This window comes from Microcoleus sp. N9_A2 (assembly GCF_036701775.1).
Lineage (GTDB): Bacteria > Cyanobacteriota > Cyanobacteriia > Cyanobacteriales > Microcoleaceae > Microcoleus.
In genome coordinates, this window is sequence record NZ_JAUBRH010000028.1 from 1 (window position 1) to 56,479 (window position 56,479).

The window sequence follows — 56,479 nt, forward strand, 5'->3', positions numbered from 1 at the left end:
TTGGGAAGCTGCTTTTTCTATTGGTGAAGACCAACTACTAATTCGTTCATGTAGTAGGGGTAATGCCCAACTTCCTTCTGCTTCGGGTATCCACGCAATTGTACTGTACCCCTGTCCAATAATTACGCCTTCGTGATATTCATGGGTTCTTTCTTGTAATGTTTTGGCATCTGCTCTCCCCCATGCAGTATGGTCGATTGCCACTAATATGTGTTCCGTTGGGGGTGCTTCCTCCTGTAATTGCTGGAAATACAGCAGCATCAGTTTTTTCCGGTCTGGTCTACAATCTTGTAATGCCTCGTAGATGCTTGACCATTGACGATGGAATAGCGGACTGAGCGAAAATTCCGCCAAACAGGCTGCATTCCTGGTGGTCATCACTGCATCCATCAGCTCGAATGTTGCATCCTTGCCTCGTACCAATAACTCGTATGCTTCTTGACGAAAGTCCTTTAATCGTTCACTGTTCATTTAAGGAGTGGATAGGTTTTTATTTTTCACCCTCATTCTCTCCTTAACGGTGGCTCTAGTTCTTCTTTGGCCACCGTTCTCATCTTTAGTTAGTCTAAACTACAGGTTGTCAAGTACAATCTATAGGCTGACAATCTAAAATTGAGTTAAGCAAATGCAAAAATACGTTTGTACAGTTTGCGCTTACGTCTACGATCCAGCAGAAGGCGACCCCGACGGAGGCATAGATCCCGGTACTGCCTTTGAAGATATCCCCGACGATTGGGTTTGTCCCACTTGCGGGGCGGCAAAATCCGATTTTGAACCAGAAGAATAAGCGAGAAAAAATTTGTCCGATCGAATCCTCAAAATTACAGTCATAGGTGGCGGTGCAGCGGGTTTTTTTAGTGCGATTACCTGCGCGAAAACCTACCCGCAGGCCCGCGTCACTTTACTAGAAGCTGGCCGCCAACTCCTGGCAAAAGTTCGCATCTCTGGCGGCGGGCGCTGCAATGTCACTCACGCTTGTTTTGACCCAGGTATTTTAGTGCAGAATTACCCCAGAGGAGGGAAAGCTCTGCGCGGTGCTTTTACTCGATTTCAACCACGCGATACTGTTGATTGGTTTGCCAGTCACGGTGTGAAGTTGAAAACAGAAGAAGACGGGCGAATGTTTCCAATCACAGATGATTCGGAGACAATTGTTAACTGTTTGATCCGCGCCGCTGAGGATGCCGGTGTAAAAATTCGCACGGGTGATGCAGTCGTTTCAGTAAAGAAGTTAATGGGGAACGGTGCAGAAGACGGCCGCGGGGACACTGCCTCTATGTTTGAAGTTGAGTTGAAATCGGGGGAGATATTTAAGTCCGATCGCATTTTGCTCGCTACAGGCAGCAATCCGTCGGGTTTTAAGTGGGCAAAAGAGTTAGGTAATACTGTAGAACTGCCCGTTCCTTCTCTATTTACTTTTAATATTGCTGATAGCAGAATCAAAGATTTAGCCGGAGTTTCGGTTCCGAATGCTAAGGTGAAATTGGCGGGAGCAAAATTAGAACAAAGCGGGCCTTTGTTAATTACTCACTGGGGTGTCAGCGGGCCTGCTGTACTCAAACTTTCGGCTTGGGGTGCGAGATTTTTGCACGATCGCCATTATCGAACATCTGTGCTGATTAATTGGCTTCCCCAGTACAATGGGGAGGTTTTGCGGCAGCAACTGGTAGCGGTCAAATCGCAGTTGTCGCACCGCTTGATCGTCTCTAGCTGTCCGTTTCCGATGCCGCGCCGCCTCTGGGAGCGTTTGACAAGTTCGATCGGCATTGACGAGCAAAAACGCTGGGCTGATTTATCCAACAAAGCCCTCGATCGTCTCTTGCTAGAGCTCGTTCAAGGCGAATATCAGATTTCAGGAAAAGGCGCATTTAAGGAAGAATTCGTCACCTGCGGCGGTGTCAACCTCAAGGAAGTTGATTTTAAGACAATGGAAAGCCGCCGCTGTCCGGGACTTTTCTTTGCTGGCGAAATCTTGGATATCGACGGCGTAACTGGCGGTTTCAACTTCCAAAGTGCTTGGACTACGGCGTGGTTGGCTGGAATCGCGATCGGCAAATCAGCCGATTTTTGATCGATCGAGGTTTGGGAGTGGCGATCGGGCGTTAGCGGAGCCCGCCCCTACGGGAGGCTCATCAACGCAGAGGAGCGGGCGATCGTTAAATTTTGTGTTATTTTTGAATTAAAGCGCACCAAATGTGCATCAAGTTCTGTTTGCAGACAAAATTCGCAGTTTTGCAAACTTCACATCGGGTGAGATACATGAAAAACTTGCATCTACAAACCCTAAAATTAGACAACAACCTTGACAGCCATCTTGACTCACCATTCATCGAAAAAAATGGCTTGCTGGAGTTCAACCCCAAATTTATCACTCCCGAATTTTTAACAGCCTGGACGTTTGAAACACACCTGTACGACGAACAAGTTGCGATCGACCACTTTGTCATCACATTTCCCAGCCGCACCGAACTCGAAAAATACGCCGCATCTTTTCGCCCCTTCGGTGCCAAAACAGTTGAAGGCCCCGACTTGTTCCCGATCAACTTTTGTTCGGAAAACATTAATGTTCCCTCCGACTTGTGGCTGCATTTAATGACCTTATTAATGCCAGCCGGCGGCTTAGTAGTATTGGATGCGCCCCACGCAGCCGGCGACCAAAAAAACCGCTTCCAGCAAGAAAGGGGATTGACAGCAGTTCACCACGTCGCGATTCGAGTCGAAAACGTGCAGAATGCTGCTACAATATGGCAAAATAAAAACTTTAAACCCCTGTCAGATCAACCTTTAGACTACGGATCATTAACCCAGTGGTTTCTGCAAAATCCCGCCGGACAAATCATCGAATTAATCGAACGTCGCCCCGGCAATAACGCCACTTTCGACTGCAAAAACATAACAGGTTTGCGCTTGAGTGAATACGAAACAATGACTACTGACTAATGACTAATGACTACTGACTAATTACCAATTACCAATTACCAAACAGCTTATGATAGCAGTAAAAGTTCCCAAAGTCACTTTTCAACCCCCAACATTCAACTCATTTGAAGAAGAACGCCGCCACCGCAAACAGCGTTTAGCCGCCGCACTTCGGTTATTTGGTCGCTTCGGATTTAGCGAAGGAATCGCCGGACACATCACAGTCCGCGATCCCGAACACCTCGACCATTTCTGGGTGAATTCTTTTGGAATGCACTTTAGTTTAATTCGAGTCAGCGACCTAATTTTAGTCAACCACAAAGGCGAAGTTGTTGAAGGAAATAAACCCGTAAACGAAGCAGCCTTTGCCATTCATTCCCAAGTGCACAGCGCCCGCCCCGACGTAATCGCAGCAGCCCACGCCCATTCTCCCTACGGCAAAAGTTGGTCGAGTTTGGGCCGCCTGCTTGACCCGCTGACGCAAGATGCTTGTTCTTTTTATGAAGACCAAGCTTTATTTGACGATTACACCGGAGTTGTTTTGGAAATCGAAGAAGCTAAACGCATCGCCAAAACTTTAGGTGAGAAAAAAGCCATTATTTTACAAAATCACGGGCTGTTAACAGTAGGTGAGACAGTAGATGAAGCGGCTTGGTGGTTTATTTCGATGGAACGTTCTTGTCAAGCGCAGTTAATGGCCCAAGCAGCGGGAAAACCGATTCTCATTAAGCCAGAATGTGCGCGTTTGACACAGCAACAAGTAGGCTCGCACCGCATGGGATGGTTTAGCTTTCAACCGCTTTATGACATGATTGTACACCGGGAACCTGATTTGTTAGATTAACACATAATATCCGTAGGAAAACGGCACTACCGTGTCTTTTTTGCCTGAGATAATTAGAAATTTACGCTGACACCGATTCAAGCCAAGCAATCAAATCCTCTTGACTGCTAAAATCCAACAAATTTTCACCTAAATCATCCAATTGTTCGGGAGATAGCTGCTGGATGCGAGTTTGAATTTCCGGCGAAATCTCACCAGTGCGCCGCCCTATTTGACGCAGAATTAATTCTATTTGGCCCTCAATTCTACCTTCTCGACGACCTTTAATCACAGCACCACGTTGGTCTTCAAAAAACATTTCCCGTTTTTCTAATGCTTGTAATTCCTCAAGATTTAAATTAGACCTATTAGCAATGTTAAAAGCTGTTTTAATTTCTGGTACAGACGCAAATTTCTCCGGTATTTCCTCCATATTAGGAGCATTTTTGATAAAATAAGCCCAACTTTGAATCAAACCTTCAACTTGTTCTAATTTTTTGTTGAATTTGGGCAGTTCCAGAAAAAATAACTCTATTTCTCTGTAATACTCGATATTTTCTTCGACTTCTTTAAAGACAAAATGAGTGAGAAATTTCTCTGTGTTGTCAAACAAAACAAAATCTGTAATTGTTAAAGCAATCAAAGGATTTAATTTTGAGTAGCCTTCTCTCGGTTTTAGCTGAGTCGCGTAGGTTTTGGCTGCATTGTATATGACGCGCTTAGTAAAAGCTTCTACATTAATGACCTGCATTTCGATAATTACAGTTTTGTTGCCTGTAATTTTGGCTTTGACATCCAGGTAAGTGTCTTTTAAACCGGTAATGGCTGGTGCGGCGTAGGGATCGATGATTTCTAAGTCTTGAATTGTCGGCTCTGCGTTGTAAAGCATGGCATTCAGGAAGCTAATCAAAACTTCTTTGTGCTGGGGCGAGGCAAAGATTTTTTTGAAGCCAAAATCTGTTTTGGGATTGATGAATATCATAATTGGTAACGGGTAAGGGGTAATTGATAAACGGTGTTTAATTGTGAAAAGTTCATCATAACATTCCTTCCATTTCTAAATCTTCAATTGTCTGTAAACCGCGCGGATCGCCGACTCGCAAGAGGGAAGATTTCGCATCTTCCCGCACGCCCATATCTGCATCTTCTTCTAAAGATTCAATTAAAGCGTCGATCGCCCCAGCGTACACTATATTATTCGGCAACTCCCGCGCCAGTTGCCCGATCGCCCAAGCACAGTTGCTCCGCACAGCAGATACAGAATCTCCCCGCAGCGTTTGAATCAACGGCGGAATCGCAGCAATCACCACATAATAACCAACTTTTGCCATTTGACCCAGAGAACTCGCCGCCCACAAACGCACCGCCGAAATATCAGTTCTCAGAGCATCAATTAAGGGCGCTAAGGCGCGGTGATCTGTGCAATTTCCCAGGGCCCAAACTACCCCTTTGCGAACGTAACCGTTCCAATCGCGGTTAAGTTGCTCGATCAGCGGTTCCACAGCATCGGGACTCGGATTTCGCCCCAAAGCATAGGCCGCACTCACCCGCACCAAGGGGCAACCGTCTCTCAACAAATTAATTAAATGCGAAATCGCGCGATCGTCCTGCAATTCGCAAAAAGCCCGCGCCGCCATCATCCGGCGCTGAGGTTCCGGGGATTCCAGCAAAGGCAGCATTTCCTCTGGATCTGGTAGCGGGGGTTCGGACTCATCAAAATGATCCAAAGGGCTTTCCAGTTCCGTTTCAAGATCGAGGGCGTTGGGGTAGTCGTTATTGTTCATAAAAAAACTTTACCGCACAGAGGATGCTACGGGTGCAACTCAGTCAACGGTCAATATAAATTAGCATTCCGGGCAATAAAAGCATTCCGATTCAAGACTCAAGTCCTCCTATTGTTCGCCCTGCAGGAGGAAGAGTCCTCATAATTTAGATAAATCCGAACTCTAGTTCTGACTGCCAACAAATACCTCTGGTTTTTCAAAGAGATTTGATCATCCAGACAGAATGACTCTCATAGCCTAATTTTTGATAGAGATTCATTGCAGGCTGATTGTTCAAGAAAACTTGCAAACCAATTTGCCTGTCGCCCCTTGAACGGGCCCAATTTTCTGCCTGAATAATTAAAGCTGCACCGAGTCCCTGACGGCGGTGTTCCGGTGCTATGTAGAGCAGAAAAATGTGAGCGTGGCGGGCTCCAGTGGTTTGCTCGATCGCATTTCCCAACCACAAACATCCGACAACCGATTTGAGATTGGCAGACTGCGAGGGGAGTGCGGAAAAACTTTCTCCCTCTTCCTGGCTGTTTTTCAGGCACTCAACCCACCAAAGCGGCGTCTGGTTAGAAAAATACTGCTCGACAGTTTGAGCCAAATGTCCCAATTCCCGATCGGGGTAAAGCTCTCGGTAAGTATGGTGCAGGAACTTTAGCAGTTTTGCGCGATCGAGTCCAGAACCCGATCGCAGCCCGTAGCCCGGTAATATCTCGGCTGACATCGGTTTAGCGGACACGGAGAGGGGAATAATTTAGCCCCAAGAAAATTGGATTCACTGCTGCCGCTTGCTTTTGCGGGATCGCTTCCTCAATTGGTGCCGGGGCAGCCATGTCAGCCGGCAAAAAGATGCGAGCGCTGACTGCTACCAGAGCCACGAAAAATACTAATATCGCTATAAGTGGAGCAATGTATTGACGAATGATAGCCATAACCGTAAAAACTTGATTCTTGAGTTGATATTATCAAGTCTACCATACAAATCTTGTCAGCTATAATAGCTGCCATTGGACACTTAGCTCAAGCCTGAGCGATCGCAAATACCAACTAACAGAAAATCTAATATTATGAGTGCCTCGCCTGCTGTTTATGAAGCTCTAGCTAAATCAATTGTTTTTTTGAATCAAAAGCCGAGCGCAGCCAATGAAGTTTCGAGTTTCCTAAATACTAATGGCTACTATATCGATCGCATATTCGACGACCCAGAAACAAACTTTTATGCGATCGGATTCGGTTCGACCGACTCCCGAAACCCGCCCGCCCTCGTATTTAAAGGTACAGATTTCATCGACGGCGACGCTATCTTTTCCGACTCCCGAGACATTGGTTTACCTGAATTTGAAAAAAACAAAGATAATATCAAAAACTGGCTCACAGAAATCGGTCAAAATACTGGTAAAAACCCCAGCCAATTATTGCCCGATGTCATCGGACACAGTTGGGGCGGAGCAGTCGCTCAAATTGTAGCAACCGAATACACATCTCTGACCGGCGATATCTTTACTTTCAACTCTCCGGGAGTGTCAGCGAGTACATTCACCACTTTTCGGAAAAATCTCAGCAGGGCAGGCAACAAAAATGTCAATCACTACATTGTCAGCGGAGATTTCGTCAGCTTGTTTGGCGAAGCATTCATTCCGGGAAAAGTATTTATCCAAAGTTTTACCGATCCGAGTATTAATCCCTTAACTGTTTTGGCAAAACATCGAACTGAAAATTTGTTAACTACTCCGCCCGTGGGTTTTTTGCAGAGGCAAATTTCTGTAGAACAATTAAACAGTCCCGAGTTTGCTTATAACAACGACTCAGATTTTAACGAATTTATCGCTGCGATGAATTTCGCCCTGCCCAATGTGTCAGTCGCCATCAGAACCAGAGCCGGTGCAGAGAGTTTGAGAACAGCACCAGAATTTTCTTTTGTGCAGTTAATCAGACAAATGCAATACGGTTTAGCTCCCTTACAACCGAATTATTTATCAGGGGACGATCGCAACAATACTGCTACCGGCGGCCCTGGAGAGGATACAGTTATCGGCAATCGCGGTAACGATACTCTCAGAGGCAATCGAGGTAATGACAGCATCATCGGTGGTGATGGCGACGACTTCTTGTACGGCGGCCGAGATAACGATTATTTGGAGGGTGGCGACGGAAACGATTTGGTTTCCGGCGAGTTTGGCAACGATTTTTTAATTGGTGGTGCGGGGCGCGATCGCTTTGTATTAGAATCCGGTGGCGGAGCAGATGTGATTGTCGATTTTCAAAATGGTGAAGATTTAATTACACTGTCACGGGGTCTAACTTTTCCTCAAGTTATAGTAACCCAAGGTGTTGACGGAGCTTTAATTACTATCCCGATTACTGGTGAAATTCTGGCTACCCTCAGAGGCGTAGTTGCCAGCGATATTACTCGGGTAGATTTTGTATAGCTTTAGTGCTAGAAATTTGGGTAGTTGAGGTGGCGGGAAAGCTGGGCGACTTTAGTGCAAAAATTGTTTTTTATCAAAGGGATTTTTGGCTAAACCGCCCCTACAAAGCTGGGCGGGTTTTGTAGCTAAATTGTTTTTTATTAAAAAGATTGTTGGCTAAGCCAAACCTAAAAAGCAGGGCGATATGAGAAACTAATTTTTTTAATAAGCGTCACTTAATCTACAATGAGTTAACTAACTTAAAAATCAATTCCCGATCAAACGACAGGAAATAAAAAAATATGCCATCCTCCCCCGCTGCTTACGAAACTATAGCCAAGCAACTTGCTTACCTAGATGACAAGCCCGAGTTTCAAACTTTAGTTCAAACAGGCTTGAGTGCTGCTGGGTACCAAATCGATCGCACCTTTGACGATCCCGGAACTGGATTTCACGCGATCGGCTTAATTTCCACCACCCCAGACAAACCGCCCGTTTTGGTAGTTCGCGGCACCGACTCGCCTGTAGACGATATTGCCAACGCAGACCCGCGCGGCACCGGTTTCAACCAATTTGAAGCCAACAAACAAGCATTAGGAAATTGGTTGACCCAAATCAGTCAAGATACAGCAAAAAACCCCAGCCGCTTGCCACCAGACATTCTCGGACACAGCTTAGGCGGCGCCATAACGCAACTAGCCGCCACTGAATTCACATCTGCGATCGGAGATGTTGTCACCTTCAATTCTCCTGGAGTTGCTGAGAGTACAGTCAATACATTCAAGCAGAAAGCCGGCGCCGGAAAAAATGTAACTCACTACATAGTTAGCGGCGATTTTGTGAGTTTGGGAGGAGAAGCTTTTCTACCGGGAAAAGTAGTTCTTCAAACATTTACTAACCCGATTATCAACCCGCTACTTGTCTTGGACAAGCACAGCCAAAGCGGTTTGTTAACTGCTCCTCCTCCCGGCTTAACTCAGGCCGAAATCTCTGTAGACCAGTTGAACCGCCCGGATTTCACTTTCACAGATTCAGATTATTTAGAGCTGTTAGCTGGCTTAGACTTTGCACTGCCTGCCTTGGGAACATCGCTGGAATCGCGCAGCAGTTTAGAACAATTAAGAACCGCTCCGGGAAACTCGTCTTTAGCAAATGTTGTGGCAATGCAAACTGCTCTCAATCTCTCCCAAATTAATAATTTAGTAGGCGACGATGCTAACAATACAGCATCAGGTTTTGGAGGGGACGATATTATCACTGGCAATGGGGGAAACGACACTCTCAGCGGCAACAAAGGCAACGATATTATCAGCGCTGGCACCGGCAACGACCTGGTATTAGGTGGCAAAGGGGATGACAATTTGAACGGGGCAGAAGGAGACGATACGCTCATTGGCGGAGTGGGTGCGGATCTCTTAATTGGTGGCGCTGGACGCGACGTATTGGTGTTAGGATTAGGTGCCGGTACAGATACACTTGTAGACTTTCAAAAAGGTCAAGATTTAATCGGTTTGAGCGGAGGTTTGACATTCAACCAAGTGAGAGTTACTGCAGGCGATTTTATAACAACGATCGAAATTGCCAGTAACGGCGAAGTTCTTGCCAGTATTCCAGGCATTCCAAGTAGTCCGCTAACAGCTAGTGATTTTATTGCGATTTAGTTGGCTGCTGGCAATACAGATATTCGGTAGGGATACAACAATGTTGTGTCCTTATTTTATTTTAGGAACCCCACACAGAATTTATACTCATTCCATGATTAAAAACATCAATATTCCTGCTGGGGCGGGTTCACCGCAATCTCGAAAAAGTAGTGCAGACATTGGTAAACCCGCCCCGCCCGGCTCTTATAATTATAGCGACCGGACTTGATATTAATCGAAATCGTCAAGTCCAGGCCTGGGCATGGCTGCTAATTTTTTCTCATCTTCTAGTGGCAGAAAGAAAATGGTTAGCATACCGGGAATCACAGCCAGCGCGCTCATCAAAAAATAATTTTGATAGCCGAGATTCGCCTGCAAGTAGCCGCTAAAAACGCCCGGAATCAGCACTCCTGCGGCCATAAAAGCCGTTGTAATTGCATAGTGAGATGCTTCGTATTCAGGGCGGACAGTCCGCATCAAGAACACTGTATAGGCAGCTACGCCAAGTCCGTAAGTAAATTGCTCGATCGAATTTACGGCATAAGCCCATTCAATCCCCGGTTGATGTATTGCCAACAGCCAATACAGCACGTTAGTTGAATTTTGCAAAATTGCCGTCGGCCACATCCATTTTTTCAATCCTTGTTTAGCAATCAAATAGCCGCCCAACAACCCTCCAATTAACAGAAACATTACCCCTAAAGTACCGGATAATAAACCCATTTCCGAGGTAGAAACTGCTAATCCTCCTTTCTCCACTTTATCCATTAAAAATGGCGGAGCCATTTTAAACGTCAAGGCATCGCCTAACCTAAAAATCACGACATAAGTAACAATCCAACCAATTTTATCTTGCTGAAAATAACTTTTAAATGCTTCGATAAAGCTTGTTGTTTGTTGGGGTGCGTCGGCTTCCATAGCATAATTTCTAGGATAGGGAAGATACCACCGCTGAAAGAGATATATCAGCACAAACATAATGGCACAAATGCCAAAGGCTGTCGCCCATCCGTAGTTAAGCGCAGACACGCTAAAATCCGAACCGAAAAGTGACAGCGGAATGTCTTGATATATTTTGGTATCGCCTGTATTTCCGGTGACTAAATGCTGTTCGGCCAGTTTCCCGGCGAAGAAAACCAATATACCGCTACCAGCAATGACAGCACCTCTATAAGCCGTGTTGCGAACCCCGACAAACAAGGCTTGCTGGTCTTTATTGAGAGTGTTTAAATAAAATCCGTCAATGGCGATGTCGTGAGTAGCTGACACAAAGGCGATCGCCGTAAAGATAACAAGCGATATAATAATCGGTGCCGGCGTTAATACGCCAAAAGCTAGGAAAGCAAACAGAAAAGCACAAATGATTTCGGTTGTTAAAATCCATTTGCGTTTGGTGGAATACAAATCAACCACTGGCCCCCACAAACCTTTTAAAACCCAAGGAAAAGACAAAAGACTTGTCAAGCCGATGAGTTCGTTGCTGGTTCCCATACCTTTCAAAAAAATCACCGACATTAAATTAACGACGGTGTAAGGGAGACCTTGAGCGAAGTATAATACTGATACCCACAATCCAGCGTTATGCTTTTTTTCCATTGCAGAGATATTTTACCTAGTTACTTATTTGATTTACGGAGTGCGATCGACAATTCCGGTCTATTCAACCCCTGGCATCACAGTATATGTCATTCCGATGCCAGCGGCAGCCATATAAATGGTGTATTTTAGCATCATTCTGAGTCACAAATATTTTCATTTTTGGAATAAGCCTGCAAAATTTTTTCTCCCTTAAAATGAACGAGGTAAGCGCGAACATTCTTGTCCCAGTCAGAAGTGTCATAAGTTCGCAGTAGTTCCAAAGCACTTTCTTCTATCTGATATGCAGTTTTTGGACTATTCGCCGGACGTTCGGGACTGTCAGGATTAACAACAATTAAACCTGCATCTAGAAACTGATGCACAGTCTGGCGGCGCACAGTTTCCCGCGTATTTGGTGCATATTTTTTACTGTACTCCCGATCCATAAATTCCATAATTGGTGTGATTCCCCGAAGTGGAGATTTTGCCGATTCCCAAGCATCCTTTGGCTTGAGGTCAAGCAAAGCCAGAAGAGTTAAGGCGGAACGTTCGTTAAGCTGACTTTTTGGAAAACCCAGCGCTGCAAGTATTTCTAGAGATTCATCAATACGGTTCTTGATTGTTATCGGACTATTTTCTAACGGACTTGTCGCCTTCAGCAGTTGTGTCTCGACAAGTCGATCGATCTCCCGCTGTGTAGGAAATATTTCTGTTATTTGAGCGCCAAGTAAAAGTAATTGCTCTAGATTAGGATACTTCAAATTGCGTAAATCCGTAGCATTAACTTGAGTGTGTCCGTTGAACAGTCGGAAAAACGCATCTACCAAGCTCGAATTTAGATAAACTGCCAATCCCCGCGCCAGGGTGAGGTCTAATCCGCGTCCCTGTTGGTGAAAGTAATTCAAATGGTTCTCAAAACCAACGCTAGAACTATTAATTTTATTGGCATCCCAGACAACTGCAACAATTCGCTTTTTCTCTTCCTTTGAGGAGAAGCGCTTGCTCAAAACATAATGTTCGTTAGGTACGAGGAGTGCAGCAGTTTTTTCCGTGACAGCTAAAGCTTGAGGCTTTCTCGTGGCTGTGGGATATTCAACACCGCCAGCCCAGAAGTGGGCGGGATAAATCAGCGGAACTGTACCGTTTTCCGGTTTTAGCCGCAAGTCAGAGCGAACACGAAAATCTACAACTTTTCCGGTGGAAACTGTTAAGCCTAATTCCTCTAGTGTGCAAGTAAATTGAGCCATTTGATCGACTACTTTCTGGCTGATAGAATCCGGTAAAATCCGAATAAATTGCTCGGAATCTTGGGGATTAATTAGGGCGGTATAGGGCAGTTGGTGAGACAAAACCAGGTCGTCGCCCACGCTGCTGCTTGAGGTTATTAGTACAGTATCTGGCTGTTCTATTTGTTTGGTGGCGCGCACAATAATAGTTTCTTGCAGCACGGCATCATCGCGAAATGGCAACTGTCGGGATTCAAAGATGTGTACTTGGCGTAAAGCCATCATTTGAAGGAATACTTTGCGGAAATCTCGAAAGTATAAACCGTTGCAAAAGCTGCGGGGAGTAATCGATACTAATTCACCGTTTAGTTTGAGCAGGTGAGCAGCAGCAACTGTGAAGCCAGCGTAGAGATTGCTGGTTTCTAGTCCTATAGAACGCAGCAAGGTTCGGGCTTGGGATTTAGCGTCTATCTTGGCATAGGGAGGATTGATAATTGCATGGGTAAATTCCCGTTTTACTGGTTGTGTAAATAGATTGGGCCGCAACATATCGGCGCTGTCTTGAATAAAATCAATTTCGCGCACCTCACAGGTAAAAGATATCCCAAAATGCTGACATTCTATACTGCACAATTCTAAAGTTTCCTTGAGATATTCAATCAAAATAAGGTCAATTTCATAAGCTGTAACGTGCAGGCTACGCGGTCTATTTGGGCGCTGACAAAGTTCGCAAACAAATGCTGCTAACAGGGAACCAATACCAGCCCCGGCATCTAAAAGCGATATATCGGGACAGTTAAATTCAAACATTCCCGCCATCAAAGTTGCGACGGAGGAAGGTGTTAAAAATTGTCCCTTTTCTCCTCTCTGGCTTTGCTGCAACTTTCGGGTTGCTTCTTGGCGCCAGCCATCTACTCGATCGAGTAAATTGCTGTCATGCGGCAGGGCTAGGGTTTGAAAGTGAAGTGCTATCATTTTTTGAGAAAAGTGCGTTAGCGAAGCCCTCGAAGAGGATCGCCAGTTCAGTGTATTTTCGCCAAAATAGGAATCTCTACGCTATCATAGTAGCAGTTTACTCTCTTCCCATAACAGCAAAGGGCAGCCATGAGTCAAGAAAATTTTACATTTCTACTAGACAGCGATAAAAAAGAAGCGCTGAGGGCGATCGCTACTGTCACCGATCGCGATTTAACTTATGTTTTGAACCAAGCGATCGCTTCTTACCTAGAAAATTATCAATGGCTGGTTGATGAGATTAACAAAGGCGTTGCCGAGGCCGAAGCTGGAGACTTTGCCAGCGATGATGAAGTCCAAGCAGTTTTTGCCAAATTGACTAATGAAAATTAAGTGGCTGCGACAAGCTTTGCGAAATCTAGAACAGGCTCACGCATATATTGTCAAAGACGATCCAGAGGCAGCAAGGCAATTAATTTTAAGGATTCAGAGTGCTGTAGGTCAACTCGCCGAATTTCCTTTTATGGGTAGAGTTGGTCGCGTAGAAGCTACTAGAGAATTGGTCATTTCCAATACCTCTTATCTCATCATCTATCGAGTAAAAGAAGAAAACGTAGAAATTATCCGTATCCTTCACAGTTCAAGAAAGTATCCAGAAAATTAGGTGATGTTGCCGATCGCCAGTTCAGTGTATTTTCGCCTAAATTTTCACCGATGTGCAAAAAAGTCAAGCGCCTTCGACAATATATAACTTATCCAAAAGTATGTTGACTGTTCATATAGCTAGAGCGGGAGGTAGCTAACGATGACACAAACTCAAACCAAGCGTTATGATTTTACTTAAGTATCTAGGTCTAAATGATGACAACTATCAACTGGGGTCAAGTTTTAGATAGCATTCCCGAGAATGCCATTGAAGCGATCGTCAACTCTCAATTTGTGTCGGTTCTAATAGAAGCACTTGGATTCACTAAAAATGACCAGTTTCCACAGTTTCCAACAGGTCAGGGTGCTCAGAAAGTAGATTTCGCAGCGCGTAAAAATACTGATAGTGAGAAGTTTTTGTTCTCTCCTGTCGCTCCCTACTTACTTGTTGAAGGCAAGGGACGGGCAATAGCGACAGGATCTAAAATTAACTTAGCGGAAGGTACTCCCAAATATAACGAGTCTAGGGAACAGATTAAAAGATATCTGCTATCTCCTAACTGCCAAACGGCTCAATGGGGCATTATTACTAATGGCATTCATATCCAGTTATTTCGGAGGCATGGGGAAGTTGTAATTCCTGCAACTGCTTGCACTCTGATTAATAAAGGTAATATTAGTGCTATTGTCCAACATATCAAATCTTTGATTGACAACCCGCCCCGAGCATTGACGGTTTGTATCTATAACAATAAAGGAGGAGTGGGCAAAACGACAACAACGCTCAATTTAGCAGCAATTTTGCGAAAACAGAAAAAGAATGTTCTCGTCGTTGATTTTGATTCACAAAGAGATTTAACTAGAACTCTTGGTCTAGACGTAGGAGCTATTACTTTATCTGACTGTCTGACTGATACAAAAGCAGATGTTAACAAAACAGTTGTTAATTTTAATCACAAGGACAAGCGAGGAAAAATTATACATTTTTTTGACGTGATTCCCTCAAGTGATGACATGGAAGAGTTTACAGATCAGCGTCTAGCTGAATCAAAAATTCAAAAAGGTGCAAAAAGATTGCGAGATATCCTTAAACCTTTTGTTTCTCAATATGATTACATATTGATTGATTGCCCTACCCAATGGTTATTTTTCAGCCAAAGCAGTGTTTATGCGTCGGATGTTGTTCTCATCCCTACGAAGCATAATGGATTAGCATCACTACACAATGCAGCTAGGGTGATTACGCAGTTTATTCCTGAAATTAAACAAGTAAGAGGAGATGGTGGGCCAATTGCCTTACCAATCTTTTTCAATGGAGAGAAGATTACAGATTCTGCCCTTCAGACAGCAAATCAGGAAATTGGAAAAATAATCGATAAAGCTAAAAAAGATGGCTTCGATCTGCTACCATATTATTGGCCTAAATCTACACCTGGAAAAGAAATTAAAACTATCTTCAGTATTTCCAGTTATGCTACTGTCGCCAACGCTGCCTTCTCTCACATTCCCGCTGTCTTTCTCAACAATATCGCTTTAGAACACTATTCTGGTCTAATTAAGGAGTATTTCTTGAAATGAGTAAGTATGATGACATCGGTAAGCTGATGCACCTGCCATTAGCTGATATTGAACCAGGGGAACCATGCTCTGAATCTGAGTTTATCATCACCGCCGCAGCCGAGGCAGTTCTGCAAGGTGGCGGACACAATTGGATTCCTGTGATTGTTAAAGAAACAGGTGATTATCAATATCAAGTAGTCAGCAATTCCTTTATTTATGCAGTCGCTCAACAAGCTGAACTAGAGCGAGTCTGGTGCATAATCATTGAACCAGAATCTAAAAACATTGAGCAAGCTAAAATTTTGGCAAGGGAAGTAATACCCAAAGTTAACCTTAGCACAGCATCAAGAGATACTATTCTTGCTGCACTTAGATATTTGGTTGCAGAACCAGGAAGTGCATTGAAGGGATTGGATGTCATTGTAGCGACTAATCGCATTTCAGCAGCCAATCGAGAAACCTGGTCAAACTTTAACCCTGTTACCAGCTTAAAATGTGCCATTACTAAGGGTAAAAAGTTAGATGCTTTAGCAAAAGTATTCTATCTCTCGCCGCCTGCTCCACTCGCGCCACCACCGCCACCGCCTGAAGCAGTTAGTGTGAAACGTGCATCAAGAGATGAGATTTTCGATCGCCTCAATTACTTATCCACTAATAAAATAGGAGGCTTTGAAAATATTGATGCCGAAAAAACAGCAGATGCTATTTTCAACGCGAATAAAGGCAAGTGGAAAAGCCTAACTCCAATTGCCAAACTTGAACCCGGCCTTGATACAGCCAAAATGAAAATCATTAAAACCCTATTTAGCCTGTAAAACTATGTTAAGTGGTGTAGCGGATTCAATTTACTGGCTCAACCGCTATATTGAAATATCGGAAAATATCGCCCATTTTGCCGAGGTCAATTTTAATCTCATCCTCGACTATCCCAGCGGTATTACTCAACTATTTACTGATCTGCCCACTTAATGTACCATTGTGCGAAAATGTCAAGCGGACGCTCAAACAAAAAGTCCGTAAAAGACTGTTAAACGCTCTCTCACACACTTCTCATGCGAAAGACCAAAACATTCTTTTTGTCAAGCTTGTTCCTGATTGGCTTAACAATTAGTTTTCTGCTGACTCCTGGTTGGTTCTCCAACTTCCCATCCCGCGCTAGCGCAACTATGCCTCCGCAAACCCAAACCGCCGAATTTCGCGCATTCTGGGTGGACGCCTTCAACCCCGGCTTCAAAACTCCTCAAGAAGTCACAAAATTGATCGCAGACGCACAGCGGGCAAATGCCAACGCGATCGTCGCCCAAGTCCGCCGCCGAGGTGATGCTTTTTATACCAGTGCGATCGAACCCCGCACTCTCGATCCCAACGTTCCCCCCGGTTTCGATCCCCTCCAAGATTTGATTGACAAAGCCCACGCCGCAGGCATTGAAGTACACGCTTGGATGGTGACGCTGCCGGTGGTTTCGGGCACCAAACTTCCCGCCGGTCACGTTTGGCAACAACACGGGCCTTCTGCCCCCGGCAGCGACAATTGGGCAATGCTGACTTACGGTGGGGAAGCCCAAGGCTATCTCGATCCCGGTCATCCAGACGCCGTAGATTATACTGTTTCCGTCTATTTGGATTTGCTGAAGCGCTACGATGTGGACGGCGTACAGTTGGATTACGTGCGCTACGGCGGGCCGACTTGGGGCTACAATCCGACTGCGATCGCCCGTTTCAATCAGCAAACAGGTCGATCGGGCAAACCCGCACCCACCGATCCCGCGTGGATGCAGTGGCGGCGCGATCAGGTGACAAATTTAGTGCGGAAGCTTTATGTAGAAAGCCTTGCGATTAAACCGCGCGTTAAAATTACCGCCGCCACGATCGCCTGGGGAGACGGCCCACAAAACGATGCAGGGTGGTATCAAACGCAGCCTTACAAAGAAGTATTGCAGGATTGGCGCGCTTGGCTGGAAGAAGGGATCGTAGACATGGCGATGCCGATGACTTACCAGCGCGAGTACAAACGATCGCAAAAACTCGCTTACGATAACTGGATCGAGTACGCCAAAGACCACCAGTACAACCGCCAAATTGCGATCGGCCCCGGCAATTACCTCAACTACATCGAAGACACCCTAGGTCAGATTCGTCGCGCCGAACAGCCGTCTGCAAAAGGAAATCACGTAGCCGGTACGGTGCTGTATTCCTACGCTAGCAGCAACGTCTACACGAATGTGGAACTGCGATCGGGCGGTAGCGGTGATTTGCCCCGCCAGCCTTGGAAATACGTTCCCCAAAGCAACGATTTGTTTTATTCCGCGCTTTCGCAGCCGAGTCAATACGTTGATGCTGCGACGGGCAAAACCTATGAAACTCAGCCTGTGTGGGCGACAGCAGCAGCCGTTCCCGATATGCCTTGGAAGTCCCGGCCGACTACAGGTGCGATCGCCGGAAATTTGCAGCGGTGCGCTCAAACTTGCGACGGTGCCAGCTTGACATTGCAGTTGATCGATGCTGCTGCCAAGGTGCGTCAACTGCGCGCTGATGGTAAAGGATGGTTTGGGGCGATCGAGCTTTCTCCGGGAACTTATCAGTTGAAAGTTGACGGAAGTCAAATTCAACAAACAGTTAATGTTGTCGCCGGTGAAGTCACCAAAATCAATTTCGGAGCATCTTAATCAACTTGTAGTGCGATCGACCGATTTAACTGGTCTACTCGTTACCAGGCTCTGCCTGGTAACGCAGATCCGGAGGCTCTGCCTCCAATTTCCATAAAAGCTTGCGAGGCAGAGCCTCTAGATATCTGTTCCCAGGCTCTGCCTGGGAACCAGTTAGTATCATAAGCTAAAATAAATTCATCCCACATCAAATTATAAATTTATCAATCGAGATATGCTAATAACAGAAGCTGCTTTCACGCTCCGTAAATGGACAGTTAAAGAGTATCACAAGCTGGGAGAAATGGGATTTTTTCACCCAGAGGAACGAGTCGAATTAATTGAAGGAAATATCATCAAAATGAGTGCAAAAGGAACTGCTCACACCTCCGCTTTAGGCCGTACAGATAGATTGCTGCAAAGCCTTTTTGCAAATCTGGCGTGGGTACGAATGCAAGATCCGATCGCCCTTGATGACAATTCCGAACCCGAACCAGATATCGCCGTAGTCAGAATCGATCCTTTTGACTATGCGACTCACCATCCGACTCCCTCAGAAGTCTATCTCATTATCGAAGTGGCAGATAGCAGCTTGGCTTACGATCGCGAAGTTAAAGCTAAAATTTACGCGCGATCCGGCATTGCCGATTATTGGGTGCTAAATGTGGGCGATCGACAACTCCATGTTTTTCGAGAACCCGCTGAAAATGGGTATCAAAGCGAAGTAATTATTGGGGAACATGGGAGCATTTCACCGCTGGAATTTCCCGCTTTCAATATCGCAATTCAGGCAATGTTGCCCCCTCTGGTATCAAATTGAAAACGGCTGTATCAATTCTCTTTATTTGTGAATTATGTTTTTTTTATTAACCGCAGAGGGCGCAGAGGGCGCAGAGAAAGAGAATAGAAGAGATAGAGAGAATGGCTTTTCTCTTATTCTTCTGTCTGGCGATTCTTCTCTTCCCTTCTCTATTCCTAATCGCTTTCTAGAATGCTTGCGAGCAAAGCTTGCTGAGCGTGCATCCGATTTTCTGCCTGATCCCAAACGCGCGATTGACTGCCTTCAATCACTGCATCGGTAATCTCTTCATCTCGGTGTGCAGGCAAACAGTGCAATACAATTGCATTCTTATCTGCTAACTTCAGCAATTGTTCATTTACCTGATAGGGTTCAAACAAAGGAATCCTGATTTTTGCTTCCTCTTCCTGTCCCATACTCGCCCAAACATCAGTATAAATCACTTGAGCATTTTTAGCAGCAGCTTCCGCATCAGCAGTTACAGTAACTTCTGTTTTTCCCTGAGCAATTGCCTTAGCTTTTGCCACAATCTCAATATTCGGCCCGAAATCTTCAGGACAAGCAATTCTGACATTTATCCCGGTCATTGCACAGCCTAACATCAGCGAATTTGCCATGTTGTTACCGTCGCCAAAATAAGTCAGTGTCAATCCTTCTAGCTTGCCAAAACACTCTTTTACTGTCAGTAAATCCGCTAGCACTTGACATGGGTGTTCGTCATCTGTCAGCGCATTAATTACAGGAATTTTGGCATAGTTGGCAAAAGTTGCTAAATCCTTTTGCTCGAAAGTCCGAATCGCCAAAATGTCTAAATACCTGTCTAAAACCCTGGCTGTATCTACCAACGGTTCGCCGCGGCTGACTTGTGTAACGTTGGGATTGAGGTCAATCACTTGCCCTCCCAATTTATACATTGCTACCGTAAAACTTACCCGCGTTCGCGTTGAAGCTTTGGAAAATAATAAGCCGAGAACTTTATTGCGTTTCAGCTTGACCATTCCCGATTTTAAACTGGCTGCTAGATCCAGCAAATAATTTAATTCGTCAATGCTTAAATCTGCCAGACTTAATAAATCTCGCCCTTTTAATGAGTCCATGCTTTCCCCCACCCACAAATTTTTAACTGTGTCTTAAATCTTAGCCCGCAGAGGTGGGTTTTGTTTCTGTAATCCCTAGTTGAGATCTGCGGGTAAGGTTTATGCGGGCAATTGCTCGATCGCGCGATCGATCGAATCGCAACCTTGTTCAACCGTTTCTACCACAGCCAACACGCCCCGCAATTCCCCAGCGCCGGGGAAACCCTTAGCATACCAGGTTAAGTGCTTGCGTGCTTGGCAAACACCGCTTTCACCTTTATATTCCCACAAAGCTCGCAAATGTTCCTTAGCACATTCGAGCCGTTCAATTGGTGTCGGAGCTATCTTTTCCACACCAGTTTTCAAGAAATAATCAACTTCTCCAACCAAAAAAGGATAGCCCAAAGTTCCCCGCGAACACATCACTCCATCGGCGCCGGTTTCTTCCAGACATCGCATCGCTGCTTCCACTGAAAAAATATCCCCGTTAGCAATAACTGGAATCGATAAAACTTCTTTCACTCGGCGAATCCACTCCCATTTTGCCGGGCCGGTGTAACCTTGCGATCGAGTGCGGCCGTGTACGGTAATCATTTTTGCTCCCGCATCTTCCATCCGCTTCGCAAATTCCAAAATATTAATTTCTTTGTCAGTCCAACCAATCCTAGTTTTAACTGTGACAGGAACATCTACCGCTTCCACAACTGCCCGCACAATTGCCTCGGCCGTTTCCGGGTCTCGCAGCAGGGAAGAACCGCCACCGTTTTTAGTAATTTTGTTAACCGGACAGCCCATATTAATATCAACAGTATCCGCTCCTTCTGCCACTGCTTTCTGGGCCGCTTCTGCCAAGAAATCCGGGCGGCAGTCAAACAATTGAATGCTAATCGGGCGCTCGTTCGGGTCAACTTCCATAATTCTCGGCAGTTGCTTCACGTAGTGCAAACCCGTAGCGTTCACCATTTCCGTGTACATCATCGAATCCGGCGCATAGCGGCGCACTAGGCGGCGAAATACCAAATCGGTAACGCCGGATAAGGGTGATTGCAGGACGCGACTTTTAACTTCAAAATCGCCGATTTTGAGCGGAGTTGCTAATCTTTCTTTTAATTCTGGAGATAAAGTAAGCATAGTCGATCGCACTTTAATTTTAATATCTGTATATTATACTACACTTCCGATACTTGACAGTTATTAATTATATTTTTTGCCGATTATTGAGTGGCAGCTAAAAGTATATTTAACCTCACATCTTGCACCATTCTCAATTACTTGTTTAGGAACAGGCAAGATGCCTGTTCCACAAGAAAACTCATTCTTTGTGGAACGGGCATCTTGCCCGTTCTTGACAATCGTGCAAGATGTCAGTTTAACCTGACTGCAATGCCTATTTTACAGATCCCGATCGCCCGAATTTGAATATTGTTAAATTATGGCCCAAAGCCCAACCCCGACTACACTTAAATCTCTGTGTCGCTTCGATCTATCTATGGGGTGTTGCCATTAATGGGCGATCTACCTACAAAGAGTGTTGTGCAACTCATATTTTTCTTGTTTAATTCTGCCGAATGCTCTGACTGCCTTCTGTTCCGGCTGCCTTCAGACGACTAATGCTTAAATTTATTGGGATTCTGCAAAAGCCGTACATCAGATCGTTTTAAACTACAATTGGTGGATTCCTGACGACGCCGATCGAACATTAAAAAAATTGTAGAGAATTCCTATGGATGCCACAGCACTCTGGCAACGCTATCAAGACTGGCTTTACTATCACTCTGGATTGGGACTTTACCTCGATATCAGTCGCATGGGATTCGACGACGCTTTCGTCGCCACAATAAAACCCAAATTTGACAAAGCTTTCAAAGATATGGCAGCTTTGGAATCAGGTGCGATCGCCAATCCCGACGAAAACCGCATGGTGGGCCACTACTGGCTGCGAAACCCCGATTTAGCTCCCACTCCAGAATTAAAACAAGAAATAGTCGAAGCAGTAGCACAAGTCGAAACATTTGTCAAAAAAATTCAAAACCGCGATATTAAACCGCCCTTTGCTCCGCAATTTACCGACATAATTTCGATCGGCATCGGTGGTTCGGCCCTAGGCCCCCAATTTGTCGCCGAAGCTTTATCCCCAGACATTCCGCCCCTAGCAATTCATTTTATCGACAACACTGACCCGGCGGGGATCGATCGCATCCTTAACAAAATCAAAGACAAACTCGCCAGCACCCTAGTAATTACTATCTCCAAATCCGGGGGTACCCCCGAGCCCCGCAACGGCATGATCGAAGTTCAAAAAGCCTTCGCCGCCCAAAAACTCGACTTCGCCAAACAGGCAGTTGCCATCACCGGCACAGACAGCCAACTCGACAAAATAGCCGTAGGAGAAGGCTGGATTGGCAGCTTCCCGATGTCGGACTGGGTGGGAGGACGCACTTCGGAACTCTCAGCAGTAGGACTTTTGCCAGCAGCTTTGCAAGGCATCGACATTCGGGCGATGCTCGACGGCGCTAAAGTCATGGACGAAGCTACCAGAATTCCCGACATTAAAAACAATCCCGCCGCCCTTTTAGCCATGAGTTGGTATTTTGCCTGCAACGGACGCGGCGAAAAAGACATGGTAGTTTTGCCGTATAAAGATTCACTGCTATTGTTCAGCCGCTACTTGCAGCAATTAGTCATGGAATCGATCGGCAAACAGGAAGATTTAGACGGCAACACAGTTCATCAAGGAATCGCAGTTTACGGCAACAAAGGCAGCACCGACCAACACGCCTACGTCCAGCAACTGCGAGACGGCGTGCCGAATTTCTTCCTAACATTTATCGAAGTTTTGGAAGACAGGCAAGGCATTTCCCCAGAAGTAGAAACCGGCGTCACTTCGGGAGATTATTTGTCTGGTTTGTTGCAGGGAACTCGACAAGCTTTGTACGAAAATCACCGAGATTCCATTACTGTCACAATTCCCCAAGTCAACCCTCGGACAGTAGGAGCATTAATCGCCCTCTACGAAAGAGCCGTAGGTTTTTACGGTTCCTTGGTGAATGTCAATGCGTATCACCAGCCAGGGGTCGAAGCAGGCAAAAAAGCAGCCGCGGCTGTATTGGACTTGCAGCAACGGGTACTGCAAGTGCTCAAAGACGCCCAAAAACCTCTGTCTGTCGCAGAAATAGCCAAAAAAGCAGGAAAGCCAGAGCAAATCGAGACAATTTACAAAACTCTGCGGCATTTGGCAGCCAACGGGCGCGGCGTAGCTTTGGAGGGAAAATTAGCGCAACCGGCTACTTTAACTGCAAGTTATCAAGAGAATTAAACAGTAGAATTAAACATTAAAAGTGAAATTAGTCACTTTTAATGTTTAATTTTTAATTCCCCCATGCCATTAACGATTCTGGTTGCTGACGACGATTTCGCGACTCGCTTGTCAATTACCGATTATCTAGAAATTACCGGATACTCTGTAATCGCTGCTGAGAACGGCAAAGAAGCTTTAGGTTTGGTAGATGAATTTCAGCCCCACTTGATTGTTACCGACATTACAATGCCCGAGATGGATGGCTACGAATTTGTGCGGCGAGTTCGGACTCGTCCCGCTTTCCGCTTGCTGCCGGTGATTTTTTTGACGGAACGCACGAGCACGCAGGAACGGATTCGCGGCTATCAGATGGGGTGCGACAATTATCTGGCTAAACCTTTTGAACTCCAGGAATTGGGGGCGGTAATTCGCTCTTTGCTCGATCGCTACGCTCTAATCGCTCAGGCACCGTCTCATTCCCCAAAACCAGAACCGACGCCAACAGAGGCACGCAGCAGAGCCAATGGCCAGCCAGAAGCAGATTTTTCAACTCAAAAGTCACAAACGGGCGATTCCCTACGGGATAGCTCCGCCGCGCGTGCATCTGGCAGCCAAAATGCCCCGACTTTGACTCAGCGAGAGCGACAAGTGCTAGATTTGCTGACAGAAGGTCTTTCTAATATTCAAATAGGCTCCACACTCCACCTCAGTCATCGAACTGTCGAAAAGCACGTCAGCAGCTTGTTCAGAAAAACTGACAGCAACAACCGAGCAGAACTCGTTCGCTTTGCGATGGAACACCATTTAGTCAGATAACCGCAAAGGCTCAAGCAAAAAAAAATAGCGGAAATTGTTGCACAAACACGAATCACCTCATGCTCAAAAATTACTCAAAAAATCAGAAACTTCTCTATACAGTAGCCCTAGCAGCTTCCATAATTTTCTGTATTGCCATGACATCGATGGGAATCACCAAATATTACAGCGTTTTACAGGGTGGAGACAACTATAACGATTTCCCTACCAGCGGTTTCAGCGTCATCAGACTTCTAATTAACGGTTCCTACTTGATAGCAACAGTTGCATATATTATTTGGTTATTCAAAAAAAAACCACAAATTCGAGCTTTACAGACATTTGCAAGTATGCAATCCCCTTTCTGGCCCTTGCCCTCATAGCTTATCCCCAAAGCAACGACATTTATTTGTACTTGCATTACGGATCGATGAGCTTACATAAAATTAATCCTTATCTTAATAATCCTGATACCTTAGTTTCTAACGTATCTCCCTTCCTCAACTGGTTGCAAACTTCTACCTACGGCCCCGTTTCTCTGTTCTTTTTTTCGGTATCAGCACTTGCTTTACCAATTAGCCCTTTACTGGGAGTTTATATTTTTAAAATAATCTGCGTATTAGTACACGCGCTCAATGCCTACTTAATTTGGCGGTTGCTAACAAATGCTGAAAACCGTAACCTCATAACAATGGCTTATTTAGTCAATCCCATGCTATTGAACGAGCAAATAGCTAATGCTCACCTTGACGTTTTAGTTGCTAATACATTGATTGTTTTAATAGGATGTATTTATTACCAACGTTATGTTTTTGCAATTTTAGCAATTTGGGTGGGTTTTTTAATAAAAACCTTACCTATCATTTGGCTACCCTTAGTTTTTGCTTTCCTCTGCAAGCAGCGTCGGTGGAGAGATTTAGCAGCATCAGTCTTGCTTTCTTTATTAATTATCGCGGTGATAACTTATACATTTATGCCAACAGTTTCAGCTTGGAGAAGTCTTTTAAATCCAGGAACCACCGGGGCGACTGCTCGATCTTTTCACCATGGGATCAATTTATTTCTAAATTTTTTGCCAAATATAAGTGTTGAAACTAGGGAAAGTATTCTATCATTCCTCAAATATTTTGCGTATTTAAGCTGGATTGTTTACTATGCAGTGACGTTAATTAAAACATTCTTTCGCAAAAATGACTCGGAAATTAATTTGGTATCAGATATTGGATGGACGACTCTGACTTTGTTTTTGTTTGCTACACCTTGGCTAATGCCTTGGTATCCATCTATTTTGCTGCCAATTGCTGCTTTGAGTATCAATTCTCCCCATTTTGTATTGACCAGCTTAACTTTTTGTTTGTCACCAAGTATCATCTTGGGAGGGGGAGCTGGAAAAACTATGCTCTCCCTAGTGACGAGTTTTGTCACCGTTGTCCCACCTACAGCATTGCTAATATTCGGGCGGAAGAGGGCACGGTTTTAAATTGATTTTTGCCCTCCAACTCTTAATTGTTCCTGACTCATAACATACTCCAACAAACCCTGCGAAGCGTCCATCAGCAAATCAATTACCCGATCGAATCCATCCGGGCCGCCGTAGTAAGGATCTGGCACTTCTTTAAGGTCGTATTTCTGGCAAAAATCGCACATCAACCGCACTTTATCTTGATATTTTCCCGCCTTGTCGAGAGCAAGAATATTCCGATAATTTTCCCGATCCATCGCCAGAATAAAATCAAAATTTTCAAAATCTTTCCTTTGAAATTGGCGGGCTGCGCCTAACAATTCAATTCCTTGCTTCCTCGCAGCCAATGCCATGCGGCTGTCAGGGGCGCTACCAATGTGATAGCCGCCTGTTCCGGCGGAATCGCAGGTGATACGATCGCCCAAACCTGCTTTTTCGATTAAGTGATTCATGATATTTTCTGCTGAGGGCGATCGGCAGATGTTTCCGAGGCAGACAAACAATAATTTAGTCATTAGTTATTAGTTATTAGTTATTAGTTATTTGTTGTTTGTTGTTTGTTATTTGTTGTTTGTTGTTTCCGGTTGCATCCGAATTATTAGTAACCGGAATTAGGATACGGCAGTGCCGTGTCCCTACCCCAAATAACATTGTAGGGACACGGCAGTGCCGTGTCCTCTATTATTCCGGTGCAACCGGAATTCACATCAGTTGTCAGTTGCAGTGCCCGGAGCGAAGTCGAAGGATGATTGGTCAACTGTCAACTGTCAACTGTCAACTGCCCACTGACTAATGATTAACCGAAACCGGGGAGATTTAGTCCACCGGTGAGTTCTTCCATTTTCTCCCGCATCGTAGCCGTAGACTTAGTGTAAGCATCCAGCATCGCCACCGTGACGAGTTCAGAAACCACATCAGCACCTTCACCGATCGCATCCGGCGAAATTTCCACCCGGCGAGGTTCTTGGTTGCCGCTGAGAAAAACTTTGACCAAGCCGCCGCCGGCAGTTCCCTCAATTTCCATTACATCCAACTCTTCTTGGAGCTTTTTAGCTCCTTCTTGAACCTGCTGAGCTTTTTTGAAAGCTTCAGTCAGTTCCTTCATTTTGCCGAGGCCGAAGCCAAATCCTTGTCCTGATTTTGTCATAGCTAGTTTCTGATTGTGTGTAGGCTGGCAGTTTGCCGTTTCCGTTTACTTCAATGATGCCTTAGAAAGGGAACTCTCCCAGTATTCTAACTTCTGGCTCCAACAACAGCGACCACCGCTGCTCGACTTGCTGTTGAACGTGGCGGATCACTTGAAAAATATCATTGGCCGTTGCCGACCCGCAGTTAAGAATAAAATTAGCATGGCGCTGAGCTACTTGTGCGCCCCCGATCTGATATCCCTTCAGTCCCGCTTGTTCGATGAACCAACCTGCCGTCTTGGGGCCGGGGTTACGGAAGACTGAGCCACAGCTCGGTAAGTGGTAAGGTTGAGTTGTCCGCCGCTGGCTGAAATGGTCATTAGTTTCTGCCATTACTTGCGATCGGTCGAATCCCGGCTGTAACTGGAAAGTCGCTTCTGTTACCAGCCGATCGCCCCCTTGCAACACCGAAGTCCGGTAGCGGTACTCCAACTCTTGGGGAGTCAAAATTTCCACCTTACCGGAGGGGGATAGCAGGCGAGCATTGACCAGAATATCAGCAGTACAGCCCCTGTGAGCGCCTGCATTCATCACCACAGCCCCTCCCACGGTGCCCGGTATACCGACTGCCCATTCTAGACCTTTCCAGCCCCGTTTAGCCGCCAACCAAGCGAGGCGGGGAATTGACTCCCCCGCCCCGGCCGTAACTTGACCTGCTTCTGCATTGAAATGCACTTGCTTGAGGTAGCGAGTGGCGACGACCAAACCGGACAAACCCCGATCGCTCACCAACAAATTAGAACCCGCACCCAACAGAGTCACCGGCACCCCTTCATCCTGTGCCCAGGCAAAACTTGCTTGCAAAGCCTCCATGCTACGGGGAGCGACGTACCACTGGGCCGGGCCGCCGACTCGGAAAGAAGTCTGGCCAGCAAGCGAAACTTGGGAGTTAATCTGACAGTCAGTTCCCCGCAAAGAAATAGGAGAATACACTCGCCGATTGTCCTTAACAGAGGAGTCATTCGAGATTGTCACCATCTTGAAAATCCTTAAAAATACCTTCGCTCGAAGACGTGGTTGAAAATTCATTTAGCTAACTTATGGTGCCCCTTTGAGCGAGCCGCCCGACAGAAGTTTCGGCACAACGTGCCACGCCATAATGTCGATCAACTCTACTCAGTTCGCGAGCTAATCTGGGCGATCGGCGGCTTGATAAAAAGCCATAACCTCTGGAATAATCTGATTCAGATTACCAGCACCCAAAAACAGAGCCAAATCCCCCGGTTGCAGATTTTGGGTTAAAAACTTAGTGACTGACTCCAGGGAAGGCGCAAACTCAACCTCTCGGCCTTCTTTAGCAATCAAATCAGCAACTTGCTGCCCACTAATCTCTCCTAAATTTGGTTCCCCAGCACTATAAATATCGCAAGCCACAACCAAATCAGCATCCCCAAAAGATTGAGCAAATTCTGGCAAAAATGTCAGAGTCCGGCTGTAACGGTGGGGTTGAAAAATTGCAACCACTCTTCGGGATTTGGGATTTTTTTCGCTACCTTCGATCCGCAAGCGAGCCGCCGCCAAGGTGACGAGAATTTCGCTCGGGTGGTGGGCGTAGTCGTCCACAAACAAGATGTCATTGTGAAAACCCCGCACCTCAAAACGGCGACGAGCTCCTTCAAAGCCAGCAATCGCTTTGGCAATCGCCGAAAACTCCAACCCCAACAATCGACCCACTGCTACCGCCGCTAGTGCATTGCTGAGATTGTGTGTCCCCAGCAACTTCAACTGCATTTCTCCCAGGAAAGCTCCTCGCTCCCAAATACCAGCCTTGGTGCTTTCGGCACCGTACTCCACGCCCGAAACCGTGTAGTCAGCACCGCTGTCCGGATTCAAGCTGTAGCTGACATTGGGGGCGAGGCAGTCTTTGACGATTTTGTCGTCTATGCAGCCCACCAAGGTTTGACAGTTTTGGGCAAACACCTTAAATATGTCTATCACCTGATCGAGAGTCTCGTAATGGTCTGGATGATCCAGTTCCACATTGGTCACTATGCCAATTTTTGCTACCAGCTTGACGAGAGAACCGTCGGATTCATCAGCCTCGGCAACTAAGTAGGGGCCTTCGCCGGCACGGGCATTACCTTCCCAGGCATTTACCTCGCCTCCGACTACGATCGTCGGATCTAGACCCGCAGCCATCAGCATGAAACCAATTAAGCTGCTAGTAGTAGTTTTGCCGTGAGTCCCGGCTACGGCGATACTTTGGTAATCTTGAATTAACGCTGCCAACACATCCGATCGATGAAAAATCGGACAGCCCAAATCTAGAGCAGCTCGATATTCGGCATTTGCCGGGTGAATTGCCGTCGAACATACTACTTGAGGCAATCCCGCATTTGCTGGGGTTCCCGAACCGTTGCCGTTCAATTTGAGAGCTTCGGCTGTCGCGACGGAAGTCCCTACCGCACCAGCGACTGTCGAGGATACGATTTTTTCGGGTGTCCCGCGATCGGGAGTGCTACCGTTGATGGCTGTTTGAAAAACTTCAAAATTGCTGGCGTCTTGACGCCAAAAAATGTGAGCTCCCATTCCTTGCAAGCGCTCGGTGATGTGACTCGATTTAATATCGGAGCCGTACACGGGCAACTTGCGTTTAGCTAGAATGTAGGCAATGGCTGACATCCCTATCCCACCAATGCCGATGAAATGAAATGGTCTACCGCTAAAATCAACAGAACTCGGCATCTTTGCTCCTCACACACCACGCCACGCCAATAACACGCGATATCATCAAAAAAATGGTTAGAAACCCCGTCCCTTCGGCAAGCTCAGGGCAAGCCTTATAGGACGGCTTTATATTCCCTTTCGGGAAGGAGGGGTATGGTTGCCCATCCGTGGAGATATGGTTGTCTCCAAAACTCCCTTGCGGGGTAAAGTTAGCTTGTCGGTCAATGTTTTCTGAGCTTTTTAGACTTGCAGCACCGTTCCAGTGACCTTAGAACTGTTTAACTGCAAATGACAGGGCGGGGGACTAGCTTCGCATCCCAGGGTGTCGTGACTCAAAAAACCTAGTCAGTTAAGACGCTTGGCCCGTCAGAACGGCTCGTAAGAATCTTACAAGCCTCATGCCTTTAGGCTGAGGTTCCTGACATCAAGAATTGTTTTTTTCAGGATACAGTTCGCTAGACATTTTTGTACACAATTCTCTGCGCTTCCCTAAATTTCGGGATTTGTAGAGAGGTTTGTCTAGTATCCTATTTGACTTAGTGCCGAGTAGTTTTCCGGAACAGTCACAAAGCTGAGAAAATTGCAGGTCAGAGAGAATGGGGTTTGGGGCCAGGATCGGCTGACTAATTTTGGGCGGTTGCACAGTCCTGCATTCTTTCTATTTCTATCCGCCTGCTGTGCTGGGATACCGCAGCAAAAGCCCCACAATCTTTTTACGAAGATTGAGGGTCAAACCCATCAGGATTTACAAACACTACCACGTATGGCACAACTTCGCTCATTTTTTAGTCTTTGATCTGTTGGTACGTTCAACAGTTGACTGTTGACCGATCGCGCTTTTGATATTTTTTGCGAGGGAAATTAATTTTTCCGCTCTCCCTACAAGGGGGAGGCTTGAAACCCATTTTTGGGGCTAAGTATACTAAGTACCTTTTTCCCGAAACTTAACCTGACACGATGTTACCCAGACTGAGCTATAGTAGGTTTCTCACTTGGTTTATATACAAAAGTGATGCTGGTGTCTGGGAGCGGACAGTCGTCCGCACTACGAACTAATCCGCGATCGGACTATAGAACTGGTCAAAGCCTACAAAAATAAAATTTCGGTAAAGTCTGTATTAATCCTAATTTTTGGGAAATATGGGGAAAATAGCGATTTTTGGGGGGACTTTTGACCCGGTTCACTGGGGGCACCTGTTGGTGGCCGAGACGGCTGCGAGTCAATTTAATCTCGATCGAGTCATTTGGGTACCGGATCGCTCTCCTCCTCACAAGTGGCGCCCGGATTTGGCAAGTTTTGAGCAGCGGCGGGAAATGCTCGCTCTGGCGATCGGCGATTGCCCAGACTTCCTACTTTCGCCGCCGTCGGCAAATCCCTCCGACAGTTCTTTTGCGATCGACACCCTGCTGTATTTGCAAAAATTGTATCCAGGCGATCATCGCTGGTACTGGATTATTGGTAGTGACGCACTCCTTACTCTCCCCAAATGGCACCGGTGCGTTGAACTTGCCGGGTTGTGCGACTGGTTGGTGGCCCCGCGTCCGACTCAGGGAGATCGAGAGACAGCAGAAAGCGGCGAGATTGAGGGAGTGTCGGAGTGGGGAGATTGTCCGAGTCGAAAACCCATCGATTCCGGGGCAGAAAGGATGCAGGTTCAGGCAAATGCTGTGGGCCGACGAGTTGCCGAACAAATGGCTCTTTTGGACGTGGAAATTCGCTGGGAGGTTCTGTCTATGGCTGCGATCGAGATTTCGTCGAGCCACATCCGCCGCTGCTGCGCCGAAAGGATCGACCTCCGCTACTTAGTCCCGGAAGTTGTCGGGACTTATATTGCAGCCCATCAGCTTTACCAGTAACCAGCGGCAGAAAGCCTAATGCCTTCTGCCTTGCAATTTCAGCCTTCTAGAAAAGTTCAAGCTTTTTTGATCGACACAAAAAGTGAGAAAGGATCGAGCTTTGCGATATGATTTTGTCTCATAAGTCAATTCTTAAATTTTTCCAAAATTTCAGCCTGAGCTAAGGGCTGCCATCGTTAGGAGGTACAAGGTGATTAGAGTCGCGATCAACGGTTTTGGACGTATTGGGCGCAGTTTTACGCGCTGCTTGCTGGGCCGAGAAAATAGCCAGCTTGAGCTGGTAGCAATTAATGACACTTCCGATCCCAAAACTAATGCCCACTTGCTGAGATACGATTCCATGATGGGAACGTTGAAGGGTGTGGACATCAGTACGGATGAAAATTCGATTATTCTCAATGGCAAGACAGTTAAATGTGTGAGCGATCGTAATCCGCTCAACCTGCCTTGGAAAGATTGGGGTATTGATCTGATTATTGAAGCAACCGGTGTCTTCGTTGACCAAGCTGGTGCATCGAAGCATATCACTGCCGGCGCTAAAAAAGTGTTGATTACTGCTCCAGGCAAAGGGCCTGAAGTTGGCACCTATGTGATGGGAGTCAACCACCACAACTACAAGCACAGTGACTACACAGTCATCAGCAATGCTAGCTGTACCACTAACTGTCTAGCTCCCGTACTGAAAGTGCTTAACGACAATTTTGGCATCATCAAAGGCATGATGACGACTACCCACAGCTATACTGGCGACCAGCGCTTGTTGGATGCCAGCCACCGCGACTTGCGGCGGGCGCGGGCTGCTGCAATGAATATTGTGCCGACTTCTACCGGAGCGGCCCAAGCTGTGGCTTTGGTGATTCCAGAATTGAAGGGTAAGTTAAATGGCATCGCCATGCGCGTCCCGACTCCTAATGTGTCGGTAGTTGATTTTGTGGCTCAGGTAGAGAAAAAGACTTTTACCGAACAGGTAAATCAAGTTTTCAAAGAAGCAGCCGAAGGCCCGATGAAGGGGATTTTGGAGTACAACGATTTGCCTCTGGTTTCTTGCGACTATCGCGGAAATGATGCTTCTTCGATCCTGGATTCCAGCTTGACGCTAGTTATGGACGGCGACATGGTAAAGGTGTTGTCTTGGTACGACAATGAGTGGGGCTACAGTCAGCGGGTTGTTGACTTGGCTGAATTGGTCGCCGAACGTTGGGAAGGCTAGTATCTAAAAGAAGGGATTGGTCAGTCGGCAAAAGGTAAAAATAAAGAGTAGAGCAATATCGGTCTCCTGTCTGGCGATCGGGCTCCGATCCCCCCTAACCCTCCTTAAAAAGGGCAGGGCTGTTTCATTCTCTTGTAGGGGCAATCCCCCCGTGGTTGCCCCGATCCCTGAAACGAACAAATCGTCGGTGGAGGGGGTAGGCACGGGGGCACTACCCCTACAAAACCCTCGTTTTTCCGAGAATAAATCAGCCCTGCCTTAAAAAGGGGGGGACATGAGCCTTGTCTAACAAAAACAGTGGGGTGAATTTTGTCGTCAAAGTCCCTTCTTAAGGGGGATTTAGGGGAATCTGGCCTCGGCTACAAGCCAGATTTCGGGCGATCGTACTCTTTGGGCAGAAACCGGGTTTTTTCACCCAAATATAGGGTTCCAACCCTTAATATCGGTAAAAAACCCGGTTTCTTTAGTCTCCGGCGCAAGTCCTAAAATTTGTTGGTATTAAGCGCCCACACTCCCTCTGCTAAGGATTCGGAAAATCCCAAATATTAAAAATCATCAAAATTCCGACTGTAAAAGTTAAACAACTGGAAAAAGAGCAACAGCTAGGGTAGAGTTGTGAAAACAAAAATTTTATGAAAAAAGCGTTAATTTGTGGTATATCCGGTCAAGATGGAGCTTATTTAGCGAAACTGTTGCTCGATCGAGGTTATGAAGTTTGTGGCACATCCAGGGACGCCCAAATGTCTAGTTTCGGAAACTTAGCCCGTTTGGGCATCCGAGACAGAGTAAAACTAGAATCCATGTCTCTCAACGATTTTCGCAGCGTCTTGCAAGTCCTTGCCAAAATAGAGCCAGATGAGGTGTACAATCTAGCAGGTCAAAGTTCCGTCGCCTTGTCTTTTGAACAACCTGTAGAAACCCTCGAAAGTATTGCTACAGGCACATTAAATCTGTTAGAAGCAATCCGGTTTACCGGGGGGAAAATCAAACTTTACAATGCTAGTTCTAGCGAATGTTTTGGGGATACTGGAGGCACAGCAGCGGATGAAAATACGCCCTTTCGCCCCAGAAGTCCTTACGCGGTGGCGAAAGCAACGGCATTTTGGGAAGTAGCAAATTATCGGGAAGCGTACAATTTGTTTGCGTGTTCTGGTATTCTGTTCAATCACGAGTCGCCGCTGCGGCCGGAGAGGTTTGTGACGCAAAAGATTGTATCTGTGGTGTCCCGGATTGCTGCGGGTAGTTCGGAAAAACTGCATTTGGGCAACATTTCGGTGCAGCGGGACTGGGGCTGGGCTCCGGAGTATGTGGAGGCGATGTATTTGATGTTGCAGCAGGATGAACCGGATGATTATGTGATTGCTACTGGTGTAAGTTATCCTTTGGAGGAGTTTGTGCAGACAGCGTTTGTGGCTGCGGGTTTGGATTGGCGGGAACATTTGGTAAGTGATGCGAGTCTCTACAGACCGACGGAGATTGCTGTTGGGAGGGGAAATCCGGGTAAGGCGAAAGAAAAATTGGGGTGGGAGGCAAAATATAAAATGCCCGATGTGGTGCGGATGATGGTGGAGGCGAGGCAGATTTGAGGTAAAGTTATGGGGTGAAAATATGGCAGCAGAATATGCGACAGCTAAGGAGTGGTATAAGGCTAATCGCCGAGAGTTGAAAAAATATCGGGGTCAGTGGATAGCTTATACTAACGAAGGTGTGATTAGTGGCGATCGGGATTATCGAAAGATGAAGGACGGGATTCCCGCTGATACACCTAATTTAAGTTATGTAATCGATCGTATATTTGAAAGTGAATTTGTGGAACCAGTTAGGTTTTATCCTGTCAGGATGAGGTCTTTGAAATCTCACGATTGGCAGCCAAGATATGTTAATCTCTAAACACTGCAAAAAAGCTGGTTCAGAGAGAATGTAGTTATTTGTTAAAAAAAATGTATAGGAGTAATTGAGATGGGTTTGGGAGATTGCAAACAGCTAATGTTGGTGCTAAAAAATGAATATAATTTGCCAACATTTGTAGAGACGGGGACTTTTCAAGGCAGCACATCTGTGTGGGCTTCCGAGCATTTTCAAAAGGTATTTACAATAGAATTTGCTAAGCATATATATGAATCAACATCCAGTGCTTACAGCCATGTAAAAAATATAGAATTTTTGTGGGGTCATACAAAAGAACAACTTAAGTTAGTTGTCCCTCAACTCAAGGAACCTGCTCTATTCTGGTTAGATGCTCATTGGATGGGTGGTGGCACTGCGGGAGAAAATGATGAGTGTCCGTTGCTTGAAGAATTGGAAATAATCAATAATTATGAATGCGAACATTTTATCCTGATTGACGATGCTCGATTGTTTTTGTCTCCCCCACCAAGTCCTCACCGTATAGAACAGTGGCCGAGCCTTAATGAAATAATTGCTACACTATCGGCGAAAACAAGCAGATACACAGTTATCTTTGAAGATGCCATAGTTTCTGTGCCTGAACGAGCAAAATCGGTTGTAGCTCAGTTTTGTCAAGATGCTAATACTAAGGCATGGGAAGAGTTTTCTCGAACAGGTGAGTTCCGGGTAGCTACTGCTTTGCCAAAGCATCCCGAAGAGCAGAAAGAAACAGAAAAAATAATAAATAGCACCTTTCAAGGTAGTGGTGAGAGCCAAGTTATCGCTAGATTTATTAATGCAGGTAATGTAGTTTTTGATGTAGGTGCTAATGCTGGGGATTGGACGGCGGAAGTGTTGAACCAAGGACATGACGTAGAAATTCACCTGTTTGAACCAATTCCTCATGTTTATAAGAAGTTGATTCAGAACCTGGATAAACAAGTAATTTCCAACAATCTAGCTGTAGGGCAAAAAGAAGAAGTTAAGACATTTTATTATTACGAAGCTAATCCGCTATTGAGCACTTTTTACCGCAGAGTAGATGTTGAAAAACAAGGGTGGCTGAATCCGCCTAAAGAAATTACAGTTTTGACGACAACTATCGACAATTACTGTCAGCGCCACGGCATTAAGAGAATTAATTTTATCAAAATCGATGTTGAGGGCGGCGAATTAGACGTTCTTTATGGGGCGAAATCTTTTCTAGAATCAGGGAGAATCGATTATCTGCAATTTGAATATGGTGGAACGTATATCGATTCAAAAACAACGTTGAAAGAAGCATTTGAGTATTTGCAAAAGTTCCGGTATTCAATTTTTAAGGTTCTCCCAGATAAATTAGAATACAAACCCACCTGGGAGCCAGAGGATGAAAATTTTGAGTTCAGTAATTTTTTGGCTGTAAATGAGCGATTCCGCCAAAATGTTTTGGGTGAAGTGCCCCGAATGCTGGATTTGCAGCAAATTTTCAGCCAATATGGAATCGTGCCGCACGGAGTTATTCACGTTGGAGCTCATGAAGGCACAGAAATCAGCACTTATCAAGCAATGGGTGTTCAAAAAGTGCTTTTTGTGGAAGCTAATCCGGTTGTGTTTGAACGGTTGCAAGCTAATATTGCTGGGGTGCCAAATGTTCAAGCGGTGAACTGTGCTGTTAGCAATGAAAATGGTACGGTAAACTTGCGCGTGACTTCGATCGATCAAAGCAGTTCTATTTTGCAACTGAAGCGCCATCTAGAACTTTATCCAAGCATTCAAGAAACTCATCAAGTTGAGGTACAGTCAAGAACGATTGATACGCTGCTGCAAGAGCTGCAACTCAACCCTTATGACTTTAATATCTTAAATATAGATATTCAAGGGGCAGAACTGTTGGCTTTGCAAGGAGCAGCTAACTGGTTGAAATATGTGTCAGGAATCAACACGGAGGTTAATTATGAAGAACTGTATGATGGCTGCGCTTTAATTGAGCAGTTGGACGAATTTCTGGAAATGCACGGCTTTCAGCGGGTAGCGACGATAACTCACCATCCTTACTGGGGCGATGCTTTCTATGTCAAGAAGCCCCTGATTACGATGGCGGCATTTGAGATAGCGCGATTTGGCAATCAGATATTTGACTATGCTTTTTTGAAAATGTACACCAAAGAACACGGGATGCGGCTTGAGTTGCCTGCGTGGCCCGGTCAATATCTTTTCGGTCACAATGAGCCGCCAATTGCTCATCCATTACCTCAAGTTGTGGAGCAACAATATCCCTATAAAAATTCAGAGTCCGCAATACTGAACGCGCCCAAACCAATTACAAACGCTGATTTTTTTGGATTTTTTCAGTTTCACACCAAGTATCACGCTGAGCACAAAGAGTATTTCTGTTCGCTGTTCAAACCAGTGTCGGAAGTTGAAGCCAAGATGCAAGAAGCTGTCAACCGCTTGCGAGAACGAGGCAAAACAGTTGTGGCATTGCATTTACGGCGGGGCGACTATAGTTGGGCAAGCGATATCGTTCCTTATCTTTCTATTGCTCCGAATGAATGGTACAGAGAATGGTTGGACGGTTTGTGGGAAACTCTGGATGAACCAGTTTTGTTTATAGCTAGCGATGAAATCGAAAATGTTGTCGGGGATTTTGCCGATTATAACCCGATAACAGTCAAGGATTTGGGTGTAGAGATGCCAGAAGCACCTTTCTATCCTGATTTTTATATATTGAGCCAGTGTGATGTTTTAGCTACTTCAAATAGCACATTCTCTTTTGCAGCAGCGATGCTGAACGAACGGTGCAAATTTTTCTTCCGACCGAATTTACAAAAGAACAAACTGATTCCCTTCGACCCTTGGAATAGCGAGCCGTTGCTCCGGGATAATCCTAATGGGAAAGCAGGAACTGAGCCACAGGAAGAAAATATCAGAAATAAGTGCAAACTGAGTGTGTGTGCAATTCTCAAAAATGAGGCTCCCTATTTAATTGAGTGGTTGGAGTTTCATAAAATAGCTGGTGTTGAAAGGTTTTATTTGTACGACAACAACAGCACGGATAACCCGCTTGATGTGGTGCGTCCGTATGTTAAATCAGGTGAAGTTATTTGGCACGATTGGCCGTTGATACCAGGACAACTTCAAGCTTATGAACATTGCCTAGAAACCTACAGACAAGAATCGGAGTGGATAGCTTTTATTGATTTGGATGAGTTTTTATTTACGACCGAAAAGGACGATCTCAAAGAGGTATTAGAGGAGTTTTATGATTGTCCAGCAGTCGCTGTTAATTGGTTGGTTTTTGGCTCTTGTGGTCACAAAACTAGACCAGAGGGCTTGCAACTAGAAAATTTTACTAAACGAGGTGTAAACGATTGGGAAATCAACAAGCATATCAAATCAATCGTGCGTCCTGTAGAGGCTATGCGCCCTCTTTCCCCTCACGATTTTACATACTTGAATAATCGGGTTGCTATCACAGAAAATAAAGAACCAATAGTGGGGCCTTGGTCTACAACAAATTCAGTGCAAAAGCTGCGGATCAATCATTATACGACTCGCTCGTTACAAGAAAACAAAGAAAAAATGCTTCGAGGTATAGCCGATGCACTTGTTCCCAGACCTTGGATGTTTGACTCCACCGATCGCAATGAAGTAGAAGATTTAACGATTCAGCGTTTTGTTCCTCAGTTGAGACAAGCTGTTGATTCAGTTATATCTAAATCTCGAATAGCGCAGATTTTAACGGGACAGTGGGGCTTGCAATCTAAGCTGTACCAGATGCAAATAGAATTAGAGGAATCTCATAAAAAATTGCACCAAACTCCAGGGGGATTTGAGCAATTTACAACTCAAATACAACAAGTTCAAGAAGAACTCCAACCAATTAAACAAGAACTTGAAAGCCGGCGGCTTCAATACCACAAAACTCAGGAAGAACTCGAACAAACTAAGTCTCAGCTAATTGAAGTTCAGACTCAACTGCAAGATATGGAGAGTGCTGCGGTTCCTTTAAATCAACTGGCAGAGTTGTATTTAGCTCAAGGAAAGTTAGAAGATGCGATCGCAGTTTGCGAGCAAGTCTTAAAGATTAACCCCAAGTTTGTTCCGGCTTACAAGACTTTGGGGAATGTTTTGCAAGCTCAGGGTAAACTGGATGAGGCAAGGAATTGGTATATTCGCGCTCTGGAAATTCAACCTGATTTTGCTCAAGCTTTGGCAAACCTGGGGACTATTCACGCACAGCAGCAACAGTGGCAAGAGGCGATCGCAGCTTACCAAAAAGCGATCGCGATTCAACCGAATTTTGCTGGTGTTTACCGGAACTTGGCTAAGGTTTTTTCGCAAATTGGCAAGCCAGATGAAGCTGTCGAGTGTTGTTATGCAGGTTTGATTTTGGAGCCCAAAACAACAGCAGATGAATATTTTAACCTTGGTAATACTCTGCTCGATCAAGGGAAACAGGAGCGGGCGATCGTATGTTACCGCAGGGCGGTTTATTTAAACCCAAATTTGTCTGAGGCTCATGACAAGTTAAGTGAAGTTATGTCTGTTGTTGGGGAGTAGGGTGAAGCGATCGCTTATTATCAAAAAGCGATCGAACTTCCAGCACCAATCTAGAACTCACCGCCGCATCGCTACTAAAGCAAAGCACGGCCCGTGAGGAGTGTGAGGCTGATCGAAGTTGATGCGGATGTCGGTTAACCCAAAATAGGTCAAACATGACATGATATCTTCACGGCTCATCCAGTTACTAAATCGACTGCTGCCACCGCAGAAACCAGCAGCTTTTACTTCACCTTTGTATTCCCCATATTCTTGACGGTAAAGCATATGTTTAAAGCCTTGATACTCAGCAGCAGTCTTCTCGGCAAACCTTGGGGAAAGGTAAGGAGTGCTGCGGATTATATTCTCGTCATAGTAGTGAGTCCATATAAAAACTCGGTCTGAAACTTGAGCAATCAAGCCGATCAGCTCAGCAGGGTTTGTCATGTGGTACAGTATGCCGCTGGCGAAGCAAGTATCAAATTTGCCTGGATTTAACCGCAAGTATTCTACACAATCACCGCAAAGAAAGCGAGAATTGTGAAGTCCCACGACTTCTTTAACAATTAGGCATTTTAGATAAGCGCGAGTGCTGGCCTCAACTGCTGTAATCGATGCTGCTCCCAGTTTCTCTAGCATATAGGTGTGTCCCGCTTCTAGTGGCCCTAGTTCCAGGATATTCTTGCCTTTAATTTCCCCTAATTGCTCAACAGCCCAGGTGATGCGAGCATCATCAAACAGTCCGCTTTGTCCTGCATTTAGTAATGACAAATCCCCTGGCAACTTAGATGCCCATTCACCTTGAAAAATATCCAGCGCATTCTGTATGTTTGGTGCAGATTTGACATAATAATCAATGATTTCCATAAGCTTAGTGTTATTTTTAAACGTGCAATATTTTTCGGAAAATACAAATAAATTCACCACAATTTTCTTGAAATAGTTCTACCTCCAAACCTACTGATAGATTTTGCTGAAAGTATTGAATTAACTCAGAGAAAGTCTCTGGCGTCCAGACGTGGTAATGAATGCTGTAATCTATATCTAGTAAAGCCTGTACGCGAGAGGCTACCTGCGGTTCGGGAAATTTTTCGACTAATCTGACATATTCCTCAAAATGAGATAGTCTTGACCATTCCGGCCCTTCTTTGTAGTCCCGAATTAGGTGGTCGAGTGAAGTCAGGGGCCGATCGCGATCGAATATATAGCGCTTGTCGGGTACGCCCATGTACACAATTCCTCCCGGTTTGACAACTCTCAAAAAGTTTTCCAAAGCGCCGATCGGATTTTGACAGTGTTCTATCATGTGATTGGCAATGACAAAATCCCACGAGTTATCTGGTGTGCCTGCAAGAGTTTCACCGTCATCTATAATATCAACCTCTGCGAGGTTGACCCCAGCTAGCTCCGGGTAGTGTCTCCTTAATTCTTCTACGGGCATCCGATCTATGTAATGAACTTTAACCTCAGCAGGAACTTCTAGAGGAGCGTTCAGCGGGCCCACCTCAATTCCCTCACCTTTCAAGTATTGAGAAGCTATTTCTCTTCTTTTTGCGTACAGATCCATAATTTATTGTTTTGTCTTGCGAGTTGGGATGTGACTCCTCACTACAGAGGTGGAACCCGATCGACCTTTCTAGTTTACCCGATCGCGCGGGGAATGTCGATCGCTTGAGTGCGATCGTCTTCGTGTGTTGATGTTTGGGGTAATATCTATTGTTAAGCTCGATGGCTTAGGGCAAGGGGGCGATCGCCCATATATAATACATGGTTTTGCGGGAACATCCTCAGAGGGCTGAAGTCTGATATCCTTGGGAAGGCAACGGCTTGAGTTCGTTGGGAGTTCATTGGGGGCGATCGGGCAAAATTCCCCCAAAGTTGTGGTAGACTCCTAAAAAATCCTTGTGGCAGTAGTTTGTCCCATAACGACTAGGGGCCAATAATTGCCGATTGGGAATTAAAAACTTATTCAACTAACTAACTAGGTCAATAAATCAAAATAATACATTAAATTAGTTAGCATTATGAAAGTAGTAAATTCTGATTATGAATTGCCCCCAAGTGAAATGTATGTTAACAATATTCTATCTCAACTTCATCACACTCAGGGGGAGTGGGAAAAATTTGATGTACCAGTGGATAAAACTCAAAGCCAATTGGAGAACTTGCAAGATCAGTACCAGCAAATTATAGGAGAACTCCAACAGGCTAAGTCTCAAAATCGCGCTTACCAAAATCAACTACAACAATTTCAAAAGGATACAGTAGTTAAATTAAATCAACTGTGCGAATTCTACGCAGCCCAATGTCAACTCAATGACGCATCGACGTGCAAAAATTGGGGAAATCTCTTCCAAACTCTCGGGCAAATCGACGAGGCCAAGTATTGGTACAATAAAGCCCTAGAAATCAATCCTAATTTTGCGACAGCTTTAGCGAACCTTGGCACTATGTACGCTCAACAGCAGCAGTGGCCAGAAGCGATTACCTGTTATCAAAAAGCGATCGCCATTCAGCCCAACTTACCTGGACTTTATCGTAACTTTGCCAAAGTTTTGTCGCAAACTGGGAAGCCAGAAGAAGCAGCAGAGTGCATATATTTGGCCTTGGCCCTCGAACCGGAAAAAGCTACAGCTTTTGAATACTTCAACTTAGGCAATATTCTGTTAGATAAAAATAAGCCGGAACGGGCAATTATCTGTCACCGTCGCGCCATTCATTTAAACCAGAATTTCGCTGCATCTCACTACAAATTAGGGGAAATATTGAAATCCTGCGGTCAGTGGGAAGAAGCTATAGTCCACTATCAAAAAGCCATTGTAATCCAGCCCGACTTATCTGATGCTCACAATAAGTTAGGAGATTTATTTCAAGAGAAAGGACTTTTAGATGAAGCCGTAGGCGCTTATCAGTCAGCTTTGAAGCACGCTCCTGATTTATTTTTGTATCATTACAATTTAGCCAAGGTTCTGCTAGAACAGGAAAAATGGGAAGAAGCTGCCCTTGCCTGCGAACGAGCTACTGAACTAAACCCAAATTTTCCTTGGTCTTACTACAGCCTAGGGGACGTTCGTTTAAAACTAGAACAATGGGAAGAAGCTGCTGTTGCCTACCGCCGTGCTATTGAACTCAACCCCAATTTCTTCAGCTCACACCACAGCTTAGGTGATGCTCTTTTCAAATTAGAACAATGGGAGGAAGCCGCCGCAGCCTACAGTCACGCCAGCGAACTTAATCCAGATTTCTTTTGGTCTGGGTACAATTTAGGCCAAGCTTTTCTCAAGCTAGAAAAATGGGAAGAAGCTGTTGCCACTTATCAGCGCGTTATTGAACTCAACCCAGATTTCCCTTGGTCTTACAACTGTTTAGGGGAAGCTTGCCTCAAACTAGAAAAATGGGAAGAAGCTGTTACCGCTTACCAGCGCGTTATTGAGCTAAACCCTGACACCCCTTGGTGTTACTACCATTTAGGGGAAGCTCTGCTAAAGCTGGAACAATGGGAGGATGCTACCGCTATCTACGGCCAAGGCATTTCCCTAGCTCCTGACTTGCCTTGGCCTTACCGCAATTTAGGGGATGCCTTATTGAAACTGGGTAAATACGAGGAAGCGGTATCTTGTTACCGCCATGCGGTTGAGTTAAACCCTGATGTTGCCGAGATTTACTATGACTTAGGGGAAAGTTTGGCAAAACTCGGCCGGCTTGAAGAAGCAATATCTTATTACCGCCGTGTTGTTGAGTTGACTTCGGACAAATGACAAAAGTAGAATATGTTATTAACTAACCCTACTGTAGTGAAGTAGAGGTAAATCCAGGAGTATGTGGAGGCGATATATCTGATGTTGCAGGAGCAGGAGGCGGAGGATTGTGCGATCGTCCCCACTGGTGTCAGTTCTGCCTTTTAGTAAAGACCTTGTTAAAAGTAGGATATCAGGAACTGTTTATAGATTGTTACCGTCCTGAGTTAGAGTTAGTGAACGGGGAGGTGTATTATGTTTAAGGAGGACTATTGATGAAATCAGGCTAGCTAAAGAAGGCAATTTCTTCTTATGGTGATGCTCTGGCTCTAATTAGAGAGAGGAAACTGGCTTGCTGGTTCTTTTGATTAGTTAATTGTCTATGAACCTAAAAAGGAGTTCAATGTTTAACGATAAAACAATTTTGATTACGGGCGGTACAGGTTCATTTGGCAAAAAATGTGTTGAAACTCTTCTGAGTCAGTATCAACCTAAAAAAATCATTGTGTATTCACGGGATGAACTCAAGCAGTTTGAGATGGCCCAAAAGTTCGACTCTCTGTTAATGCGTTACTTCATAGGAGATGTCAGGGATGAAAAACGTTTAGCACTGGCTATGCGAGAAGTCGATTATGTCATCCATGCCGCCGCACTTAAGCACATTCCCGTAGCAGAATACAATCCAATGGAGTGCATTAAGACCAACATTAATGGGGCGGATAACGTCATTAATGTGGCTCTGGAACAAGGGGTTGACAAAGTGATTGCTCTATCTACCGATAAAGCCGTTAATCCCATTAACCTTTATGGAGCGACAAAACTAGCCGCAGATAAATTATTTGTTGCAGCCAATAACCTCGCTGGAGATCGGAAAACTCGCTTTTCTGTTGTTCGCTATGGTAATGTTTTGGGATCAAGGGGTTCGGTTGTCCCTTTTTTCCAGAAATTGATTCAAGAGGGCGCGACTGAAATCCCAATTACAGACCCACGGATGACTCGGTTTTGGATTACCCTCAATCAAGGCATTGATTTCGTCCTCAAGAATTTTACGAGGATGCAAGGAGGAGAAATTTTTGTCCCTAAAATCCCTTCTATGAAAATGACCGATATGGCAGAAGCTCTAGCACCTGGTGTCCCTCATAAAACTGTGGGCATTAGACCGGGTGAAAAACTCCATGAAGTCATGTGTCCCGTTGAGTCCTCCCACTTAACTTTAGAATTTGATGACCATTATGTAATTACGCCCACCATTGAATATTCCTATAGCCTTGATTATGCTACTAATGCTTTAGGGGAGCAGGGGATTTCTGTGGCTCCAGATTTTGTTTATAGTTCAGATGTAAATCAAGAATGGTTGACTGCGACCCAGTTATTAGAGATGCTCAAGCCATGAATGAGTTTATCCCCTATGGTCGCCAAGATATATCTCAAGCCGATATTGATGCTGTGGTTGAGGTGTTGCGCTCGGACTGGATTACTCAAGGCCCGGCGATAGAAAGATTTGAGAAATCAGTCGCTGAGTATTGTGGGGCTAAGTATGCAGTGGCGGTTTCCAGTGCAACGGCCGGTTTGCACATAGCTTGCTTGGCAGCAGGTTTAAGTGCAGGCGATGTCCTCTGGACTTCTACGAATACCTTTGTAGCCTCAGCCAACTGTGGGTTATACTGTGGTGCAGATGTCGATTTTGTCGATATTGACCCCCATACTTACAATCTCAGCATGGAAGTGCTAGAGCAGAAACTCACTCATGCTGAACTAGAGGGAAAACTGCCGAAAGTGGTGGTTCCCGTTCATTTTGCGGGACAGTCTTGCGAGATGGAACGGATTTTAGCCCTGTCACGAAAGTATGGTTTTACTATTCTGGAGGATGCGTCTCATGCTATTGGGGCTAGATATCAGGATAATCCTGTCGGAAGTTGTTTATTTTCCGATATAGGCGTGTTCAGCTTCCATCCTGTAAAAATTATCACCACAGGGGAAGGGGGAATGGTAGTGACCAATCGAGCAGATTTATACGAAAAGCTGATTCGGTTGCGGACACATGGGATTACCCGCAACCCCGAGTTAATGAGAGGTGAGTCTCACGGGTTGTGGTACTACCAGCAGCTAGAGTTGGGATTCAACTACCGGATGACGGACATTCAGGCAGCATTGGGCGCGAGTCAGATGCAAAGGCTAGATGAGTTTGTGTCGTGTCGTAGGCTGTTGGCAGAAGGTTATAATAGCTTGTTGCAGGATTTTCCCTTAGTTTTACCTTGGCAACATCCTGATACTGAGTCGAGTTGGCATCTGTATGTAATTCGGCTGAAGCTAGATAAAATTGGTAAAACTCATCGACAAGTATTTGAGGAATTACGAGCAGCCAAAATAGGAGTAAATTTGCACTATATTCCTGTACATATTCAACCTTATTATCAAAACTTAGGTTTTAAAGTTGCTGATTTTCCCCAAGCAGAAAAATATTATCAAGAAGCTATTAGTCTTCCAATGTACTCTAGCTTAACAAAAGCAAACCAAGAGCGAGTTGTAGCTGTTCTTAGAGATATTTTTACATGAAAACTGTGATTATCGTTCAAGCAAGAATTACATCTACCCGTTTACCTGGAAAGGTACTTAAGCAGGTATTGGGAAAACCTTTGCTCGAATACCAGATTGAAAGACTACAACGAGTGAAGCTGGCAAATGAAATAGTCATTGCTACTACCACTAATGAAACAGATGAAGCCATTGTTGAATTATGTAACCGTCTTGCTGTTGCTTACTTTCGGGGTTCGGAAGAAGATGTGTTAGGAAGATATTATCAAGCAGCTACGGAACACAAAGTAGATATAGTGGTTCGGGTAACTTCCGACTGTCCTTTAATTGACCCTAAAGTTATTGATGAGGTGATTAATTTATATCTTAAAAATCAATCCAACTATGATTATGTTTCTAACTCCTTAGAAAGAACTTATCCCAGAGGGATGGATACTGAAGTGTTTTCTTTTTCAACATTGCAACAGGCTTTTTTGGAAGCGACAGCACCATCAGATCGCGAGCACGTAACTCCGTTTATTCACCGACAACCAGCACGATATCGTTTGGGTCATGTTATTTACTCTGAAGATTGTAGTCACCATCGATGGACAGTAGATACGCCCGAAGATTTTGAGTTGATTCAGAAAATAATCGAAGAAATTTATCCGAAAAAACCTAATTTTACGTTAGAAGATTGCTTGAGTTTACTAAAAAAGCATCCAGAGTGGTACATTATTAATAGTCATGTAAGTCAAAAAAACTATGATAAATAAATCAACACAACCCGAAGATGTGAATTTCGTGACAGAACAGGAAAAATTTTGGAGCCAGGGGTTTGGTGATGAATATACTCATCGGAATCAAGGAGATAGCTTAATTGCTCGGAACTTAGCCTTATTCAGTAAAATTTTTTCTCACACTCAAAAAATAAATTCATTGATTGAATTTGGAGCCAATAGAGGACTCAATATAGAAGCCATAAAAAAGCTATTGCCTGAGTTAGAAGTATCTGCGGTTGAGATTAACAATTTAGCAGTTCAAGAACTCAGAAAAATAGAAGGGATGGAGTTAGAAATCTACCCTCAATCAATTTTGGATTTCAACCCAATACGGGTTTGGGATTTTGTACTAATCAAAGGGGTACTAATTCATATTAACCCTAATTGTTTAGAACAAGTTTATGATCGATTGTACGAAAGCAGCGATCGCTATATTTGTCTTGTTGAATACTATAATCCTACTCCTGTTGAGATAACTTACAGGGGTCATCAAGGCAAGTTATTTAAGCGAGATTTTGCAGGGGAACTGCTGGATCGGTTTAAAAATTTGCAACTTTTGGATTATGGATTCGTCTATCACCGGGATATCCACTTTCCTCAAGACGATTTAACTTGGTTCTTACTAGAAAAAACTTCCTAAAGGAGATACTTCAATGATTCGATATTGTAATTGTTGCGTGATGCCAGAAACTAAGCCCGATTTGTTCATTGATGAAGAGGGAATTTGTAGTGCCTGCCGTAATATGGAGAAGCGGCAAGCGGTTGATTGGGAATCTCGAAAACAAGAGTTACTAAAGGTACTTGATCGCTATCGGTCAAAAGATGGAAGTAACTACGACTGTATTGTTCCAGTTAGTGGTGGCAAGGATAGCCATTTTCAAGTAATCAGGATGCTGGAACTTGGCATGAATCCTCTATGTGTAACTTCCACAACAGATAAATTGTCGGATATTGGAAGGCGTAATATTGAGAACTTGAAAAACTTGGGAGTTGACTACATTGAGGTGACAGTTAACCCATCAGTGCGACGAACCATTAATAAGTTAGCCCTAACTCAGATTGGTGATATTTCTTGGCCTGAACACGTTGTTATCTTTACTATTCCTGTGCGGATTGCTGTACAATTCAATATTCCTTTAATCATTTGGGGAGAAAATCCTCAGAATGAATATGGGGGGCCTGCTAGTGCCACAGAAAACAATACACTGACCAGAAGATGGTTGGAAGAGTTTGGAGGATTGTTAGGACTGCGGGTTTCTGATTTGATTAGCCAGGAAGGAATTGAACGAAAACATCTGATTCAATATAGTTATCCTTCAGATGAAGATTTGCAAAGGGTAGGATTAACTGGCTTGTTTTTAGGTTACTACTTGCCGTGGGATGGTTATCAGAATGCTCTGTATGCACAAGCTCACGGTTTTGAGACTTATCACAAACCAGTAGAAGGTTCTTTGGTTAATTACGAAAATCTTGACAATTATCAAACGGGAATTCATGATTATTTCAAATTCTTGAAATATGGCTTTGGGCGGGCAAGTGACCTAGCTTGTTTGCATATTCGGAGGGGGCGATTGTCGAGACAAGATGCTATTAAGTTACTAAGAATGCACGATGGTAAGTTTCCTTGGGTATATCTTGGTTGTCATATTGAGGAAATCTTGAAAGACGTTGATATGACTTTAGATGAGTTTATCCACATTTGCGATCGCTTCACAAACAAGAAGTTATTTGTTTGTGATTCTCGTGGAAATCTCGTAAAAGATAAGGACGGCAATCTGACCAAGATTAACTACGATAATCTGGATTAAGTAATCTATATGAAAAAGGTAGTAATTACGGACTACGGAATGGGCAATCTAGATTCTGTGGCACGCGCGGTGCAAGAATGTGGGGGCGACCCTCTGATTAGCAACAAAGCGGAGGATTTTGAGGAAGCCCACTATATTATTCTTCCTGGTGTTGGAGCTTTTTCTACTGGGATGAAGCATCTCAGTGCTTCCGGCTTAAATGAAATCTTACGGGAACAAGTCATCAATCAAGGTATCCCTTTTTTGGGCATTTGCTTAGGGATGCAGCTTTTAGCAAAAAAGGGTCTCGAAGGAGGAGAAACTCAAGGGCTAGGCTGGATTGAGGGAGAAGTTAAACGGTTAGAATCTGATACACCGGATATTCGCATTCCCCATGTTGGCTGGAATGAAGTGATTTTTAATAAACCTTCACCCTTGTTTGAGGGAATTACTACGGGTAAAGATTTTTATTTTGTCCATAGCTATCACTTTTTATGTCAACATTCGCAAGAGGCGATCGCTCATACCCCCTACTGTGGTAACTTTGTCTCTGCCGTAAACAAAGACAATATATTTGGTGTCCAGTTTCACCCGGAAAAAAGCCAACGTTTAGGATTCCATGTCCTCAGAAACTTTCTCGCCCTTTAAAGTTTTATGCTCAAAATCCGCGTAATGCCCACGTTAATGTTTAAAAACTTTGGTCTAGTTAAGAGCGTTCAGTTTAATAGCTGGCGGCGAATTGGCAGCGTTATGCAGGCTGTCAAAGTTTATAATCTGCGCGAAGTGGATGAATTGGTATTTTTAGACATTAGTGCAACTCCAGATGGGCATCCTCCTGATTTTGAGACAGTTGATGAAATTGCCGATGAATGTTTTATGCCTCTGACAGTCGGGGGAGGAGTTCAGTCAGTAGCAGATGTCAGACGCTTATTGCAAGTTGGTGCTGATAAAGTTGCTATCAATACCGCCGCCGTACAAAATCCAGACCTGATTCAGCTAGCAGCCCAACAGTTTGGTTCTCAGTGTGTTGTGATTTCAATTGATGTCAAGAAACACTCAAATGGCACTTATGAAGTATTTACTCATGCTGGAACTCAACCCACGGGGAAAGACCCAGTAATGTGGGCAAAGGAAGTGGAATCTTTGGGGGCTGGGGAAATCCTCTTGACATCCATTGAGCAGGATGGAACGATGACAGGTTATGATACAGAGTTGACAAAAAATGTTAGTCATGCAGTCTCGATTCCAGTTATTGCATCGGGGGGGGCTGGTAGTTATCAAGATATGGCTTCAGTTTTGGTAGAAGGAAGAGCCTCGGCAGTTGCTGCTGCTAGTATTTTCCACTTTACTCAGCAGACTCCTTTGGAAGCCAAGCATTTTTTAAACGGTCTGGGATTAAACGTCCGACTATGATTTTTTATAATCGAGTAATCGAGGTATTGTTTCATCCACTGCGAACACATTTGTCCTTTTTCTAGAGTGAATAGTATTTAACCGAGGTATATACGGTGATAAGTAACACAGGAAATACAGATAGATTGAGAACGCTCATTCAAAAAATGAGACTAGCCTATCAGCGCGGTGACAATGCTATGGCGTGTGCTAGGGAAATCCTTGGCGACTCGGAAAACTCTTTAATTGCTACGCTAATTTCGTATGATTTGCAAGCAGGCTCCTACATTTCTGCGGTTAAAAATAATCCAGAATTTCAAGAACGTTGGTGTCACCAAGTGGCGAGCATTATCAACCCATTAATTAAAGACAAAAAACAATTTACATTGTTGGAAGTTGGTTGTGGTGAGGCGACCACCTTGCGTGGTGTACTTGCACAACTTTCTCATCTCCCAGACTATTGTCTTGGTTTTGATTTAAGCTGGTCAAGAGTTGCCCATGGCTTGCGCTATCTCTCAGAGAAACAGATACAGGCATCTTTATTTGTAGCAGATATGTTTAACATACCTCTGGCAGATGAGAGCATTGATATTGTTTACACTTCTCATTCCTTAGAACCTAATGGTGGTCAAGAAGAGAAAGCTATTAAAGAGTTACTTAGAGTCGCTCGCCATGCAGTAGTATTAATTGAGCCCATTTACGAGCTGGCTTCTGCAGAAGCTCAAGAACGTATGCGTTTCCATGGCTATATTCGGGGACTCAAAGATGTGGCAACTAAATTAGGCGCTGTAGTGACAGACTACAAATTACTGGATTTTACATCTAATCCTGTTAATCCTAGTGGACTGTTGATACTGGAAAAAGCTACAACTGTCAATTCTACTGTCGAAATATTCTGGTCTTGTCCTTTAACTCGTACAAAACTATCAGATATAGGTGATGTGTTTGAGTCTAAGGACACTGGCTTGGTTTATCCAGTATTGCGAGGCATCCCTATGTTGAACCCCTCACATGCCATTGTTGCTTCAGGAATAACTGACGGTACTATAGCAATCATAAATGATTCACAAAAATTTAGAAGTCACATCTGAATTAATACCAACCTACTCAGGATGGGTGAAGCCCGATGTGTTCACAAACGATTTAGGATTGCTATATAACCTGATTTTTGTAGCTGTTAGGAGTCAGTCAATGCAGGTCATTTTTCGCGTCGATTCATCTCAGCAAATTGGCACAGGACATCTAATCCGATGTCGGACATTGGCAGAGGAACTCCGCCAGCGAGGGGCCGATGTTCAATTCATCTGTCGAAACCTAGAGGGGAATCTCATTCACCTCCTCAGCCAAGTCGCCTTTCCTGTCACAGTGCTGCCCTCTCCAGAAAATCAGGATTTCCATGAGAGTGGAGAAAACTACGCAGCATGGCTAGGGGTTGCCCAAGAAACCGATGCAGCGGAAACCCTTGAGGCACTGACGAGTCAAAAACCTGACTGGCTGATTGTAGACCACTATGGGCTTGATAAGACCTGGCAAGGGATTTTGCGTCCCCAAGTGCATCAAATTTTAGCCGTTGATGACCTGGCGAACCGTTGCCATGACTGTGATATCCTGCTTGACCAAAACTACAGCCGAGAGGGAAAATCTCGCTATGGGGGATTAGTCGCCCAATCCTGTCGCTTACTCCTGGGATCTCGCTATGGGTTGTTAGGCAGGGAGTATGGGGCTTATCGTCAAACCCAATTGCCTCGGACTGGGAATGTGAGGCGAGTGCTGGTGTTTTTTGGCGGGACTGACTCCCAAAATATGACCGGGAAGGCACTGGAAGCTCTGTCGGCACTAGAGTTTAGGGAGTTAGCGGTGGATGTGGTGATGGGCGTGATGAATCCCTATCGGCGGGAAATTGAACGGCAGGCTGCCGAGAGAGAGCATACCGTGTTACATTATTCCCGTCCTCATTTAGCTGACTTGATGGCTCAGGCAGACTTGTCTATAGGAGCAGGGGGAACAACGACTTGGGAACGCCTGTGTTTGGGACTCCCTACCCTGGTGGTGAGTATTGCTGAGAATCAGGTGGCGGCTTGTGAAGCGTGTAACGAAGAAGGGGTGATCGGATATCTGGGAACTTCGGCTATAGTAGATGTTGAAGGATTACGAGTAGCGATCGCTTCTCTGCTGAGCAATCCCTCCCGTGTCAAGGAAATGTCTGCGAAAGCTCGCTTGCAAGTCGATGGACTGGGAACAAAACGAGTCGTCGAGTTACTAAAACCCACCTCTATCGATTCTCTCAGATTACGACTGGCAGAGGCTGAAGATTCTCCACTCTACTATGACTGGGTTAACGAGCCAGAAGTGCGTCACAACTCTTTCCACAGTGATCCAATTTCCTGGGAAAGTCATCAATCTTGGTTTCAGCGTAAACTTACAGACCCTAACTGTTATCTAGGCTTATTAGAAGCCAATGATCTGCCTGTAGGACAGATTCGTTTTGATATCCAGGGTGAAGAAGCCGTAGTTAACTACTCTTTGGATATATTGGTAAGGGGTCGAGGTTGGGCAACACATCTTGTCCGTCTGGGGATGGAACTCCTGAAAAATATTCAACCCACCTACGTCCGAGCCGAGGTAAAAGCCCAAAATGTGGCATCACGGGCAGTTTTTTTACGTTTAGGCTTCAAGGAAGACTATTCCCCATCCTTATATCCACAGGGCTTACAAACAGTCAGCGTCTTTCGCTTACCATTCTCTCTGACAGTTGAAAGATGAATCAATGTAACTGTTATATTAAAATTTCTCATTTTTTTTTACTTATCATTCAAAAAAATAACTCCACTACCTGAGAATTATTATATGATTCATGTAAACCTTTAATTACTGTTGCAATGAATATACAAATTTTTAATCGTTCAGTTGGTTCTCGCTTTGCACCCTTCATCATCGCCGAAATGTCCGGCAACCACAATCAATCCTTAGAAAGAGCATTAGAAATCGTTGAAGCAGCCGCAAAAACAGGGGTTCACGCACTAAAGCTTCAGACTTACACCGCCGAGACGATGACCCTAGACCTAAAAGAAGGTGAGTTTTTTATCAACGCCGGCAACTCCCTCTGGTCTGGTCAATCCCTATACCAACTCTACCAACAAGCCTACACCCCCTGGGAGTGGCACCAACCTATTTTCCAACGCTGCCAAGAACTCGGCATCATCGGCTTCAGCACCCCCTTTGACGAAACCGCCGTTGATTTCCTAGAATCCCTGAACGTCCCCTGCTACAAAATTGCCTCTTTTGAGAACACTGATATCCCCCTCATCCGCAAAGTTGCCAACACAGGTAAACCCATGATCATATCCACAGGCATGGCCACCATTGCCGAACTGGATGAAACCGTGCGTACTGCCCGGGACGCGGGATGTCAGGACTTAGTATTACTCAAATGCACCAGTACCTATCCCGCTACCCCAGAAAACAGCAACCTCCTGACCATTCCCCACCTGCGGGAACTGTTTGGCGTACAAGTGGGTCTATCTGACCACACCATGGGAGTGGGGGCAGCCGTTGCCAGTGTCGCTCTGGGTGCTACAGTGATCGAGAAGCACTTTACCCTATCCCGTGCCGATGGTGGCGTTGACTCCACCTTCTCGATGGAACCGGCGGAAATGGCGCAACTGGTGGTAGAATCTGAACGATCTTGGCAAGCACGGGGTAAGATTCACTATGGGTCAACTCAGGCTGAGGGAGCCTCTAGGATGTTTCGGCGAAGTCTGTATGTGGTACAGGATATAAAAGCCGGGGAGATGTTGACCACTGATAATGTCAGAGCTATTCGTCCAGGGTTAGGGTTGCCACCCAAATATTATGATATTCTGCTAGGGCAAGCTGTTAAGCGGGATATTAAAAGGGGTACACCTGTAACATGGGATTGCCTCAAAAGTTGATATTAATTAAGTTAAATCCCAAGAGCATATCTTAAATGGAAATCAATAAGTTAGGTCTCAATCGATTCTACGGTCACTCCGCTATTATAAAAAATTACTGTGGATATCCCCAAGAATCACCGTTGCCTTTAGTCATCCAGCATGGAGGCGGGGGATACTATAATCTTTTTGAAGTAACCAACGAGTATTTATTTGACTATTGGGTGTGGAATGAAGAGGTCAAGGAAATGAATATAAAAAGACACCATCTGCCACCCCAGACAATTCACGTTTTAGGCGCTCCTTTTATATACTTGGCCGATCAATTAAATCCATCATTGCCTTTGAAAAGGGAAGGAACAATTGCATTTCCTGCTCATTCAACTCCTTGTTGTCCAGCCCTAGAAAACTTTGAGGAGTACGCTCGTCAACTGCAAGCATTACCCGATAAATTCCATCCGATATCGGCTTGTTTCCATCCCTATGATATATCTCTAGGTCTGCACCTCCCTTTTGAAGAGAAAGGATTTATAGTAATATCCTGTATTCCCGATGTTATTACCTATTATCAACAAATTGTGAATAATCAAAGTTTTTTCTGGCAATTATATGAACAGTCTTATAGCGACTCTTACTTAACGAATTTTATAAATTATTGTGGTGGTAAAAAATATGCGACATCTAATATCTGGTCAACAGCTTCTTACTACTCTATCTATCTCGGTCTTGAGTTTTTCTTTTATGGAAATAAAAATCAGTATAGCCAAGGTGAGTATCCAGGAGCATTGCCTGAAGATATGGAATATTACCGGAAAATGGAAGATATTTTTAGGCTCAGAGACGATGCTGAAGTTGCAGATTTTGAAACTCAATGGCAAATCGCTTCTACGCGATTAGGCGTTAAACATAAAATGGGAAAGGATGAACTCTACTCCTACTTAACTAACTTGTATCAGTCTCGTCCTTATGTAGAAGGATTAAGGCAAAAGTTTGTTCTTCTTGATGAAACTCAAGTACAGGTACAAAACTTACAAATTCAACTTCAGCAATCTACGATTCAAAGTGAAGAAGTTAATGCTCAACTTCAGAAACTTCAATCAGAAAAAGATGCTTTACAGCTTCAAGTTAACCAAGTGCACTCAGTGAAAGAGATATGTCGATTTGTACTTAAGCAAACTCAATCGCAATTCGATCATTATTACCCAGGTTGGGCTGACGAAAAATTTCAACCCGATGTACACAGCATTAACTCAGATATAGATGTTCTGAATCAATTATTTGACCAACAAGAATCACTATTGAGTCACAAGAAAGCCTTAGAACTAGAACCAGTTAATCCTTTAGCATATCATAGGTTAGGTCAAGTATTGATAAAAATGGGTTATTTAGAAGAAGGAATATCCTGCTACAATCATTCTCTTTTATTGGATGAAAATTTAGCTATTGTTTATTCAGATTTAGCTGAAGCAATGGTTAAATTAGGGAGCCTGGAAAGGGCAATATTTTACTATCGTCGTGCAATTCATCTCAAATTGTTTAACAAACATGAATTGCACACAGAGTAGGCAGATGTGGGTTAGTTATTTGATTGATAGTTTATTATATCGTTTTCTTATGATGTAGATTTAAATGGAGATTTAAACTTTCACAGGTTTGTTAAAAAGTACACGGCATTTGAAAAATAAGTTTACATAATAGGAGTTGACACAAAATATGAACAATCATAGCAAGGAAAAATCGGATATTTTGGCGATCGTCAGTATGCACCGCTCGGGGAGTTCCTTGGTAGCATCCTTGCTGCAAAGTGCTGGTTTGCATATTGGTCGCAGCGTAATGTTATATCCAGATGAGGGAAATCGGAAGGGGTATTTTGAAAGTTTTGACTTTTGGCAGTTTCACCGCTCAGTGCTGCAATCGCAAGGGATCGATCCAGATGGTTGGACATTGCAGGAAAACATAGAAGTTGAAGATCGTTTTGTAGAAGAAGCAAAAAAAATTGTTTCCCAAAACTCACTAAGTGCTATTTGGGGATGGAAGGAACCGCGGACGACTCTTTTTTTAGATTTCTGGGCAAAAATGCTGCCAGAAGCTAACTTTTTACTTCTTTATCGTTCACCTTGGGAAGTGATTGATTCTCTGTATCGGCGATACGATCCTTTATTTCAAAGTCAGCCTGAATTAGCGGTAAAAATCTGGCTTCACTACAACAAAAAAATTCTTAATTTTTATAACCACTCTTCCAGTCGCTGTCTGTTGGTTAATCTTTCGACACTCGTCAACAACAAAGAATTATATATTCAGGCAATAAATCAAAAATTTCATACTAATTTGATTGCTCCAGCATCAACCATTTACGACCCATCCTTGCTGCGTTCTCAAGGACGGGATAGTTATAGACCTAGCTTGATCGAACATTATTTTCCTGAAGCGATAAAAATGTACCAGGAACTCGATGCTAGAGCATGGCAAGCGCAGGAGACACCAGATTTCTCTTGGCGCGAACTGATCGAACCATCGGTTTACAGATTCTGGGCTTTTCAAGACTGGGTAAATGCCCGCAAGCTGGAAAAAGAAAATCAAGAACTAGACTCTCAACTGAAGCCATTGCAGTCTCAAGTGCAACAAGCTGAGAGTTCATTAGAAAAATCGCAATCTCAACTGCAAGAAACCGAGAGTTCATTAGAAAAATCGCAATCTCAACTGCAAGAAACCGAGGGTTTATTAGAACAATCTCAATCTCAACTGCATCAGACTGAGAGTTTATTGGCACACTTCCAGTCTCAACTGCAACAGACTGAGGGTTTGTTAGAACAATCGCAGTCTCAACTGCATCAGACTGAGGGTTTGTTAGAACAATCGCAGTCTCAACTGCATCAGACTGAGGGTTTGTTAGAACAATCTCAGTCTCAACTGCATCAGACTGAGGGTTTGTTAGAACAATCTCAGTCTCAACTGCATCAGACTGAGGGTTTGTTAGAACAATCGCAGTCTCAACTGCATCAGACTGAGGGTTTGTTAGAACAATCGCAGTCTCAACTGCATCAAGCTCAAACTGAATTAGAACAATCGCAGTCTCAACTGCATCAAACTGAGGGTTTATTAGAACTATTACAAGATCAATTTTACCAAACTCAAGTTGAATTAGAACAATCCCAATCTCAACTGCAACATAACCATAGAGAAATAGAACAAACTAAGTGCCAAGTGGACGAAACCGAGAGTCTCTTAAAACAATCCCAATCTCAGTTGCAAGACACAGAGTCATCATTAGGGATATCTCTGTCTCAGTTGTTGCAGACAAGGGGAGAACTGGAAATATCTCAAGGTCAACACCATGAAACTAAGAGAAAATTAAAGCGATCGCAGTCTCAACATTACAAAACTCAAGAAGAACTGGAACAATCCCAGTCTCAACTGCATC

The 56,479-nt window shown here is 44.6% G+C and carries 49 protein-coding genes; 34 read left to right on the forward strand and 15 right to left on the reverse strand.

Annotated elements, in window-relative coordinates:
• Window positions 1-471: hypothetical protein (locus tag QUA44_RS17015; RefSeq protein WP_333309805.1), on the reverse strand; the 471-nt coding region annotated here is incomplete at its 3' end.
• A gap of 154 nt (window positions 472-625) precedes the next feature.
• Between QUA44_RS17015 and rd the strand changes: the two genes are divergently transcribed.
• From rd to QUA44_RS17035, 4 genes are all read left to right on the forward strand, one after another.
• On the forward strand, window positions 626-787 hold the full coding sequence (rd, locus tag QUA44_RS17020) for a rubredoxin (RefSeq protein ID WP_333252558.1): 162 nt from the start codon (window positions 626-628) through the stop codon (window positions 785-787).
• Between the two features lie 24 nt (window positions 788-811).
• Window positions 812-2,071 (forward strand): NAD(P)/FAD-dependent oxidoreductase, encoded by a 1,260-nt coding sequence (locus QUA44_RS17025; protein WP_333252661.1) that lies wholly within the window; start codon window positions 812-814, stop codon window positions 2,069-2,071.
• Between the two features lie 188 nt (window positions 2,072-2,259).
• Window positions 2,260-2,940: a hypothetical protein gene (locus QUA44_RS17030; protein WP_333252560.1), complete on the forward strand. Its 681-nt coding sequence runs from the start codon at window positions 2,260-2,262 to the stop codon at window positions 2,938-2,940.
• Between the two features lie 49 nt (window positions 2,941-2,989).
• On the forward strand, window positions 2,990-3,763 hold the full coding sequence (locus QUA44_RS17035; protein ID WP_333252561.1) for a class II aldolase/adducin family protein: 774 nt from the start codon (window positions 2,990-2,992) through the stop codon (window positions 3,761-3,763).
• A gap of 61 nt (window positions 3,764-3,824) precedes the next feature.
• Here the strand turns inward: QUA44_RS17035 and QUA44_RS17040 are convergent, their stop codons facing one another.
• The 4 genes from QUA44_RS17040 to QUA44_RS17055 form a co-directional block, all read right to left on the reverse strand.
• Entirely contained in the window at window positions 3,825-4,724 is a 900-nt protein-coding gene (locus QUA44_RS17040) for an Rpn family recombination-promoting nuclease/putative transposase (RefSeq protein WP_333252562.1), read from the reverse strand.
• 55 nt (window positions 4,725-4,779) lie between these two features.
• Complete coding sequence (locus QUA44_RS17045; RefSeq protein WP_333252563.1) at window positions 4,780-5,526, reverse strand: HEAT repeat domain-containing protein; 747 nt, start codon at window positions 5,524-5,526, stop codon at window positions 4,780-4,782.
• 196 nt (window positions 5,527-5,722) lie between these two features.
• Window positions 5,723-6,238, reverse strand: a complete 516-nt coding sequence (locus QUA44_RS17050) for a GNAT family N-acetyltransferase (RefSeq protein WP_333252565.1) — start codon at window positions 6,236-6,238, stop codon at window positions 5,723-5,725.
• A gap of 4 nt (window positions 6,239-6,242) precedes the next feature.
• Window positions 6,243-6,446: a hypothetical protein gene (locus QUA44_RS17055; RefSeq protein ID WP_333252566.1), complete on the reverse strand. Its 204-nt coding sequence runs from the start codon at window positions 6,444-6,446 to the stop codon at window positions 6,243-6,245.
• A 135-nt stretch (window positions 6,447-6,581) separates the two neighbouring features.
• Here QUA44_RS17055 and QUA44_RS17060 point away from each other — a divergent pair, with 135 nt between their 5' ends.
• Window positions 6,582-7,943: a calcium-binding protein gene (locus QUA44_RS17060; RefSeq protein WP_333252567.1), complete on the forward strand. Its 1,362-nt coding sequence runs from the start codon at window positions 6,582-6,584 to the stop codon at window positions 7,941-7,943.
• Window positions 7,944-8,224: 281 nt separating this feature from the next.
• Entirely contained in the window at window positions 8,225-9,583 is a 1,359-nt protein-coding gene (locus tag QUA44_RS17065; protein WP_333252568.1) for a calcium-binding protein, read from the forward strand.
• A 213-nt stretch (window positions 9,584-9,796) separates the two neighbouring features.
• On the opposite strand, the gene QUA44_RS17070 is transcribed toward QUA44_RS17065, so the two are convergent.
• Together QUA44_RS17070 and QUA44_RS17075 are read right to left on the reverse strand one after the other, a co-directional pair.
• Entirely contained in the window at window positions 9,797-11,161 is a 1,365-nt protein-coding gene (locus tag QUA44_RS17070) for an MFS transporter (protein ID WP_333252569.1), read from the reverse strand.
• Window positions 11,162-11,295: 134 nt separating this feature from the next.
• A complete protein-coding gene (locus QUA44_RS17075; RefSeq protein ID WP_333252570.1) occupies window positions 11,296-13,344 on the reverse strand; it encodes an Eco57I restriction-modification methylase domain-containing protein in 2,049 nt (682 codons plus the stop codon).
• Between the two features lie 129 nt (window positions 13,345-13,473).
• Between QUA44_RS17075 and QUA44_RS17080 the strand changes: the two genes are divergently transcribed.
• The 7 genes from QUA44_RS17080 (at window position 13,474) to QUA44_RS17110 (ending at window position 18,993) form a co-directional block, all read left to right on the forward strand.
• Window positions 13,474-13,716, forward strand: a complete 243-nt coding sequence (locus tag QUA44_RS17080) for a CopG family transcriptional regulator (protein WP_333252571.1) — start codon at window positions 13,474-13,476, stop codon at window positions 13,714-13,716.
• On the forward strand, window positions 13,706-13,987 hold the full coding sequence (locus QUA44_RS17085; protein WP_333252573.1) for a type II toxin-antitoxin system RelE/ParE family toxin: 282 nt from the start codon (window positions 13,706-13,708) through the stop codon (window positions 13,985-13,987). Before QUA44_RS17080 ends, QUA44_RS17085 begins: the two co-directional genes overlap by 11 nt.
• Window positions 13,988-14,181: 194 nt before the next feature.
• Window positions 14,182-15,546: an AAA family ATPase gene (locus QUA44_RS17090; RefSeq protein WP_333252575.1), complete on the forward strand. Its 1,365-nt coding sequence runs from the start codon at window positions 14,182-14,184 to the stop codon at window positions 15,544-15,546.
• Window positions 15,543-16,343: a hypothetical protein gene (locus QUA44_RS17095; protein WP_333252577.1), complete on the forward strand. Its 801-nt coding sequence runs from the start codon at window positions 15,543-15,545 to the stop codon at window positions 16,341-16,343. The genes QUA44_RS17090 and QUA44_RS17095 overlap by 4 nt, the downstream gene beginning before the upstream one ends.
• A gap of 4 nt (window positions 16,344-16,347) precedes the next feature.
• Window positions 16,348-16,497: an alpha-E domain-containing protein gene (locus QUA44_RS17100; protein WP_445243677.1), complete on the forward strand. Its 150-nt coding sequence runs from the start codon at window positions 16,348-16,350 to the stop codon at window positions 16,495-16,497.
• Window positions 16,498-16,580: 83 nt separating this feature from the next.
• Entirely contained in the window at window positions 16,581-18,194 is a 1,614-nt protein-coding gene (locus QUA44_RS17105) for a family 10 glycosylhydrolase (protein ID WP_333252579.1), read from the forward strand.
• Between the two features lie 214 nt (window positions 18,195-18,408).
• The gene (locus QUA44_RS17110; RefSeq protein WP_333252581.1) at window positions 18,409-18,993 is read left to right on the forward strand and encodes a Uma2 family endonuclease; all 585 of its coding nucleotides are present in this window, start codon (window positions 18,409-18,411) and stop codon (window positions 18,991-18,993) included.
• A gap of 155 nt (window positions 18,994-19,148) precedes the next feature.
• Here the strand turns inward: QUA44_RS17110 and argF are convergent, their stop codons facing one another.
• Together argF and dusB are read right to left on the reverse strand one after the other, a co-directional pair.
• On the reverse strand, window positions 19,149-20,069 hold the full coding sequence (argF, locus tag QUA44_RS17115) for an ornithine carbamoyltransferase (RefSeq protein WP_333252583.1): 921 nt from the start codon (window positions 20,067-20,069) through the stop codon (window positions 19,149-19,151).
• Window positions 20,070-20,168: 99 nt separating this feature from the next.
• Window positions 20,169-21,179, reverse strand: a complete 1,011-nt coding sequence (gene dusB / locus QUA44_RS17120) for a tRNA dihydrouridine synthase DusB (protein WP_333227082.1) — start codon at window positions 21,177-21,179, stop codon at window positions 20,169-20,171.
• A gap of 592 nt (window positions 21,180-21,771) precedes the next feature.
• Here dusB and QUA44_RS17125 point away from each other — a divergent pair.
• The 3 genes from QUA44_RS17125 (at window position 21,772) to QUA44_RS17135 (ending at window position 25,621) form a co-directional block, all read left to right on the forward strand.
• Window positions 21,772-23,364: a glucose-6-phosphate isomerase gene (locus QUA44_RS17125; RefSeq protein ID WP_333252585.1), complete on the forward strand. Its 1,593-nt coding sequence runs from the start codon at window positions 21,772-21,774 to the stop codon at window positions 23,362-23,364.
• Window positions 23,365-23,427: 63 nt separating this feature from the next.
• Window positions 23,428-24,162: a DNA-binding response regulator gene (locus tag QUA44_RS17130; protein ID WP_333252587.1), complete on the forward strand. Its 735-nt coding sequence runs from the start codon at window positions 23,428-23,430 to the stop codon at window positions 24,160-24,162.
• A gap of 409 nt (window positions 24,163-24,571) precedes the next feature.
• On the forward strand, window positions 24,572-25,621 hold the full coding sequence (locus tag QUA44_RS17135) for a hypothetical protein (protein WP_333252589.1): 1,050 nt from the start codon (window positions 24,572-24,574) through the stop codon (window positions 25,619-25,621).
• Here the strand turns inward: QUA44_RS17135 and QUA44_RS17140 are convergent.
• The 4 genes from QUA44_RS17140 to murC all read right to left on the reverse strand — a co-directional run bounded on the left by QUA44_RS17140 (window position 25,618) and on the right by murC (window position 29,475).
• The gene (locus tag QUA44_RS17140) at window positions 25,618-26,118 is read right to left on the reverse strand and encodes a low molecular weight protein-tyrosine-phosphatase (protein ID WP_333252591.1); all 501 of its coding nucleotides are present in this window, start codon (window positions 26,116-26,118) and stop codon (window positions 25,618-25,620) included. The genes QUA44_RS17135 and QUA44_RS17140 overlap by 4 nt on opposite strands.
• Before the next feature lie 281 nt (window positions 26,119-26,399).
• The gene (locus QUA44_RS17145; protein WP_293130049.1) at window positions 26,400-26,750 is read right to left on the reverse strand and encodes a YbaB/EbfC family nucleoid-associated protein; all 351 of its coding nucleotides are present in this window, start codon (window positions 26,748-26,750) and stop codon (window positions 26,400-26,402) included.
• Window positions 26,751-26,811: 61 nt separating this feature from the next.
• Complete coding sequence (gene murB / locus QUA44_RS17150) at window positions 26,812-27,768, reverse strand: UDP-N-acetylmuramate dehydrogenase (RefSeq protein WP_333252595.1); 957 nt, start codon at window positions 27,766-27,768, stop codon at window positions 26,812-26,814.
• Window positions 27,769-27,918: 150 nt separating this feature from the next.
• Window positions 27,919-29,475, reverse strand: coding sequence for a UDP-N-acetylmuramate--L-alanine ligase (gene murC, locus QUA44_RS17155; RefSeq protein ID WP_333252596.1), 1,557 nt, complete (start codon window positions 29,473-29,475; stop codon window positions 27,919-27,921).
• A 1,122-nt stretch (window positions 29,476-30,597) separates the two neighbouring features.
• Between murC and nadD the strand changes: the two genes are divergently transcribed.
• The 5 genes from nadD (at window position 30,598) to QUA44_RS17180 (ending at window position 38,956) form a co-directional block, all read left to right on the forward strand.
• The gene (nadD, locus tag QUA44_RS17160) at window positions 30,598-31,314 is read left to right on the forward strand and encodes a nicotinate (nicotinamide) nucleotide adenylyltransferase (protein WP_333252598.1); all 717 of its coding nucleotides are present in this window, start codon (window positions 30,598-30,600) and stop codon (window positions 31,312-31,314) included.
• A gap of 190 nt (window positions 31,315-31,504) precedes the next feature.
• Window positions 31,505-32,524 carry a type I glyceraldehyde-3-phosphate dehydrogenase gene (locus QUA44_RS17165; RefSeq protein ID WP_333252600.1) on the forward strand — a complete coding sequence of 340 codons (1,020 nt, stop codon included), beginning with the start codon at window positions 31,505-31,507 and terminating at the stop codon, window positions 32,522-32,524.
• Between the two features lie 632 nt (window positions 32,525-33,156).
• Window positions 33,157-34,110: a GDP-mannose 4,6-dehydratase gene (locus QUA44_RS17170; RefSeq protein WP_333252602.1), complete on the forward strand. Its 954-nt coding sequence runs from the start codon at window positions 33,157-33,159 to the stop codon at window positions 34,108-34,110.
• Between the two features lie 22 nt (window positions 34,111-34,132).
• Window positions 34,133-34,414 (forward strand): DUF5678 domain-containing protein, encoded by a 282-nt coding sequence (locus tag QUA44_RS17175; protein WP_333252604.1) that lies wholly within the window; start codon window positions 34,133-34,135, stop codon window positions 34,412-34,414.
• Window positions 34,415-34,483: 69 nt separating this feature from the next.
• Window positions 34,484-38,956 (forward strand): FkbM family methyltransferase, encoded by a 4,473-nt coding sequence (locus QUA44_RS17180; RefSeq protein ID WP_333252606.1) that lies wholly within the window; start codon window positions 34,484-34,486, stop codon window positions 38,954-38,956.
• A 57-nt stretch (window positions 38,957-39,013) separates the two neighbouring features.
• Here the strand turns inward: QUA44_RS17180 and QUA44_RS17185 are convergent, their stop codons facing one another.
• Both QUA44_RS17185 and QUA44_RS17190 read right to left on the reverse strand, forming a co-directional pair.
• Window positions 39,014-39,802, reverse strand: a complete 789-nt coding sequence (locus tag QUA44_RS17185) for a class I SAM-dependent methyltransferase (RefSeq protein WP_333252608.1) — start codon at window positions 39,800-39,802, stop codon at window positions 39,014-39,016.
• 16 nt (window positions 39,803-39,818) lie between these two features.
• Entirely contained in the window at window positions 39,819-40,502 is a 684-nt protein-coding gene (locus QUA44_RS17190; RefSeq protein WP_333252610.1) for a methyltransferase domain-containing protein, read from the reverse strand.
• 457 nt (window positions 40,503-40,959) lie between these two features.
• On the opposite strand from QUA44_RS17190, the gene QUA44_RS17195 reads away from it, so the two are divergent.
• The 13 genes from QUA44_RS17195 to QUA44_RS17255 form a co-directional block, all read left to right on the forward strand.
• The gene (locus tag QUA44_RS17195) at window positions 40,960-42,693 is read left to right on the forward strand and encodes a tetratricopeptide repeat protein (RefSeq protein WP_333252612.1); all 1,734 of its coding nucleotides are present in this window, start codon (window positions 40,960-40,962) and stop codon (window positions 42,691-42,693) included.
• Window positions 42,694-43,075: 382 nt separating this feature from the next.
• Window positions 43,076-44,065 (forward strand): UDP-N-acetylglucosamine 4,6-dehydratase (inverting), encoded by a 990-nt coding sequence (gene pseB / locus QUA44_RS17200; protein WP_333252614.1) that lies wholly within the window; start codon window positions 43,076-43,078, stop codon window positions 44,063-44,065.
• Window positions 44,023-45,228 carry a UDP-4-amino-4,6-dideoxy-N-acetyl-beta-L-altrosamine transaminase gene (gene pseC, locus QUA44_RS17205; protein ID WP_333252616.1) on the forward strand — a complete coding sequence of 402 codons (1,206 nt, stop codon included), beginning with the start codon at window positions 44,023-44,025 and terminating at the stop codon, window positions 45,226-45,228. The genes pseB and pseC overlap by 43 nt, the downstream gene beginning before the upstream one ends.
• The gene (locus QUA44_RS17210; RefSeq protein WP_333252618.1) at window positions 45,225-45,962 is read left to right on the forward strand and encodes a glycosyltransferase family protein; all 738 of its coding nucleotides are present in this window, start codon (window positions 45,225-45,227) and stop codon (window positions 45,960-45,962) included. The genes pseC and QUA44_RS17210 overlap by 4 nt, the downstream gene beginning before the upstream one ends.
• Window positions 45,952-46,608 carry a pseudaminic acid biosynthesis-associated methylase gene (locus QUA44_RS17215; protein ID WP_333252620.1) on the forward strand — a complete coding sequence of 219 codons (657 nt, stop codon included), beginning with the start codon at window positions 45,952-45,954 and terminating at the stop codon, window positions 46,606-46,608. Before QUA44_RS17210 ends, QUA44_RS17215 begins: the two co-directional genes overlap by 11 nt.
• Before the next feature lie 13 nt (window positions 46,609-46,621).
• The gene (locus QUA44_RS17220; protein WP_333252623.1) at window positions 46,622-47,776 is read left to right on the forward strand and encodes an N-acetyl sugar amidotransferase; all 1,155 of its coding nucleotides are present in this window, start codon (window positions 46,622-46,624) and stop codon (window positions 47,774-47,776) included.
• Window positions 47,777-47,785: 9 nt separating this feature from the next.
• Window positions 47,786-48,403 (forward strand): imidazole glycerol phosphate synthase subunit HisH, encoded by a 618-nt coding sequence (gene hisH, locus QUA44_RS17225; RefSeq protein ID WP_333252625.1) that lies wholly within the window; start codon window positions 47,786-47,788, stop codon window positions 48,401-48,403.
• A gap of 6 nt (window positions 48,404-48,409) precedes the next feature.
• The gene (wbuZ, locus tag QUA44_RS17230; protein ID WP_333252627.1) at window positions 48,410-49,168 is read left to right on the forward strand and encodes a glycosyl amidation-associated protein WbuZ; all 759 of its coding nucleotides are present in this window, start codon (window positions 48,410-48,412) and stop codon (window positions 49,166-49,168) included.
• Between the two features lie 146 nt (window positions 49,169-49,314).
• On the forward strand, window positions 49,315-50,238 hold the full coding sequence (locus QUA44_RS17235) for a methyltransferase domain-containing protein (protein WP_333276632.1): 924 nt from the start codon (window positions 49,315-49,317) through the stop codon (window positions 50,236-50,238).
• Window positions 50,207-51,910 (forward strand): UDP-2,4-diacetamido-2,4,6-trideoxy-beta-L-altropyranose hydrolase, encoded by a 1,704-nt coding sequence (pseG, locus tag QUA44_RS17240; RefSeq protein WP_333252632.1) that lies wholly within the window; start codon window positions 50,207-50,209, stop codon window positions 51,908-51,910. Before QUA44_RS17235 ends, pseG begins: the two co-directional genes overlap by 32 nt.
• 116 nt (window positions 51,911-52,026) lie before the next feature.
• Window positions 52,027-53,079: a pseudaminic acid synthase gene (gene pseI, locus QUA44_RS17245; RefSeq protein WP_333252634.1), complete on the forward strand. Its 1,053-nt coding sequence runs from the start codon at window positions 52,027-52,029 to the stop codon at window positions 53,077-53,079.
• 35 nt (window positions 53,080-53,114) lie between these two features.
• On the forward strand, window positions 53,115-54,623 hold the full coding sequence (locus QUA44_RS17250) for a hypothetical protein (RefSeq protein WP_333252636.1): 1,509 nt from the start codon (window positions 53,115-53,117) through the stop codon (window positions 54,621-54,623).
• Between the two features lie 148 nt (window positions 54,624-54,771).
• Window positions 54,772-56,479: sulfotransferase (locus QUA44_RS17255; protein ID WP_333309808.1), on the forward strand; the 1,708-nt coding region annotated here is incomplete at its 3' end.

What these genes read in the sequence shown, in the direction of transcription:
- QUA44_RS17040 (WP_333252562.1), bottom strand. Translation starts at nt 4,724, where the DNA reads ATGATATTCATCAATCCCAAAACAGATTTTGGCTTCAAAAAAATCTTT.
- QUA44_RS17180 (WP_333252606.1), top strand. Translation starts at nt 34,484, where the DNA reads ATGGGTTTGGGAGATTGCAAACAGCTAATGTTGGTGCTAAAAAATGAA.
- QUA44_RS17035 (WP_333252561.1), top strand. Translation starts at nt 2,990, where the DNA reads ATGATAGCAGTAAAAGTTCCCAAAGTCACTTTTCAACCCCCAACATTC.
- QUA44_RS17060 (WP_333252567.1), top strand. Translation starts at nt 6,582, where the DNA reads ATGAGTGCCTCGCCTGCTGTTTATGAAGCTCTAGCTAAATCAATTGTT.
- QUA44_RS17090 (WP_333252575.1), top strand. Translation starts at nt 14,182, where the DNA reads ATGATGACAACTATCAACTGGGGTCAAGTTTTAGATAGCATTCCCGAG.
- rd (WP_333252558.1), top strand. Translation starts at nt 626, where the DNA reads ATGCAAAAATACGTTTGTACAGTTTGCGCTTACGTCTACGATCCAGCA.
- QUA44_RS17080 (WP_333252571.1), top strand. Translation starts at nt 13,474, where the DNA reads ATGAGTCAAGAAAATTTTACATTTCTACTAGACAGCGATAAAAAAGAA.
- QUA44_RS17105 (WP_333252579.1), top strand. Translation starts at nt 16,581, where the DNA reads ATGCGAAAGACCAAAACATTCTTTTTGTCAAGCTTGTTCCTGATTGGC.
- QUA44_RS17145 (WP_293130049.1), bottom strand. Translation starts at nt 26,750, where the DNA reads ATGACAAAATCAGGACAAGGATTTGGCTTCGGCCTCGGCAAAATGAAG.
- murC (WP_333252596.1), bottom strand. Translation starts at nt 29,475, where the DNA reads ATGCCGAGTTCTGTTGATTTTAGCGGTAGACCATTTCATTTCATCGGC.
- dusB (WP_333227082.1), bottom strand. Translation starts at nt 21,179, where the DNA reads ATGCTTACTTTATCTCCAGAATTAAAAGAAAGATTAGCAACTCCGCTC.
- QUA44_RS17110 (WP_333252581.1), top strand. Translation starts at nt 18,409, where the DNA reads ATGCTAATAACAGAAGCTGCTTTCACGCTCCGTAAATGGACAGTTAAA.
- QUA44_RS17100 (WP_445243677.1), top strand. Translation starts at nt 16,348, where the DNA reads ATGTTAAGTGGTGTAGCGGATTCAATTTACTGGCTCAACCGCTATATT.
- QUA44_RS17095 (WP_333252577.1), top strand. Translation starts at nt 15,543, where the DNA reads ATGAGTAAGTATGATGACATCGGTAAGCTGATGCACCTGCCATTAGCT.
- wbuZ (WP_333252627.1), top strand. Translation starts at nt 48,410, where the DNA reads ATGCTCAAAATCCGCGTAATGCCCACGTTAATGTTTAAAAACTTTGGT.
- QUA44_RS17140 (WP_333252591.1), bottom strand. Translation starts at nt 26,118, where the DNA reads ATGACTAAATTATTGTTTGTCTGCCTCGGAAACATCTGCCGATCGCCC.
- QUA44_RS17030 (WP_333252560.1), top strand. Translation starts at nt 2,260, where the DNA reads ATGAAAAACTTGCATCTACAAACCCTAAAATTAGACAACAACCTTGAC.
- QUA44_RS17235 (WP_333276632.1), top strand. Translation starts at nt 49,315, where the DNA reads ATGAGACTAGCCTATCAGCGCGGTGACAATGCTATGGCGTGTGCTAGG.
- QUA44_RS17195 (WP_333252612.1), top strand. Translation starts at nt 40,960, where the DNA reads ATGAAAGTAGTAAATTCTGATTATGAATTGCCCCCAAGTGAAATGTAT.
- QUA44_RS17250 (WP_333252636.1), top strand. Translation starts at nt 53,115, where the DNA reads ATGGAAATCAATAAGTTAGGTCTCAATCGATTCTACGGTCACTCCGCT.
- pseG (WP_333252632.1), top strand. Translation starts at nt 50,207, where the DNA reads ATGATTCACAAAAATTTAGAAGTCACATCTGAATTAATACCAACCTAC.
- QUA44_RS17055 (WP_333252566.1), bottom strand. Translation starts at nt 6,446, where the DNA reads ATGGCTATCATTCGTCAATACATTGCTCCACTTATAGCGATATTAGTA.
- QUA44_RS17070 (WP_333252569.1), bottom strand. Translation starts at nt 11,161, where the DNA reads ATGGAAAAAAAGCATAACGCTGGATTGTGGGTATCAGTATTATACTTC.
- QUA44_RS17065 (WP_333252568.1), top strand. Translation starts at nt 8,225, where the DNA reads ATGCCATCCTCCCCCGCTGCTTACGAAACTATAGCCAAGCAACTTGCT.
- QUA44_RS17210 (WP_333252618.1), top strand. Translation starts at nt 45,225, where the DNA reads ATGAAAACTGTGATTATCGTTCAAGCAAGAATTACATCTACCCGTTTA.
- nadD (WP_333252598.1), top strand. Translation starts at nt 30,598, where the DNA reads ATGGGGAAAATAGCGATTTTTGGGGGGACTTTTGACCCGGTTCACTGG.
- QUA44_RS17220 (WP_333252623.1), top strand. Translation starts at nt 46,622, where the DNA reads ATGATTCGATATTGTAATTGTTGCGTGATGCCAGAAACTAAGCCCGAT.
- QUA44_RS17185 (WP_333252608.1), bottom strand. Translation starts at nt 39,802, where the DNA reads ATGGAAATCATTGATTATTATGTCAAATCTGCACCAAACATACAGAAT.
- QUA44_RS17125 (WP_333252585.1), top strand. Translation starts at nt 21,772, where the DNA reads ATGGATGCCACAGCACTCTGGCAACGCTATCAAGACTGGCTTTACTAT.
- hisH (WP_333252625.1), top strand. Translation starts at nt 47,786, where the DNA reads ATGAAAAAGGTAGTAATTACGGACTACGGAATGGGCAATCTAGATTCT.
- pseI (WP_333252634.1), top strand. Translation starts at nt 52,027, where the DNA reads ATGAATATACAAATTTTTAATCGTTCAGTTGGTTCTCGCTTTGCACCC.
- murB (WP_333252595.1), bottom strand. Translation starts at nt 27,768, where the DNA reads ATGGTGACAATCTCGAATGACTCCTCTGTTAAGGACAATCGGCGAGTG.
- QUA44_RS17175 (WP_333252604.1), top strand. Translation starts at nt 34,133, where the DNA reads ATGGCAGCAGAATATGCGACAGCTAAGGAGTGGTATAAGGCTAATCGC.
- pseB (WP_333252614.1), top strand. Translation starts at nt 43,076, where the DNA reads ATGTTTAACGATAAAACAATTTTGATTACGGGCGGTACAGGTTCATTT.
- QUA44_RS17170 (WP_333252602.1), top strand. Translation starts at nt 33,157, where the DNA reads ATGAAAAAAGCGTTAATTTGTGGTATATCCGGTCAAGATGGAGCTTAT.
- QUA44_RS17215 (WP_333252620.1), top strand. Translation starts at nt 45,952, where the DNA reads ATGATAAATAAATCAACACAACCCGAAGATGTGAATTTCGTGACAGAA.
- QUA44_RS17045 (WP_333252563.1), bottom strand. Translation starts at nt 5,526, where the DNA reads ATGAACAATAACGACTACCCCAACGCCCTCGATCTTGAAACGGAACTG.
- QUA44_RS17050 (WP_333252565.1), bottom strand. Translation starts at nt 6,238, where the DNA reads ATGTCAGCCGAGATATTACCGGGCTACGGGCTGCGATCGGGTTCTGGA.
- pseC (WP_333252616.1), top strand. Translation starts at nt 44,023, where the DNA reads ATGGTTGACTGCGACCCAGTTATTAGAGATGCTCAAGCCATGAATGAG.
- QUA44_RS17190 (WP_333252610.1), bottom strand. Translation starts at nt 40,502, where the DNA reads ATGGATCTGTACGCAAAAAGAAGAGAAATAGCTTCTCAATACTTGAAA.
- argF (WP_333252583.1), bottom strand. Translation starts at nt 20,069, where the DNA reads ATGGACTCATTAAAAGGGCGAGATTTATTAAGTCTGGCAGATTTAAGC.
- QUA44_RS17075 (WP_333252570.1), bottom strand. Translation starts at nt 13,344, where the DNA reads ATGATAGCACTTCACTTTCAAACCCTAGCCCTGCCGCATGACAGCAAT.
- QUA44_RS17135 (WP_333252589.1), top strand. Translation starts at nt 24,572, where the DNA reads ATGAGCTTACATAAAATTAATCCTTATCTTAATAATCCTGATACCTTA.
- QUA44_RS17130 (WP_333252587.1), top strand. Translation starts at nt 23,428, where the DNA reads ATGCCATTAACGATTCTGGTTGCTGACGACGATTTCGCGACTCGCTTG.
- QUA44_RS17085 (WP_333252573.1), top strand. Translation starts at nt 13,706, where the DNA reads ATGAAAATTAAGTGGCTGCGACAAGCTTTGCGAAATCTAGAACAGGCT.